At 33.1% G+C, this 56,977-nt stretch carries 48 protein-coding genes, 1 tRNA gene and 1 other RNA gene; 30 read left to right on the top strand and 20 right to left on the bottom strand.

Annotation, left to right across the window (positions count from 1 at the left end):
• The 4 genes from GKZ86_RS23870 to GKZ86_RS23885 all read left to right on the top strand — a co-directional run.
• On the top strand, positions 1–1,542 hold a 1,542-nt coding region (locus GKZ86_RS23870; protein ID WP_154785537.1), incomplete at its 5' end, for a type VI secretion system Vgr family protein.
• 6 nt (positions 1,543–1,548) lie between these two features.
• On the top strand, positions 1,549–1,896 hold the full coding sequence (locus GKZ86_RS23875; RefSeq protein WP_154785538.1) for a hypothetical protein: 348 nt from the start codon (positions 1,549–1,551) through the stop codon (positions 1,894–1,896).
• Positions 1,897–1,901: 5 nt separating this feature from the next.
• Positions 1,902–2,852 carry a hypothetical protein gene (locus tag GKZ86_RS23880; RefSeq protein ID WP_154785539.1) on the top strand — a complete coding sequence of 317 codons (951 nt, stop codon included), beginning with the start codon at positions 1,902–1,904 and terminating at the stop codon, positions 2,850–2,852.
• A complete protein-coding gene (locus tag GKZ86_RS23885; protein WP_154785540.1) occupies positions 2,839–3,552 on the top strand; it encodes a hypothetical protein in 714 nt (237 codons plus the stop codon). Before GKZ86_RS23880 ends, GKZ86_RS23885 begins: the two co-directional genes overlap by 14 nt.
• A gap of 192 nt (positions 3,553–3,744) precedes the next feature.
• Here GKZ86_RS23885 and GKZ86_RS23890 read toward each other — a convergent pair whose 3' ends face one another.
• The 4 genes from GKZ86_RS23890 to GKZ86_RS23905 form a co-directional block, all read right to left on the bottom strand.
• Positions 3,745–4,545, bottom strand: coding sequence for a TatD family hydrolase (locus GKZ86_RS23890; RefSeq protein WP_154785541.1), 801 nt, complete (start codon positions 4,543–4,545; stop codon positions 3,745–3,747).
• Between the two features lie 180 nt (positions 4,546–4,725).
• Positions 4,726–6,147 carry an RtcB family protein gene (locus tag GKZ86_RS23895; protein WP_154785542.1) on the bottom strand — a complete coding sequence of 474 codons (1,422 nt, stop codon included), beginning with the start codon at positions 6,145–6,147 and terminating at the stop codon, positions 4,726–4,728.
• Between the two features lie 335 nt (positions 6,148–6,482).
• Positions 6,483–8,723: a hypothetical protein gene (locus GKZ86_RS23900; RefSeq protein WP_154785543.1), complete on the bottom strand. Its 2,241-nt coding sequence runs from the start codon at positions 8,721–8,723 to the stop codon at positions 6,483–6,485.
• A 247-nt stretch (positions 8,724–8,970) separates the two neighbouring features.
• Positions 8,971–9,088 (bottom strand) — tRNA-OTHER (locus GKZ86_RS23905).
• Positions 9,089–9,284: 196 nt separating this feature from the next.
• Between GKZ86_RS23905 and GKZ86_RS23910 the strand changes: the two genes are divergently transcribed.
• Positions 9,285–9,899, top strand: coding sequence for a hypothetical protein (locus tag GKZ86_RS23910; protein ID WP_154785544.1), 615 nt, complete (start codon positions 9,285–9,287; stop codon positions 9,897–9,899).
• A gap of 281 nt (positions 9,900–10,180) precedes the next feature.
• Here GKZ86_RS23910 and GKZ86_RS23915 read toward each other — a convergent pair whose 3' ends face one another.
• On the bottom strand, positions 10,181–11,185 hold the full coding sequence (locus GKZ86_RS23915; protein ID WP_154785545.1) for a type IX secretion system membrane protein PorP/SprF: 1,005 nt from the start codon (positions 11,183–11,185) through the stop codon (positions 10,181–10,183).
• Positions 11,186–11,202: 17 nt separating this feature from the next.
• Positions 11,203–15,606 (bottom strand): PKD domain-containing protein, encoded by a 4,404-nt coding sequence (locus tag GKZ86_RS23920; RefSeq protein WP_154785546.1) that lies wholly within the window; start codon positions 15,604–15,606, stop codon positions 11,203–11,205.
• 292 nt (positions 15,607–15,898) lie between these two features.
• Here GKZ86_RS23920 and GKZ86_RS23925 point away from each other — a divergent pair, with 292 nt between their 5' ends.
• The 7 genes from GKZ86_RS23925 to GKZ86_RS23955 all read left to right on the top strand — a co-directional run bounded on the left by GKZ86_RS23925 (position 15,899) and on the right by GKZ86_RS23955 (position 25,060).
• Positions 15,899–16,912 carry a YafY family protein gene (locus GKZ86_RS23925; protein WP_154785547.1) on the top strand — a complete coding sequence of 338 codons (1,014 nt, stop codon included), beginning with the start codon at positions 15,899–15,901 and terminating at the stop codon, positions 16,910–16,912.
• A gap of 248 nt (positions 16,913–17,160) precedes the next feature.
• Complete coding sequence (locus GKZ86_RS23930) at positions 17,161–17,619, top strand: MarR family winged helix-turn-helix transcriptional regulator (protein WP_154785548.1); 459 nt, start codon at positions 17,161–17,163, stop codon at positions 17,617–17,619.
• Positions 17,620–17,674: 55 nt separating this feature from the next.
• Positions 17,675–20,065 (top strand): 3-hydroxyacyl-CoA dehydrogenase/enoyl-CoA hydratase family protein, encoded by a 2,391-nt coding sequence (locus tag GKZ86_RS23935; protein ID WP_154785549.1) that lies wholly within the window; start codon positions 17,675–17,677, stop codon positions 20,063–20,065.
• Positions 20,066–20,175: 110 nt separating this feature from the next.
• Positions 20,176–21,357, top strand: a complete 1,182-nt coding sequence (locus GKZ86_RS23940) for an acetyl-CoA C-acyltransferase (protein WP_154785550.1) — start codon at positions 20,176–20,178, stop codon at positions 21,355–21,357.
• Positions 21,358–21,491: 134 nt separating this feature from the next.
• A complete protein-coding gene (locus tag GKZ86_RS23945; RefSeq protein ID WP_154785551.1) occupies positions 21,492–21,857 on the top strand; it encodes a four helix bundle protein in 366 nt (121 codons plus the stop codon).
• A gap of 32 nt (positions 21,858–21,889) precedes the next feature.
• Positions 21,890–23,695: an acyl-CoA dehydrogenase family protein gene (locus tag GKZ86_RS23950; RefSeq protein WP_154785552.1), complete on the top strand. Its 1,806-nt coding sequence runs from the start codon at positions 21,890–21,892 to the stop codon at positions 23,693–23,695.
• Positions 23,696–23,965: 270 nt separating this feature from the next.
• On the top strand, positions 23,966–25,060 hold the full coding sequence (locus GKZ86_RS23955; RefSeq protein WP_154785553.1) for a glycoside hydrolase family 18 protein: 1,095 nt from the start codon (positions 23,966–23,968) through the stop codon (positions 25,058–25,060).
• Positions 25,061–25,124: 64 nt separating this feature from the next.
• Here GKZ86_RS23955 and GKZ86_RS23960 read toward each other — a convergent pair whose 3' ends face one another.
• The 3 genes from GKZ86_RS23960 to GKZ86_RS23970 are packed head-to-tail and all read right to left on the bottom strand — an operon-like array spanning position 25,125 to position 26,633.
• Positions 25,125–25,610 (bottom strand): hypothetical protein, encoded by a 486-nt coding sequence (locus tag GKZ86_RS23960; protein WP_154785554.1) that lies wholly within the window; start codon positions 25,608–25,610, stop codon positions 25,125–25,127.
• A 35-nt stretch (positions 25,611–25,645) separates the two neighbouring features.
• Entirely contained in the window at positions 25,646–26,167 is a 522-nt protein-coding gene (locus tag GKZ86_RS23965; RefSeq protein ID WP_154785555.1) for a DUF4251 domain-containing protein, read from the bottom strand.
• A 40-nt stretch (positions 26,168–26,207) separates the two neighbouring features.
• On the bottom strand, positions 26,208–26,633 hold the full coding sequence (locus tag GKZ86_RS23970; protein WP_154785556.1) for an META domain-containing protein: 426 nt from the start codon (positions 26,631–26,633) through the stop codon (positions 26,208–26,210).
• A gap of 213 nt (positions 26,634–26,846) precedes the next feature.
• On the opposite strand from GKZ86_RS23970, the gene GKZ86_RS23975 reads away from it, so the two are divergent.
• Positions 26,847–27,374, top strand: coding sequence for a superoxide dismutase family protein (locus GKZ86_RS23975; RefSeq protein WP_154785557.1), 528 nt, complete (start codon positions 26,847–26,849; stop codon positions 27,372–27,374).
• Between the two features lie 104 nt (positions 27,375–27,478).
• Positions 27,479–28,681: an LETM1-related biofilm-associated protein gene (locus GKZ86_RS23980; RefSeq protein WP_154785582.1), complete on the top strand. Its 1,203-nt coding sequence runs from the start codon at positions 27,479–27,481 to the stop codon at positions 28,679–28,681.
• Between the two features lie 33 nt (positions 28,682–28,714).
• On the opposite strand, the gene can is transcribed toward GKZ86_RS23980, so the two are convergent.
• The 4 genes from can to GKZ86_RS24000 all read right to left on the bottom strand — a co-directional run bounded on the left by can (position 28,715) and on the right by GKZ86_RS24000 (position 32,102).
• Entirely contained in the window at positions 28,715–29,353 is a 639-nt protein-coding gene (can, locus tag GKZ86_RS23985) for a carbonate dehydratase (protein WP_154785558.1), read from the bottom strand.
• Between the two features lie 125 nt (positions 29,354–29,478).
• On the bottom strand, positions 29,479–31,128 hold the full coding sequence (locus tag GKZ86_RS23990; protein ID WP_154785559.1) for a SulP family inorganic anion transporter: 1,650 nt from the start codon (positions 31,126–31,128) through the stop codon (positions 29,479–29,481).
• Between the two features lie 80 nt (positions 31,129–31,208).
• Positions 31,209–31,394: a hypothetical protein gene (locus GKZ86_RS23995; protein ID WP_228526606.1), complete on the bottom strand. Its 186-nt coding sequence runs from the start codon at positions 31,392–31,394 to the stop codon at positions 31,209–31,211.
• 228 nt (positions 31,395–31,622) lie between these two features.
• On the bottom strand, positions 31,623–32,102 hold the full coding sequence (locus tag GKZ86_RS24000; RefSeq protein ID WP_154785561.1) for a Dps family protein: 480 nt from the start codon (positions 32,100–32,102) through the stop codon (positions 31,623–31,625).
• Positions 32,103–32,210: 108 nt separating this feature from the next.
• On the opposite strand from GKZ86_RS24000, the gene GKZ86_RS24005 reads away from it, so the two are divergent.
• Positions 32,211–33,152, top strand: a complete 942-nt coding sequence (locus tag GKZ86_RS24005; protein ID WP_154785562.1) for a LysR substrate-binding domain-containing protein — start codon at positions 32,211–32,213, stop codon at positions 33,150–33,152.
• 34 nt (positions 33,153–33,186) lie between these two features.
• Here GKZ86_RS24005 and GKZ86_RS25530 read toward each other — a convergent pair whose 3' ends face one another.
• Entirely contained in the window at positions 33,187–33,384 is a 198-nt protein-coding gene (locus GKZ86_RS25530; RefSeq protein ID WP_017496117.1) for a hypothetical protein, read from the bottom strand.
• Between the two features lie 165 nt (positions 33,385–33,549).
• A complete protein-coding gene (gene mnmD / locus GKZ86_RS24015; protein ID WP_194632558.1) occupies positions 33,550–34,215 on the bottom strand; it encodes a tRNA (5-methylaminomethyl-2-thiouridine)(34)-methyltransferase MnmD in 666 nt (221 codons plus the stop codon).
• Between the two features lie 306 nt (positions 34,216–34,521).
• On the opposite strand from mnmD, the gene GKZ86_RS24020 reads away from it, so the two are divergent.
• Positions 34,522–35,592: a branched-chain amino acid aminotransferase gene (locus GKZ86_RS24020; RefSeq protein WP_154785563.1), complete on the top strand. Its 1,071-nt coding sequence runs from the start codon at positions 34,522–34,524 to the stop codon at positions 35,590–35,592.
• A gap of 239 nt (positions 35,593–35,831) precedes the next feature.
• On the opposite strand, the gene GKZ86_RS24025 is transcribed toward GKZ86_RS24020, so the two are convergent.
• Entirely contained in the window at positions 35,832–36,212 is a 381-nt protein-coding gene (locus GKZ86_RS24025; RefSeq protein ID WP_154785564.1) for a nucleoside triphosphate pyrophosphohydrolase family protein, read from the bottom strand.
• A gap of 89 nt (positions 36,213–36,301) precedes the next feature.
• On the opposite strand from GKZ86_RS24025, the gene GKZ86_RS25535 reads away from it, so the two are divergent.
• The 5 genes from GKZ86_RS25535 to GKZ86_RS24050 all read left to right on the top strand — a co-directional run bounded on the left by GKZ86_RS25535 (position 36,302) and on the right by GKZ86_RS24050 (position 39,360).
• Positions 36,302–36,490: a hypothetical protein gene (locus GKZ86_RS25535; protein ID WP_154785565.1), complete on the top strand. Its 189-nt coding sequence runs from the start codon at positions 36,302–36,304 to the stop codon at positions 36,488–36,490.
• A gap of 182 nt (positions 36,491–36,672) precedes the next feature.
• Positions 36,673–37,830, top strand: a complete 1,158-nt coding sequence (locus tag GKZ86_RS24035; protein ID WP_154785566.1) for an SRPBCC family protein — start codon at positions 36,673–36,675, stop codon at positions 37,828–37,830.
• 64 nt (positions 37,831–37,894) lie between these two features.
• Positions 37,895–38,437 (top strand): RNA polymerase sigma factor, encoded by a 543-nt coding sequence (locus GKZ86_RS24040; RefSeq protein WP_154785567.1) that lies wholly within the window; start codon positions 37,895–37,897, stop codon positions 38,435–38,437.
• 33 nt (positions 38,438–38,470) lie between these two features.
• Complete coding sequence (locus tag GKZ86_RS24045) at positions 38,471–38,884, top strand: hypothetical protein (protein WP_154785568.1); 414 nt, start codon at positions 38,471–38,473, stop codon at positions 38,882–38,884.
• 17 nt (positions 38,885–38,901) lie between these two features.
• On the top strand, positions 38,902–39,360 hold the full coding sequence (locus tag GKZ86_RS24050) for a sensor of ECF-type sigma factor (RefSeq protein WP_154785569.1): 459 nt from the start codon (positions 38,902–38,904) through the stop codon (positions 39,358–39,360).
• Positions 39,361–39,433: 73 nt separating this feature from the next.
• On the opposite strand, the gene GKZ86_RS24055 is transcribed toward GKZ86_RS24050, so the two are convergent.
• On the bottom strand, positions 39,434–40,495 hold the full coding sequence (locus GKZ86_RS24055; RefSeq protein WP_154785570.1) for an oxidoreductase: 1,062 nt from the start codon (positions 40,493–40,495) through the stop codon (positions 39,434–39,436).
• A 235-nt stretch (positions 40,496–40,730) separates the two neighbouring features.
• Here GKZ86_RS24055 and GKZ86_RS24060 point away from each other — a divergent pair, with 235 nt between their 5' ends.
• The 4 genes from GKZ86_RS24060 (at position 40,731) to GKZ86_RS24075 (ending at position 46,096) form a co-directional block, all read left to right on the top strand.
• Positions 40,731–41,177, top strand: a complete 447-nt coding sequence (locus tag GKZ86_RS24060) for a hypothetical protein (protein ID WP_154785571.1) — start codon at positions 40,731–40,733, stop codon at positions 41,175–41,177.
• Positions 41,178–41,293: 116 nt separating this feature from the next.
• Positions 41,294–42,616, top strand: a complete 1,323-nt coding sequence (locus GKZ86_RS24065) for a hypothetical protein (protein WP_154785572.1) — start codon at positions 41,294–41,296, stop codon at positions 42,614–42,616.
• 131 nt (positions 42,617–42,747) lie between these two features.
• Positions 42,748–44,721: a KUP/HAK/KT family potassium transporter gene (locus GKZ86_RS24070; RefSeq protein WP_154785573.1), complete on the top strand. Its 1,974-nt coding sequence runs from the start codon at positions 42,748–42,750 to the stop codon at positions 44,719–44,721.
• 145 nt (positions 44,722–44,866) lie between these two features.
• Positions 44,867–46,096: an RsmB/NOP family class I SAM-dependent RNA methyltransferase gene (locus tag GKZ86_RS24075; protein WP_154785574.1), complete on the top strand. Its 1,230-nt coding sequence runs from the start codon at positions 44,867–44,869 to the stop codon at positions 46,094–46,096.
• 318 nt (positions 46,097–46,414) lie between these two features.
• Here GKZ86_RS24075 and GKZ86_RS24085 read toward each other — a convergent pair whose 3' ends face one another.
• Together GKZ86_RS24085 and GKZ86_RS24090 are read right to left on the bottom strand one after the other, a co-directional pair.
• Positions 46,415–47,455, bottom strand: a complete 1,041-nt coding sequence (locus GKZ86_RS24085) for an AMP-binding protein (protein WP_154785576.1) — start codon at positions 47,453–47,455, stop codon at positions 46,415–46,417.
• Positions 47,456–47,462: 7 nt separating this feature from the next.
• Complete coding sequence (locus GKZ86_RS24090) at positions 47,463–48,395, bottom strand: CPBP family intramembrane glutamic endopeptidase (protein ID WP_154785577.1); 933 nt, start codon at positions 48,393–48,395, stop codon at positions 47,463–47,465.
• A 156-nt stretch (positions 48,396–48,551) separates the two neighbouring features.
• On the opposite strand from GKZ86_RS24090, the gene arsC reads away from it, so the two are divergent.
• The 3 genes from arsC to fumC all read left to right on the top strand — a co-directional run bounded on the left by arsC (position 48,552) and on the right by fumC (position 53,562).
• Positions 48,552–48,896, top strand: a complete 345-nt coding sequence (gene arsC, locus GKZ86_RS24095) for an arsenate reductase (glutaredoxin) (RefSeq protein WP_154785578.1) — start codon at positions 48,552–48,554, stop codon at positions 48,894–48,896.
• Positions 48,897–48,990: 94 nt separating this feature from the next.
• On the top strand, positions 48,991–51,453 hold the full coding sequence (locus GKZ86_RS24100; RefSeq protein WP_154785579.1) for an outer membrane beta-barrel family protein: 2,463 nt from the start codon (positions 48,991–48,993) through the stop codon (positions 51,451–51,453).
• Between the two features lie 723 nt (positions 51,454–52,176).
• On the top strand, positions 52,177–53,562 hold the full coding sequence (gene fumC / locus GKZ86_RS24105) for a class II fumarate hydratase (RefSeq protein ID WP_154785580.1): 1,386 nt from the start codon (positions 52,177–52,179) through the stop codon (positions 53,560–53,562).
• A gap of 134 nt (positions 53,563–53,696) precedes the next feature.
• On the opposite strand, the gene GKZ86_RS24110 is transcribed toward fumC, so the two are convergent.
• Complete coding sequence (locus GKZ86_RS24110) at positions 53,697–54,899, bottom strand: NAD(P)-dependent oxidoreductase (RefSeq protein ID WP_154785581.1); 1,203 nt, start codon at positions 54,897–54,899, stop codon at positions 53,697–53,699.
• Positions 54,900–55,139: 240 nt separating this feature from the next.
• On the opposite strand from GKZ86_RS24110, the gene GKZ86_RS24115 reads away from it, so the two are divergent.
• Together GKZ86_RS24115 and ssrA are read left to right on the top strand one after the other, a co-directional pair.
• Positions 55,140–56,345, top strand: a complete 1,206-nt coding sequence (locus tag GKZ86_RS24115) for a serine hydrolase (RefSeq protein ID WP_154785583.1) — start codon at positions 55,140–55,142, stop codon at positions 56,343–56,345.
• Between the two features lie 67 nt (positions 56,346–56,412).
• Positions 56,413–56,808: a transfer-messenger RNA gene (gene ssrA, locus GKZ86_RS24120) on the top strand.
• Positions 56,809–56,977: the final 169 nt, after the last annotated feature.

Here is a 56,977-nt window from a genome sequence, read left to right on the forward strand (position 1 = left end):
GTAAACGGAAGTCCGGTTGGTTTGCACGTAAAAGGTATAAGTCACACGATTTTACTCGATGACATGAAAAAATCCAGGACTTTTCTGGATCGCAACCTACAGGAAATAGCACTGAATATTTTTGCCGAAGAAACTGCAGGAGAATTTTACCAAAGAGATGCTATTGAACCAACTTACACCAAAATTTTCGATTACAAACCGCAATACAACGAAACCAGTTTTGATTTCTTAAAACGTCTTTCTGCCCGTTACGGACAGTGGTTTTATTTTGACGGAATGCGCATGCAATTTGGACAAACCAAAACGAGTAAGGTCAAATTAATCAACGGGGCTTCGCTGCATGAATTTGGTATTGAAACCAATTTAGTTTCCCATAAAACTTCTTTTGGAGGTTATGATTATAATTTGGCCAGCAATATTACAGCCTCAGAAGCCAAAACCAATACAGGAAGCGTTGATAGTTTCGCAAAGGTTGTTTTAGACAGACAAGCCTCGGTTTCTCAACCCAATCTAAATATTGGCGCCTATACCAATCAGGCACAAAATGCAACAGATATTACCGAACTGGCCAAACTGCAAACTGCTGGTCGAGATGCCAACAGTGTTTTTTATACCGGAATATCTTATTTGCCTATTGGTTTAGGACAGGTTTTTACGATTCAAAACCAAACGGTCGAACATGAACTTGTTGCCATTGAAATAATACACCACTCACAAATTCACGGAAATTACAAGTGTGAGTTCAAAGCTATTCCTGCCGATGTTGCCGCGCCGCATTATACCAATGTAAATGCATTTGCCATTGCACAAAGCCAGTCTGCCAAAGTATTTGACAACACTGATCCGGAAGGATTAGGACGTATAAAAGTCGATTTTTATTGGGGAGCCGGAAGCACAAAAAGTGAATGGATGCGTGTAGCACAACAATATTCAGGAGACGGAAGAGGAATTTACTGGAGACCTGAAATTGGTGATGAAGTGTTGGTTGATTTTGAAGGCAATAATATCGATTGCCCGTATGTTTTAGCATCGCATTATAACGGAAAAGCTAAACCTGAATTTTTTGATTCTAAAAACATGATTAAAGGATGGAAACTGAGATTTGGTCAGTTGTTCAAGTTTATTGAGAAAGTAGGAATCTGGCTTTCTGACCCGAGTGGGAATGAAATTCATTTGGATGAAGAATTAAAAAGTATGACTTTGACTTCTAGCGAAACAATTACTTTGAATTGCAAAAATCTTATAATAAATGCTTCAGAAAGTATAACGTCGAATGCCGGAACAAGTATTTCTGAAACAGCAACACTTGATAAAACTACAGTTGTTGGAGGGATTTTAAATACAAATGTTACAGGAAGCAAATTCTTATATGTAGGAGGGAATTTTGATGCAAATATTGAAGGTGATTATAATTCAGAACTTAAAAAAGATCACAATATATTGAGTAATGGAAAGGTGGTGTCCAACAGTGAAAATTCTCATGAAATACACTCTCAAAAAGATATTAAAAATAATAGTGGCGAAGCTACCAGACAAAACTAATTGAAGATGAGAAAAACAGTTAGCGGAATAGATTTGACATTAAATCCGGATGGCAGTGCTTGGATGTATCGAAATACTATAAATAAAGCTACTTTTAGAGTAACAGGTGATGGCGATATATTTTATGATGATCCTTTTGGAAATTATATGACAAGTTCGCCACGACAAATAAGAATAAATTTTGAACATTTTGTATTAAGAAACTATGGTGATGAAATTAGAAGATCAGATGGAGTAAGAATGATAATGCTGCCTAAAAAAGAAATTCAGGAAATTGCCAACAAAACATTTTATGCCGATGATCAGTTTCATGCTATAGATTTTGTCACTTTTATCATAACCGAAGAAAAATAATTATTATGTCATATAATTTAAGAGTAAAAGGCAACATTACAACCAATGTTGGAGGAACCACAAGAATTTATGCTAAAGAAGGTGTAGAAATTAATTCTAACGGAAGAATTGATTATTTTGCTCCTGAATATAGCTATGGAGAACCTGAAGATCCGCCAGCTAGATTTGACGATCGTATTATAAATGTAAATGGACATTTTTATAATAACGACGGAACTTTTGAAGGTAAAATAAATGAATCTGATTTTCAAGGAAGTGTTAATGATGTTTATGTTTGTGATGGGAAATCTACTCAAAAAGATAAAAATGGAAATGATTTTGTAACATATAATAACACTAGGATATTGAAAGAAAATGATGTGAATATTCCTCATGAAAAATTCACAACCTTAAGTTCAACTATTTACGGCGAAAGTTCTGCTTATAAAATAAGTATTGGCTTTACAATGGAATTAGCAATGGAAATGTTTGCAATAGCAAGTGTTCATAAAATTAATAAGATCGCTTATGGTAGTGATAGTGATCAAGCACAATTGTTTAGAGAAAAAGAAATTGAGAAAAGAAATGGTACCAAAATGCAGTTAGCTATTGGTGCGTTAATATACTCTTTAACGTCTGAAAATGATGCTAGTAATGGAGCAACGATGTGGGATGGGGCGGAACAAGCTCAATTTCTGCCAAATGATAACAGATTTTCAACAGGTAAATTTGAAATTCATATGAACACTATGGGATGGACTATTTCAGATGAACATTATAAAAAATGGAAAATAGGTGTTGAAAAATTAGGGGGAACTTTTAATGTACCTCAAGAGAAATATACACCTGGAGTAAATCCTAATAATCGATTTTCGACCTCTGAAACTATAGCGCTTGAATCAACAGCTGTTTATTTGGGCACTATTTTTTGGAAAGAATTAAAATCAAGAAAAAAGAAAGTGTATGAAAAAAAATAAACTAATCACTGTTTTTATCTCGCTATTGACAATTTCATGTAAAGTTTCTAATAAAGATTATGTCATAATTCATTCTAATAATAAAGAGATGGAAATCCGTCATTATTTCCACGAAAACAATGAAGAATATGCAAGAGTTTATGGTAATAGTAAAGAAAACGATTCAATTACATTTACAATAAATAATAATGATCTGTTAGTCAACCAATTTATATACAGTCGAGAACAAAAAAAACGTATTGCCGGAGGAAATATACTATATGTAAACTACACTACTACAATTACAGATATTAAATATTCTCAAAATGCCGATGGATGCATGAATATAAATCCTATTATAAATTTAGATTTTTTGAAAAAAGACAAACAAATTGAAAAAATTATTAAAGAAAACTGCAAAGTTAAGGAGAGCGACAAAGAAGAAGATTTCTTTAGTGATTGTAATTTCATTCTTCCTCAATTAGATAAAATAGAATATCTACCTGATAATTCTAAGATTATTTCCGTTGAAATTTTGAAAAATAAAATAAAACAATTTCAAGAGATTAATTTAAGGGCTAACTATTTTAATACAAAAATTGATTACAAAAGATACTATTATTATAAAGATAAAAGTATTCAAAAAATAAAAACATTAGTTAGAGATAGTATTTCAACAGATACTATTATAGATTGTTATTCTAAAATTAATTTAGATTAGTAAGTATAATGGCCCCAGTTCTTCCACTGGTGCGAGATTCTAGATCGTGAACATACAGAATGTAACGTTTAAACAATGTAGATAATAGTATAGAATTGCGATTGCGCTAGCAGGAGTATATAAACAAAAAACCTTCAAACCAAGTACAAACACCTGATTTAAAAGCCAACAAATAATCTTTATAATTATAACTTAAATACCAAAAAAAATTTTAGCATTCCTAGTCGTTTCCTCCGCCACTTTATCCAAAGAAATCCCTTTAAACTGTGCCACAGTTCCCGCCACAAAAGGCAGAAAAGCTGGTTCGCAGCGACGTTCATGGTATTTCTTCAAAAGACTGTTCGGAGTATTTTTAGGAAGCATAAACGGAGCATCGGTTTCGATCATCATTCGGTCAAGTGGAACGTATTGAATCACTTCTTTTAAATGACTGAAACGTTTGGTATCAGAAATCGCTCCCGTAAAACCAAGATAAAATCCGTTATCGAGATAGGTTTTAGCTTCCTGCAAAGTTCCTGTAAAACAATGTACAACCGCTTTTGGCAATTGCGGCAAATACTCTTTTGTAATGCTCATAAACTTTGTAAAAGCAGCTCTTTCATGCAAAAACAAAGGTTTCTGAACTTCGATTGCCAATTCTAATTGGGCTTTGTAACACGTTTCCTGAATGTTTCTGGGCGAAAAATCACGATCAAAATCGAGTCCGCACTCGCCTACCGAAACTACATGTTTCTGTTTTAATAAATTTCGTAATCTTGAAATGCTTTGTGTATCAAAACTTTTCGCATCATGCGGATGAATTCCTGCAGTCGAATATAATATTCCCGGATATTGTTTTGCGATTGCAGCCGAAGCTTCACTATTTTTTACGCTTGTTCCCGTTAGTATCATTTGCGATACATCGGCATCTAAAGCGTCTTGTACAACATCGTCTATGTCGTTGTGGAATTGTTTATTCGTTAAATTAATTCCGATATCTATATATGTATTCATGTTTTTTTTTAAGTTGCAAAGGCTCAAAGAGGCAGAGGTTCAGAGGTTTCCTCTTTGAGTCCTTTGTTTTTTATTTTAAGATTTTAAGAAGAAAGAAGCAAGAGACAAGACCAAAAATTATTTCTTCTTGCGTCTATTCTCTTTACTCTATTCTCTTGCCTCTTGCCTCTTGCTTCTTTTTTAATCTTCTCTACTTCCGTCATCAGCCATTCTAACCAATTTTGGTGTGAACTTCGCAACGACATCAACCAAATCCTGTTGAGCTTCCATAACCTGATTGATATCTTTATAAGCCATTGGCGCTTCGTCTAAACCTGCGCCAATAAGCGTAACGCCGTGATCTTGTAGAATCGATTGCATTTCTGTTTTAGTGATATTTTTTATGGCTTGTGTTCGGCTCATTTGTCTTCCTGCACCGTGCGAAGCCGAATTTATGGCGTTCTCCTCGCCTTTTCCTCTCACCAAAAATCCAGGCGCGGTCATACTTCCCGGAATGATTCCCATAACGCCTTTTCCGGCTGGGGTTGCTCCTTTTCTATGCACGATTACTTCTTCGCTATTCCAGATTTCTTTCCAGGCAAAATTATGGTGGTTTTCGACTTTGGCTAAAATTGTGGCGCCCAAAGCACGTTCCATTTTGTTATGGATAATCTCGTGACAAGCCGAAGCATAATCTCCCGCAAGGTTCATCGCCAGCCAATATTCCTGACCCATTTGTGAGCTCATATCCAAATACGCTAAGTTTCTTGCTACTTCCGGAAGTTTGCATTCGTCTTTGGCGATTTTAGTATAATGTCCGGCAATTGTTGCGCCCATTCCACGTGAACCTGAATGCGTTAACAAAGCAACATATTTTCCTTTTGGAATATTCAAAACGGCATCGTCTTTTGCAAATTCCATGATTCCGAATTCTACAAAGTGATTTCCACCGCCAGAAGATCCTAATTGCGACCACGCTTTATCTTTTAAATTTTTCACAAACGGAGTCATATTAAAAGCATCATTTTCTAAAACCGAATGATCTGATTTGTATTGTCCGTGAAATCCGTGACCTGCTCCAAAAATAGAATTGGCAATTAATTCTCTTTTGAATTTGGCTTCGTTTTCAAAGTAAAAATCCTCCGCAATATCATAAACTGATAATGCCATTCGACAACCAATATCAACTCCGACACCATACGGAATAATGGCATTTTTGGTGGCTAAAACTCCGCCAATCGGTAATCCGTAACCTTGATGCGCATCTGGCATTAAAGCTCCGGCAACGGTAACGGGAAGTTTCATGGCAACTTCCATTTGTTTTCTGGCTCCGTCTTCAATATGATCTAATCCGTAAGCTGAATACGCATTTGGGTTTTCATTTAAAGCGATGAAATCTTCTGGCTTTTCATTGGCTTTTTCGATTAAAGCAACAGCCAGTTTGCTGAAAATTTTATCGTCGATATAGTTTTCCGGAGATTCTAAAACGTTTTTAAAGTTTGTGATCATTTCATCACGCGTAAAACCGTTTCTTTTACTGTTTATTTTTAAGGCAATCCCAATTGTTTTTCCTTCTGGGAATCCTAATTCTAATATATCTGTACCGTTTATTTGTGTATTCATTGTTTTTGTTTTTAAAGGGGCAAAGGTTCTAAGGTTCATAGGTGCAAAGGTTTTTTACTGCTGCGCAGTTATTTTGCGTACTTATTTTTTTTCTCCCAAAGCCACAGGTTTTGAGGATTAAAATGATTTTCTCTTTTTTTGTCATCCTGAGGAACGAAGGATCACACACGGAATTCTACAAAGATTGTCAAGTTCTGTGTGGAGCTACTTGTGTGATCCTTCGTTCCTCAGGATGACAAACAGTACGCTTAATTAATACTTTGCGAAGACGCACTTCCGTGCGTCTCTACAATAAAACTTTGTTCCTTTGCGCCTCTGAACCTTTGTAACTCTCCTTAATCTATTAATAATTGCGTAACTGCCGAAGCATTTATCGCCCATTGTGCATCATAAACCTCATCAGCATTTTGATCTTCGGTAATGGCTAAACCCTGAGCTTCTGCTTTAAGTTTTAATAAACTACCAATATTCAATTTACTGCTCAATTTTGCCAATAATGCCTGAACTCCTTTAAAATCCAAACCTCCTACAACCTGACCTCCAAAAGTCATCTCTAACCAAACGATTTCTCTTTTGGCTACATCAAGAACTCCAAAAACCAAGCCTTTGGCAACATTTTGCGTAACACGAACCTGATGATCTACACACGACGGATCGTATGCAACTCCGGTTTTCTCCGAAATTTTCATCGGGTGTTTACTGTTCATCCAACCTACAACAAGATTTGGAGTGATACTTCCGTTGCTGTACGCATTGCAGGTAAAAGTTACAAATTTTGCATTGACTTTTGCCAATTTATCAATATCGATATTAATATACTCAGCGGTTCCAACTTTATTTGGAATACTTCTGATATCACCGCTATGTTTACAACCTGTTGTTTCCAATCGGCTGTAAGAACAAATATCCATACTGTTTTCAAAAGCAATATGACAGCTTAAATCCATATCTAAATGTTGTGCTGGCAAACCATTCCCCCATTGCATAAACAATCGTACTTCGTTTCCTTCAATTGGAAAACGTGTTCCCATTAAAGCAACTGGTAAATCCTGAACCGTTTCGCTTCTATCTCCAATCGAAACTGGCATATTAAACAATTGCGGATCTATATAGATTGTTTTATTCGTGTTTTTGATTGCTGCAAAACGCTTTTTCATGGCTAAAAGACACAATGCTTCGATTTGATTTTTCATCGCCTCTAATTGCGTTTCGTTATATAAATTCAACAAACTGTTTGGTGCAATTTTTTTGTTTGTTCCGCCCAAAGGTTTTACACTTCTTTGTATGTTTTTATCAAAATAATTTTGAGCATACATATTTAATGTAAACACCAATCTAGCCGGAACTTTATCGATGATTTCTTCAAAATGTGCAATAGTTTCGTCTGCACCAAACCAAAGCATATTAGAGAATAACGAACGTGCAAATAAACCCGGACGCTGTTTCAACAATGCAAATGTTTTATCGGCATCAAACTTTAATCTTGATGTGTTTACTTTACTTTGCCAAACATCATAAACCTGATTGTAAAATACATCCATTAAAAAAGCTAATTTTTCAAAGCCTTTTCTTTTGCTGTATTCTGCCAAACGCAACGCTCTGATAAAACGAATCCACATTCCTCTTTTTGGGTGCATGATTTCGCACATTGCTTCTACTTTCATATCCAAATTATTCAACCAGGACGCTACCATTAAACATTCTTTTCTTGAATATTTAAGTTTTAAATCTTTTTGTGCTGCAATTTTTGCTTTCGCACTTGCATCCATAAATTCATAAAAATGTGTCTGATTTTTGGCTGTTCTCTTGATAATCGTTTTTGGCTCAATAATCTGTAATATTCCTGTATTTTTAAACCACAAATATCTTAAGATATCGGTTGGCGTTTTTAAAAATTGAGAAGCTTCATCTTCTTTCCCGTTTTCAATCAAAAGATCAATTACAAGCATTAAAGTTTCCTTCATTGCAACATCTGTTTTTGGCAATGGCAAATATTTCATCGCCATTTTTAAACTATCTACTTGCGTAGTGTCTAAAGCCGTTTTTGATTGCAATAATGATATATAGAAATCATTTAAATCTTTTTCTGACCACAACTCAAGAACTTTCAATTTACTTCCTTGTCCGAAATTTTCAATTTTTCCAAATTCGAACGGAGTTCCACAAAACGGGCAACCATTGTATCTCTCTAATGGAAAAGTATTATCCGGAATAATATGTCCGCATTCTAAAGTCGTTCCGTTTTTTATCTTTAAAACATTCCAGAAGTACGTAACTACATGGTCTAAAATAGATTCTCCAGTTGGAATATTCCATTCTTTAACCAAAGGTCTCCAGTTTTTATCTGTTCCTAAAACTTCTTTTAAAACTTCTAAAACTTCAACTTTATAATTCGGGTTTACGTTATTTAAAGCATGTAATAATGATTCGGAAAACGTAAATCCGAGTTTTGAAACATTGGCCAATAAAACCGATGTTGTTCCTGATAAATTTTTGATATCATTCACTATCATTTCTGATGGAATGAAAATGGCGTTTTGACGCAAACTGATTTTTAATAATTCTTTTGTTTTCATTTTTTTAATTTTTAAAATTTAGATAATTGTGTTTCTGATTTCTACCTAAAAGAGTTTTGAAGTAAGAAACACTTGACCTGAAATTAGAGTGTAATGGATTAACTGATTCAAAGACTTAATTTGGTGGGGAAACCCCGGAAGTAAGTTAATCTTGACCCTCATTTTTATTAATAATAATTTTAAAACTTGCCGGACTCGAACCGGAGTTACCAATTTTCTGACGTAAGTTTTAATTGATCATTAATAGTGAAGCAGATGGGATTCGAACCCACGACCCGGACATTAAAAGTGTACGAAGTAAGTTTTGATTGACCTTTGATGGATAATTTCAAAACTACCTGCTCTAACCGCTGAGCTACTGCCTCATAATATTTGAATAAAAATGTAATGGTATAAGTGTAAATCTTTTAATGGTTTTTCTGAAGTAACTTAAACTTGACCTATTTTATTCTTTTTATATTTTCAATGAACTTGTTTTATTTCCTGAACAAAGATTTCAAAAGTAGTACGCAGTTATTTTGCGCAGTGAAAAAGAAATGTTATTTTTGAGTAAAAAAGAATATGAATCTTAAGGAAAAATTTACCGAATTGCTCGATAAAATTGGTTTTGCTGAAAGTGATATTCAGAAGAATTGGTTGAATTTAGAAAAAGCATATTCCAATAAATCAAGACATTATCATAATCTAACTCATATTGAAGCTATGATTGAGAGTTATGAAACTTACTTCGACAAGCTTCAATTTCCGAATGAAATATTATTTTCTATTTTTTATCACGATTATATTTATTCTAGTCGTAAAAAAGATAATGAACTCAAAAGTGCAGAATTTGCATTGTCTGTTTTGCCTGAAAATGCCAAGCTTGATAAAAAATTAGTTTTTGATGCGATTTGTGCTACTCAACATCATCAACAAAATATAGTTAAAGATATTAATTGGCTAATCGATTTTGATTTGAAAGTTCTTGCCTGGGATTGGGAAGCTTATAAAGTGTATTTTGAGCAAATTCGAAAAGAATATCGTATTTATCCTGATTTTTTATACAAACCGGGAAGGGCTCAAGCTTTGAACCATTTTTTGAAGAATGACTTTATTTTTCAAACTGATGAATTCAGGAATTTATATGAAGAGAAAGCCCGAAAGAATATTGAGGCAGAGATTTTATTGTTGATGTAAATATTACCGTTGTTAAACCCGACAGGTTTTATCCGAAGCCTCAGGATAAAACCTGTCGGGTTTGCTATGTGTAACGATTATTTATGAGATGTTTGATGCATTTCTGCGGGTCTCTATATAAAATATTTTTAGAACAATTTATCATTATTAACCTAAATGCGTGAGGGATAGAGGCGGTATCCTTTTGCCGGCGAAGCAAGGCAAAAGATATAGCCGATCCCGAAGCTTCGGGACGACCCGGAGGGACACGCCCAAAAGCTGAAACGAAAAGTATTTAATTACTAATTTTTTCCTTCGTAATTAGGACAACCAAAACATTTTTTTGCTAAACTGAATTGATACGTTAGCGAAAGCTCGTAAATACCTCCAGTTTTTCCGATTTTGGTGGTGTTTAAATCGTATGACAATCCTAAACGTAAATTTTCATATTGCAATCCTGTAAATAGGTTTACTGATGTTAGTAAATCGCCATTGATTCCGTTTTTTGCTGGGTTTGTGACTGCTGTTGCTCCAAAAAATATCTTTTCAAATAAAATGGAAGCTCCTAAATCAAATCGGTTATAACGGCCTTGTTGCATATAATTTGAGGTTACAAAAAACTTAGTTTCATACGGCAACAATACAGCATCGATATAATCTGCAATAAGAAATTCGTAACCTGCACTTAGCGAGAAAAAAGTATTTAACGGTACGTTTCCTTCTGAACTAAATGCAATGTTCGGTTTGTTAAGATGTTTCATCGAAAGACCAATCCAAATTTCATCGGTATTAAAAACCATTCCCGCCGATACATCAAAAAAGTTGACTTTTCTATTCAGTAAAATAGGGTCCATCGAACTTGAGTTTATAACTCCGGTTCCTATATTAATCTGGTCTTCTAATAATAAATTCTGAAATGCAAAGGATTTTATTCCGTAACCCACTTCAATTGCGGGTCTAAATTCCCAATAATCATTTAATCGAACTTTGTAAGCATAATTAGCATTGATTTCAGAAAAATTATAGTTGGATATATTTTCTCTCTGGTTTAAGAAACTAACGCCAAAACCACTGTTTATGTCATCGCTCCAGGTATTTACGAAGGCATAATCTGTATCTATCCTAAGATCAAGATCCGGCCATTGTTCGCGGTGAATTATTCCTGCATAAGTGGTTTCCATAAACCCAGAGAATCCTGGATTCAGGGTTTCCGGAATTAAAAAATATTGTGTGAAAATAGGATCCTGAGCTCTTGCCTGCGAAAAAAAGCAACATGTTATAATTATAAAAAATAGTTTTAATTTCATTGTAAATCTTGTTGCTTTTATTTAATTAATGTCAATGCTCCTTTTTCGATCAACGTATGATTGTAAAAGGTTTTTAGCGTAATTCTATAATAATAGTTACCATTTTCGGCCTCTAAATCTTTTATCCTTCCATTCCATCCTCTGATGTTTGTTCCGGTTTCAGAATATACAACGGCTCCCCAGGTATCAAAAATGTCCAGCGTAATGTTTGACAATCCTAAAAATACAGGTGCAAATGTGTCGTTAAACCCATCGTTATTTGGCGTAAATGCATTTGGTATAATAATGCTATATCCTTTTTCTACTTTTATTGTAGCGCTATAACTGTATTGACATCCAAAAGGATAATTTACCGTTTGTTTTATGGTGTAAGTTCCAACTCTTGTATAAATATGTTCCGGACTTTCTTCAGTTGAGAAATTACCATCTCCAAAATCCCATGATGTGCTGGTAAAATCACCTGTCGCCAGATTTGTAAATTTTACCGGATCATAAATAGAATATAAATCAAACATTTCTTTACCATAAGAAGTCGTTGAGAAATTGGCCAGACCTAAAACCGGAGTATCCACATTAAGTGCATAGTCGGCTTTACAACCAAAACTATCTGTAACGGTAAAGATGATTAAACCGTTATTTTCGGTATTCATAATTTCGTTATTCGCTCCACTAACATCACCATCTGACCAGCTTAAAGTATACGGCGGGATTCCACCTTTTACATGTCCAACAAATGTTTGTTTGACATATTTGGTATCACAATTAAATTCGGTTAAAACTTCAACTGTTGGTGTTAGTTGGTCAAATCGGGTAATTTTCCAGGTTTCTGTTTGTTTACATCCATTAGCATCTGTTACAACAACAGTATAATTTCCGGGAACAAGATTGACTAAATCTTCTGTTTTTTGTCCATTAGACCAGCTGTAGCTATAAGGTTGCGTACCACCTGTTACTACTAAATTAATCTGACCGGTATCGGCTCTAACGCAATCTAACGGATTAGATACTTCTCCTCTTATTTCCAGTAATAAAGGTTCTACTATTGTAAAAGTTTCTTTTATTTCACAATTTTTGGCATCCGTAATGGTTACTGAATATTTTCCTGGACCAATATTATTTCTCTCAATTCCTGCTGTTGCATCATCATCCCAAACGAGTTTAACAGGAGCTTTACCTCCAACTAGATTAAGACGAATATGCCCGTCTTTTTGACCAAAACAAGATATTTGTTTTACATCCGGATTTATGGTAAAAACTGGTGCATTATCTATCACGATAGTGAATACTTTAGGACAACCTAATGAATCTGTAATCGTGATAATATATGTTCCGGCAGATAAATTATTTTGTACAAGTCCTGTACCTAAATTGCTCCATTTTATAATATATGGATCTCCGGTTGCAAACGGAACTCCTCCTGTAATACTATTTATGGTAATCGATGCATTAGCATAATTATAACACGCTATTTCGGTTTTTGTATAATTTAATTTTATCTCATCGTTCTGAAGTAAAATCACTTGTAACTTATCTGTACAACCAGAATTATCAGTAACAGTTAAATCATAGGTTCCTGCATATAAATTTCTTGGGTTTTGAACTGTACTTGTATATCCGTTTGGTCCTCTCCAAAAGTATCGGTAATTAAAAACGCCAGGAGATGTTTCTGTAAATCTTCCCCCAACAGTTTTTACATTAATTTCTCCTGTGTTATATCCGTAACACAAAATATCGACCTGACTTACATAAGTTACATCTAATAATGGTGGTTCGATAATTGTATAGCTTCCTGTCAGCGTATTACAGCTGTTAACTTCTGTAATGGTTACATCATATTTTCCTGGTCCTAAATTAGTAAGATTACCAGAGTTAACCGGAAACGAAACTCCGTCTTTTAACCATACATAAGTATAAGGCTGAGTTCCTCCAGTTGGAGTAAAATTGATTCTTCCATCATTTAACCCAAAACAGGTTATGTCGCTTTTAGATTGTTGTAATATCTGAAATTTACCCGGCTCACTAACATAATAGCTTTTTGTAAAAGGACATTTTCCATTATCGGTAACGGTTAAATAATAGGTTCCTGCTATTAAATTAGAAATGTTTTGATTTGAACTTTTAAAGTTATTAGGGCCAGTCCACGAGAATACATATGGATTTCCTGTTGGAAAAGGAATTCCTCCTGCAGCCGTTATGGTTATTGCTCCGTCACTTAAGCCAAAACAAGTCACCGTTTTTATAGTTTCTGCAATTTTTATTAAAGGATCAACCGTAACTGTAATTGTAAAATCAGGTCCCGGACAAACTTTAGATATAGGCGATATTGTATATGTTACGGTCGCAGGACTGTTCGTATTATTCGTTAAATACTGACTAATTGTTGTAACCGGACTTGATTGCGCACCAACTCCACTTACAGCTCCCGGAGGAGAAACTATTGGTGTAGACCATATGTAAGTCGTTCCTGCAGGTACATTGTCAATTCCGTTTGTAAAAGGAGTAACCTGAAAAGAAGAACCACTACAAATTTGTACCGTTTTTGGCGTTATAACAGGAGAAAGAACTGTATTAACCGAAAAATTAGCAGTTTTTGTAGTTGTCCCGCAACTATTGGTAACACTAAAAATTGCCTGATAATTTCCGCTAGTTGTATAATTTATCGATCCCGGATTAAGCGATGTAGATGAAGACGGCGTTCCTCCTGGAAAAGTCCACAAATAAGTTATCTCATTAGCAGGAGAACAAGTTTGTTCTACTTTACCAACAGGTTTTATCGTTGCTGAATTACAAAAATCTGAAATAGGATCTAGCGTAATAACCGGCGGTTTCTTTACTTGTATTGTTTTTTCAATAGACCTTGCTGTTATTCCACACGAATTCCAAGCTGTCAGCCTTACATAATAAGTACCTGGTGTCACAAAATTAAAAACCGGGTTTTTAGATGAATAACCAGTTCCATTTGCAAAATTCCATTGGCCCATTGCTGATCCTGGATATGTTTCTTTACCACAGAATCCTTCATTATAATAATAAACATCCCATCTATAATTTTCTGCACCACAACTTAAGCTAGTGTCAGTAGTATTGGTCATTTGAACATTAGTTGAAGCACAAGCATTACCAAATGTAAAGTCAGGCTGTAATATTGGCTCTACACATATATATTGTGGAGGTGGTGTTATTCCAACTCCGCAAGGCGTAGTAGCGGTCAATGTAACTGCATATTTACCCGGTTTTGTATATATGTGATAAGGAGTAACATCTCTGGATGTTGTTCCATCTCCAAAATCCCAAGTATAAACATTAAGAGTACTACAGCCATTAGTATAACCTGCATAAGTTGAATTGCTGAAAGATACTCCGTAATTAACACAGGCAACAGCTGGTACATAATAACTTATCACCGGTACGTCTAAAATAATAATAGGTCCGGCATTAAGGTATGTGCTACCACAAGATGTCGTTATTGTTAAATTGACAGTACTTCCACCTGTATCACAATTGGCTCTTGTATATTTATGTGGAATAGGAAAATTTTGAGAAGCCTGTGGATTTAATTTATTATAATATACAGAACTTTCTAATTGCGTCTGAGTATAACTTTGATAAGTACCGTCTCCATAACTAACCTGATATTGGGTATCTGAAGGATTAAGTCCCCAGGCACCAATTGCAAAATCCATTGGAGCAACGGGTACACATAAATTGGTTGTATTACCCGGAGCTATAAGTGCACCAATTGGGTTATTAGAGTTTTTAACTACATAAGTAATTGAATTACTGCAACTGTTAGTTCCGTTTGCGGTTATGACCATATTAAAAGAACCTAACTTTTGGTATTCATGAGATTTAGGAAAAATTACATTTGCTTCTGAAGTGCCATCTCCCCAATCTACACTATATGCTGCTATACAACCAACTGAATTGGAACTATTTCCAACATTAATCGTAAATTTAGGATTCGAGTTATTGTCACCACATCTTTCAAAGGGTTTATTTGATCCTGGATTATTTTGATCTGTAAATTTTAAGTCCGGTTTCTGTAAAACCGAAACAGTATTTGTTTTTGTATTTACTTCACCATTGGCATCCGTTACAGTAAGTGTTACTGTAAAATATTGAATACCACAACCTAACGCTGTAAAGCTATGGCTTGGGTTACTGTTTGTTGCATTAGGAGTTCCGTCTCCAAAATTCCACACATATTTAAATGGACCAACACCAGTAACAACAGGAGTAAATGTAACAGGAGTTCCTGAACAAGCACCGTCATTGCTGAAATTAAAATCTACAGTTGGTGGAACAACAAAGTCGATATTGCTTTTATGAGTTGGATAATTTTTATCGGCAGTATTAAACCCGAAAACCGAAGAAGTAATTAATAAAACAATATATAGATGTAATAAGTAGAGTTTCCTCATAGAAAAGATTTTGTTTTTGAGGCGTAAAAGTATATGTTTTTTTTTAACAAAAAAATAGTACAAATACTCGTTTTAAAAAGAAGTGACCAATCAAATACGCAACTATTTTGCGCAGTTCGATAAAAAGTGTATTTTTAGCACTTAAGCTTTCGATTGAGAAATATTTTTATCACTCTTTATTTTAAAAAAGATTGCTCAATTTTTAAAAAATAAGATTTTATCTACAGATTAAATTTGAAGAAATAAATCGAAAATGGAAATCTTTATAATCAAGGATTAAAAATATCAGGATATGTCACAAAATAAAAATGCCTTAATTAGATACAAAACAATCGACAAATGTCTGCAGAATAAATATCGGACATGGACATTAGAAGATTTAATCGAATGCTGTTCTGAAGCTTTGTTTGAATATGAAGGCCGTGAAAATCCGATCAGCAAACGAACCATTCAAATGGATATTCAATTAATGCGAAGTGAAAAACTCGGTTATAATGCACCAATTGTCGTGTATGATAAAAAGTATTATAAATATGAAGATGATGAATTTACGATAACAGATATTCCGCTTACTGAAACTGACATGAATGTTTTGACGGAAACAGTTTCTATGTTGAAACAATTTAAGGATTTCTCTCTTTTTAATGATGTCTCAGATATTCTGCAACGTCTTGAAGATAAAATCTACGCCGAAAAATCACATACCAAACCTGTTATCTATTTGGATAAAAACGAAAATCTAAAAGGCCTCCATTATTTAGATGAAATATATCAGGCTATTATAAAAAAAGTCGCACTTGTAATTACTTATAAATCATTTAAGTCAGCAGAGGAAAGTAAATTTAATTTTCATCCTTTTATTTTGAAGGAATTTAATAACCGCTGGTTTTTAGTGGGTAAAACAAAAGGATCTCAGCCCATTACCAATTTAGCGCTTGACAGAATTATCTCGATCGATTATGATTTTAGCCTTTCTTATTTAGAAGAAGATTTTGATGCGGAATTATTTTATAAAAATGTAATTGGCGTGACCGTAAATTCAGGTTTACAACCCAGAAGAATCGAACTTTGGATCGATGCAGAAAATGCTCCTTATGTATTAACCAAACCTTTGCATCCTTCTCAAAGACTAATTCAGGAAAATGAAGACAAAAGCATCATAGTTCATTTATTCATCTCTCCGAATTATGAAATGGAACGTCTTATTCTTGGTTTTGGCAGTGGAATTGAAATTCTACGGCCGGAAAATTTAAGAAATCGCATGAAAAAAATACTCCAAAATGCTTTAGCTAAATATGGCGAGTAAATTTTATTCCTATTCAAACAAGGTTTTTTTTACATAAAAAGGATTTTTTGATGAATTTAGAATCAGAAATTATTTTTTAAGCCTTAAAATTTTATTTAAATCTCAAAAAAGAATAGTATATTTCAATTAAAAATTAACCTTAAACCACTCTATTTCAGAGACATTTTTTTATTAACCAAAAATTTATTAAAAAATTATATGCGTGCATAGTATTTTTTGATTATATTTGAAATCGATATAGTTAACCTATGAAAGACAAAACAATAGATTATATTTTGAGGGCTACATGGCAGGCTGTTTCAAGAATGTATAACGAAGAAGCTGCAAAATACGACGCCACAATGGCAACTGGGTTTGCACTTTTAAGTATAGACAAAGAAGAAGGTACTCCTTCTACAGCTTTGGGCCCAAGAATGGGAATGGAAGCTACCAGCTTAACCAGAACATTAAAATCGATGGAAGACAAAGGTTTGATTGTTCGCAAGAAAAACCCAAGTGACGGACGCGGTGTTTTGATTTACCTGACCGAATTTGGAAAAGAAAAAAGAGATTTATCTAAAAATACTGTTTTGAAATTTAATGAAACTGTTAGAAAACATGTTTCAGACGAAAAACTAAAACATTTCATCGAAGTTTCAGAAATTATCAATGAATTAATTCAGGACAAAAACATATTTACCCAAACAGAAAAATTAGAAAATGAATAATCTTATTTTCTAAGACAAATCAGATTCTATACAAAAAAACAAATAGTAACAAATTATGAAACGCACAATTAAAAAAGTTGCTGTAATTGGATCCGGAATTATGGGTTCAGGAATAGCTTGTCATTTTGCCAACATTGGTGTTGAAGTTTTACTGCTTGACATCGTACCACGCGAGTTGACAGAAGCTGAAACTAAAAAAGGATTAACGCTTGAAAGTAAAGTTGTTCGCAACCGAGTGGTTAACGAACATTTAGCGAATTCATTAAAATCGAAACCGTCTCCTATTTACAGTCAAAAATTCGCAAGCCGAATCACAACTGGAAATACGACTGATGATATGGCAAAAATTGCCAATGTAGACTGGATTATCGAAGTTGTTGTAGAACGTTTGGACATTAAGAAATTAGTTTTTGAACAAATCGAGAAATTCCGTAAACCGGGAACTCTGGTTACTTCTAACACTTCTGGTATTCCAATTCATTTTATGAGCGAAGGAAGAAGCGAAGATTTTCAACAGCACTTCTGCGGAACTCACTTTTTTAACCCTGCGCGTTACTTAAAATTATTTGAAATTATTCCTGGTCCAAAAACTTCAACTGAAGTATTGGATTTCTTAAACGAATATGGTTCTAAATTTTTAGGAAAAACTTCGGTTGTTGCTAAAGATACTCCGGCATTTATTGGAAACAGAATTGGTATTTACGGAATCCAGAGTTTATTTCATTTAGTAAAAGAAATGGGATTAACGATTGAAGAAGTTGATAAATTGACCGGTCCGGTTATTGGTCGTCCAAAATCAGCTACTTTCCGTACCGTTGACGTTGTTGGTTTAGATACTTTGGTACACGTTGCCAATGGTATTTATGAAAACTGCCCGACAGATGAACAACACGAATTGTTTAAACTTCCAGGTTTCATCACAAAAATGATGGAAAACAATTGGTTAGGAAGTAAAACAGGTCAAGGTTTTTATAAAAAAGTAGATAAAGATATTCTTTCTTTAGACTTAGATACATTAGAATACCGCGCTGCTAAAAAAGCAAATTTTGCAACACTTGAACTGACAAAAACTATTGATAAACCAATCAATCGTTTTAAAGTTTTAGTAAAAGGAAAAGACAAAGCAGGAGAATTCTACCGTAAGAGTTTCGCTGGAATGTTTGCTTATGTATCAAACAGAATTCCTGAAATCTCAGACGAATTATACAAAATTGATGATGCGATGAAAGCCGGTTTTGGATGGGAAAATGGTCCATTTGAAATTTGGGATGCGATTGGTGTTGCCAACGGAATCGAAATCATGAAAGCTGAAGGTTTAGAACCAGCTGCATGGGTTAATGAAATGTTAGCTTCCGGAAGCGAAAGTTTCTATTCTGTAAAAGAAGGAGCAACTTATTTCTATAACATTCCAACAAAATCACAAGTAAAAGTTCCTGGACAAGATTCATTCATTATTCTAAACAACATCCGCGAAAGCAAAAAAGTTTGGAGTAATAGTGGAGCAATCATTCAGGATTTAGGAGATGGAATTTTAAACTTAGAATTCCAATCTAAAATGAATACTATTGGTGGTGACGTTCTACAAGCTATCAATAAAGCAATCGACTTATCTGAAAAAGAATATCAAGGTTTAGTTATTGGTAACCAAGCAGCGAATTTCTCTGTTGGAGCTAATATCGGAATGATTTTCATGATGGCAGTTGAGCAGGAATATGACGAATTGAACATGGCAATCAAAATGTTCCAGGACACAATGATGCGCGTTCGTTACTCTTCTATTCCAGTTGTAGTAGCACCTCACGGAATGACTTTTGGCGGTGGATGCGAAATGAGCTTACATGCTGATAAAGTGGTGGCTGCTGCAGAAACTTACATGGGATTAGTTGAATTTGGTGTTGGTGTACTTCCTGGCGGAGGTGGATCTAAAGAAATGGCTTTAAGAGCTTCAGATTTATTCCGCAAAAACGATGTGGAGTTAAATGTTCTTCAAGAGTATTTCTTAACAATTGCTATGGCTAAAGTTTCGACTTCTGGTTATGAAGCTTTTGATACAGGACTTCTTCAACATGGAAAAGATGTTATCGTAGTAAACAAAGATCGTCAGATTGCTGAAGCTAAAAAACATGCTTTGTTATTAGCAGAAGCTGGTTATACACAACCAATCAGAAGAACTGATGTTAAAGTTTTAGGAAAACAAGCATTAGGAATGTTCTTAGTTGGAACAGATCAAATGGAAGCTGGAAAATACATTTCTGAGCACGATAAGAAAATCGCAAACAAACTTGCTTACGTAATGGCTGGTGGTGATTTATCTGAAGCAACTTTAGTATCTGAACAGTATTTATTAGATATCGAACGTGAAGCTTTCTTATCGCTTTGTACTGAGCGTAAGACTTTAGAGAGAATTCAATATATGTTAACTAAAGGAAAACCACTTCGTAACTAGAAAAGATAGAAGAAAGATGCAAGAAGCAAGATTTCAAAACTGAGTTTTGTCTTTTCTCTTGCCTCTTGCCTCTTGCCTCTTTTTCCTAAAATCTTAAAAAAACAAAACAAATGAAAACAGCATATATAGTAAAAGCATATAGAACAGCAGTTGGAAAAGCTCCAAAAGGTGTTTTTAGATTTAAAAGACCTGATGAATTAGCAGCAGAAACCATTCAGTTTATGATGGATGAACTGCCTGATTTTGATAAAAAACGTATCGATGACGTTATGGTAGGAAATGCCATGCCGGAAGCAGAACAAGGTTTGAACGTTGGACGTTTGATCTCTTTAATGGGATTAAAAGTAGAAGATGTTCCTGGAGTTACAGTAAACCGTTATTGTGCATCAGGATTAGAAACTATCGGAATGGCGACTGCAAAAATCCAATCAGGAATGGCAGATTGTATCATTGCCGGTGGAGCAGAAAGTATGAGTTTTATTCCAATGGGAGGTTACAAACCAACTCCGGATTATAAAGTTGCCGCTGCAGGTCACGAAGATTATTATTGGGGAATGGGTTTAACTGCTGAAGCGGTTGCAAACCAATATAAAATTTCAAGAGAAGATCAGGATGAGTTTGCTTACAACTCTCATATGAAAGCTCTAAAAGCGCAAGCGGAAGGAAAATTCGACAAACAAATCGTTCCAATTACTGTTGATCAGACTTACATCAATGAAAATGGAAAAAAAGAAACTAAGTCTTATGTTGTAAAACAAGACGAAGGTCCAAGAGCTGGAACTTCTGTTGCTGCTTTAGCGGGTTTAAAACCTGTTTTTGCTGCTGACGGAAGCGTTACTGCCGGTAACTCATCTCAAATGAGTGATGGTGCAGCTTTTGTTTTAATCATGAGTGAGGACATGGTTAAAGAATTAAATCTTGAGCCAATCGCCAGATTAGTAAATTTTGCTTCTTCTGGTGTTGAGCCAAGAATTATGGGTATCGGTCCGGTAAAAGCAATTCCGAAAGCCTTGAAACAAGCGGGATTAACATTAAATGATATTGAATTAATTGAATTAAACGAGGCTTTTGCTTCACAAGCTTTAGCAGTTACTCGCGAATTAAACATTAACCCGGAAATCGTAAACGTAAACGGTGGAGCAATCGCTTTAGGACACCCTCTGGGTTGTACGGGAGCTAAACTTTCTGTTCAGTTATTTGATGAAATGAAACGCCGAGGTAACAAATACGGAATTGTTTCTATGTGTGTAGGAACTGGGCAAGGAAGCGCGGGGATCTACGAAGTGTTGTAGTTTTTTAAGAGGAAAGAAGCAAGAAGCAAGAAGCAAGACTTAATTTTGGAATGAAGATATTTTTAAAACATATTTTTAAAAAGTAATAAAAAACTTACTTTTTATTTTTCTTTCTTATCTTGCCTCAAAAAAACATGAGACATAATTTTAAGAATTTGAAAATTTGGATTTTAGCGATGAATATTACAAATGATATTTATAAACTGACATTAACTTTTCCAAAATTCGAGATCTATAGTTTAACAAGTCAAATGAATCGATGTTCTGTTTCAATGCCTTCTAATATTGCTGAGGGCTCTAACAGAGGAAATAAACACTTTCAGCATTATTTGAATATTAGTTTAGGTTCGTCATTTGAATTACAAACACAATTACTGATAGCTTTTCAAAATGATTATCTATCTCAAACAAAAACAGAAGAAATAGAAAACAAAATAATTGAATTTCAAAAGATGACAACAGGTTTCATCACTAAGTTAGATCAAAATCTTTCTTCTTGACTCTTGCATCTTTTAATCTAAACAAAAACAAAATGGCAGATACAATCGAAAAAAACGTAACCCGTGGTGGTCAGTTTTTAGTTAAAGAAACAAAGTGCGAAGATATCTTTACACCAGAAGATTTTTCGGAAGAGCAATTAATGATGCGTGACTCTGTAAAAGAGTTTGTAGACAAAGAAATTTGGCCTAACAAAAATCGTTTTGAGAAAAAAGATTACGCATTTACAGAAGAAAGTATGCGTAAAGCAGGTGAATTGGGACTTTTAGGAGTTGCGGTTCCTGAAGAATATGGCGGATTAGGAATGGGATTCGTATCTACAATGTTAGTTTGCGATTATATTTCTGGTGCTACAGGATCATTCTCTACTGCTTTTGGTGCTCATACAGGAATTGGAACTATGCCAATTACACTTTATGGATCTGAAGAACAAAAGAAAAAATACGTTCCAAAATTGGCTTCTGGCGAATGGTTTGGAGCTTATTGTTTAACTGAGCCGGGCGCAGGATCTGACGCTAACTCAGGAAAAACGAAAGCTGTTTTATCTGAAGATGGAACGCATTACAAAATTACAGGACAAAAAATGTGGATTTCGAATGCAGGTTTCTGTAGCGTTTTCATCGTTTTTGCTCGTATTGGAGATGATAAAAACATTACAGGTTTCATCGTAGAAAATACTGCTGATAACGGAATTTCTATGAATGAGGAAGAGCATAAATTAGGAATCCGTGCTTCTTCTACTCGTCAGGTTTTCTTCAACGATACAAAAGTTCCTGTTGAAAACATGCTTTCTGAAAGAGGAAACGGTTTCAAAATTGCAATGAATGCATTGAACGTTGGTCGTATTAAATTGGCTGCTGCATGTCTTGATGCTCAAAGAAGAGTAACTTCCGGAGCTGTAAAATATGCTAACGAAAGAATTCAGTTTAACACAGCAATTTCATCTTTTGGAGCTATCCGTTCTAAATTAGCTGAAATGGCAACTAATGCTTATGCTGGTGAAAGTGCTTCTTACAGAGCTGCAAAAGATATCGAAGACAGAATTGCTGCTCGTGAAGCAGAAGGAACAACACATCAGGAAGCTGAATTAAAAGGTGTTGAAGAATATGCTATCGAATGTTCTATCCTGAAAGTAGCTGTTTCTGAAGATGTTCAGAATTGTGCTGATGAAGGAATTCAGGTTTTTGGTGGAATGGGATTCTCTGAAGATACTCCAATGGAAAGTGCCTGGAGAGATGCTCGTATCGCAAGAATCTACGAAGGAACAAACGAAATTAACAGAATGCTTTCTGTTGGTATGTTGATCAAAAAGGCTATGAAAGGTCATGTTGATTTATTAGGACCAGCGATGAAAGTTCAGGAAGAATTAATGGGAATTCCATCTTTTGATACTCCAGATTTCTCTGAATTATTTGCAGAAGAAAAAGGAATTATCGCTAACCTTAAAAAAGTATTTTTAATGGTTGCCGGAAGTGCAGTTCAAAAATATGGTCCGGATTTAGATTCTCACCAACAGTTATTAATGGCTGCTTCTGATATCTTAATCGAAATCTACATGGCTGAAAGTACTATTCTTAGAACTGAAAAATTAGCTAAAAAAGAAGGAGAAGCAAAAGTTCAGGAGCAAATTGCTATGGCAAAATTATACTTGTATAAAGCTGTAGATATCGTAAACTTAAGAGGAAAAGAAGGAATTGCTTCTTTCTCTGAAGGAGACGAACAACGTATGATGTTAATGGGATTAAAACGTTTTACAAAATACACAAACTTGCCAAACGTAGTGGCATTAAGAGAAACAATTACCAATAAATTAGTTGCAGAAAACGAATACTGCTTCTAATATAAAAATAGTTTTTAGCTTTTAATTTGTTTAAACCCGCACTTGTCCGAAACTGTGCGGGTTTATTTTTTTTATTTTTCTACCCTATTTTTTGTAGAGGCGCACAGCAGTGCGTCTACGTAATGATTAGACGCACTGCTGTGCGTCTCTATATTAAACCATCTCATTTCACAAATCTTTATTAAAATTGACTTTTTGATACAAAATTGATAGTGAATTTTTAATTCTAATGTTTTATATTTAGCATTTCAAAAAACTAATAGCTTAAAAATGAAACAAATTAACCTGATTGCCTTATTATTGTTGTGCAGCTTTACTACAAATATCTTTGCACAAAAAGGTAAAAAACTAGATGTTATCGCTTACTATACTGGTGATGATAAACTAATTAACGAATACGAAGTAAACAAACTAGACCAAATTATTTTTAGTTTTTGTCATTTAAAAGACGGAAAACTAAGCGTAGATTCTACTAAAGATTCTACTACTATTAAACATTTAGTTTCTTTAAAAGCTTCAAATCCACAACTAAAAATTGTGTTGTCTCTTGGTGGCTGGGGCGGTTGCGAACCTTGTTCTGCTGCATTTTCTACTGCCGAAGGAAGATTAACCTTTGCAAATTCTGTAAAAGAAGTAAGTGATTATTTTAAAGTAGATGGTTTAGATTTAGATTGGGAATATCCTGCAATCGAAGGTCTTCCTGGACATTTATTTCAACCTGCTGATAAAAATAACTTTACTGAATTAATCAAAATATTGCGTTCTACTTTAGGAAAAGATTACGAATTAAGTTTTGCTGCCGGAGGTTTTCAAAAATATCTGGATGAATCTATAGATTGGAAAACTGTAGCGCCCTTAGTAAATCGTATCAATATTATGAGTTACGATTTGGTTAACGGATATTCTAAAGTTACAGGACATCACACACCATTATACAGCACAAATCCTAAGGAAGAATCTACAGACAGAGCCGTAACATTTTTACTAAAACAAGGAGTTCCTGCCCAAAAATTAATTATTGGTGGTGCATTTTATTCCAGAACATGGAAAAATGTTGAAAATGTAAATAATGGTTTATACCAAGCCGGAGAACACATTCAAGGTGTTGATTTTAAAAACTTTGCAACAACTTATACAGAAGCAAACGGTTGGAAATATTTTTGGGATAAAAAAGCAAAAGCACCTTATTGGTATAATGAAAAGGAAAAAACATTTGCAACTTCTGATGATTTGACTTCTATTAAAGCAAAAACAGAATATGTAAAATCTAAAAAATTAGGTGGAATCATGTTTTGGGAACTTACTTTAGATACACCTCATAACGGAATGGTAAATGCTATTTATGAAGTAAAAACAGCTAAATAAAGCATTTAAACAAAATAAAAAAACGGCAACTAATACATAATTTAGTTGCCGTTTTTTATTATAATTAATTCTTTTTTGTCTTGTCTAATTCGCCAATAAACGGAATCGAATCATAAATCTGACTGCGAACAATAGTATGCAAATAGATTTCTAACTGTATAAATTTAGCTGCATTTATTGCGCCAACAGCTTTTTTTGCCTGACTGTAAGTCTTGTCATATAATTTTTCATAAGCCAAATTATTTTTTAAAGTGTTTTTAGCCAATTCATCTGCCTTTGCATCTGTCAAAGTATTATAATTTGCTGCATAATCATTTATCAGGTCTAGTTTGGCTTTTCCCAATGCCTTACGTTCTGTTTCGTAGCCTTCGTAAACTTTTGTAAAAGCAACTGATTGTTCATCAGATAAATTCATGTATTGTTTGATAAGATCACTTTTGTTTTTTCCGTAAATACTCTGAACAACTTCTACATCTTCTTTAAAAGTAGCTTGAGCACTAGATGAAAACGAAGCTATTATTACAACAAGAATAAGGGTAATTTTTTTCATATTTTTAGGTTATGCTTTAGTATCACTTTTATTATTTACTTCTTGCTCTCCTCAGCTTTTGGTGCTCTAATTTTTCCATCGTATGAAATGGAAGCCCGATTATTACTATTGACAGAAAGTGTTGCTCCTCCATCAAAAAAAATAGTAAAGAAAAGATCATAAACATCATTTTCTCCCTGTACTGTTGCTTTCATCGTGTACTTCTTCTTCGATTGTTCTATTTTAATGTTTTCCGGTTTTCCTTTAAATTTTATTCCGCCATCAGATCCGTAACCTACATTAAAACCACGACCGAAAAAAGGCAAATCACATGTCACATTTTCAAAAGTAAACTTTAAAAAATAGGTATTATAATCTAAATTGATCATTCTCCCGGATTGCGGGTAAAGTTTCTCTGCATCAAAAACAAAATCTTTAGCATCTAAAAGTGCCTGTATTTCTTTTTGTTGCTGAAGTTCTCTTTCTGCTTTTAATTCTTTTTTACTTTTTTCCTGAGCAAAACCCTCAAAAGATAAAAAAGAAACCAACACTACTAAAATTGATATTATCTTTTTCATAAAACATTCTTTTATAGCGTTTAAAATAAAATTCAATATTCTATTTTTTGGTAAATCGCATCATTGCAATATCTCCGGAAATAAGATTCAGCGTTTTACCATCATCTGTAATAGAATAGGTATTTGTTTTTTGAAGCGTATTTATAAAAACCTGCTCCCCTTGCCCATCCAGGCACATCATTTTGGTTAATACCATTGGTTGTGTAAAATCAATTTTATTACCATCAACAACTAGTTTTCCTGTAAAAGAGTTGCAGCTTGTATTTCCTGAAACACGGTTTTCTTTTAAGTCAAAATTAATGGTTGGCTTTTTATTCGGATATAAACCATCAAAAGCTATTCTGGGTCCGGTTATATAATTAAGTTCCCAATTTCCTTGTAATGTTACAGCTGTATCTGCTTTTTTACATTTGCAGGAAACCAATACAACTCCTAAAAAAACTAAAGCTAAAATATTCTTTACCATGATATTATATATTAAATTAAAGATAAAATAATGACAACTCTTTTTGAAAATTTCAAATTGAGACTATACGAAATTACACAATAATTTTGGGTTCTTTATTGAAAGTGGAATGAAATTAAAACCAATAGTTTTAGATTTTTTTAACTTTTGATGTTAAAAGAATCGGCCATTTTATGCTAAATTTACTTAATATTTAATTTAAAAGCCTTACAAATGAAAAAATTGATTCTTTCTTTCGCTATAATTACAGCCTTAGTTATTGGCTGTAAAACCAATACAAAATCAAATGACGCAAAAACTTTAACCGTTACCTTAGAGCCAAAAAGTAATAGTACCGTATCAGGAACTGCAACTTTTACGGAGAAAAATGGTAAAGTTACTTTTGTGGCAAAAGTTGCCGGTTTGCAGCCGGGAGTTCACGCTATTCATATTCACGAAAAATCTGATTGTACTGCTGCTGATGGAAGTTCTGCCGGAGGACACTGGAATCCAACTTTCAAAAAACACGGAAAATGGGGTGTTGGAGAATATCATAAAGGTGACATCGGAAACTTTACTGCAGACGATAAAGGTAACGGAACGATCACACTTACGACAGACGAATGGTGTATAGGCTGTGAAGATGAAACCAAAAATATTCTGGGCAAAGGTTTAATCGTACATCAGGGAACAGATGATTTTACGACACAACCTACCGGAAATGCAGGCGGAAGAGTTGCTTGTGCCGGAATCATCAAATAAAAATTCAATAACCACTATTTTTTTATAAATCTAGTGGTTATTTCATTTAAAAATGAATCGTAGCACGATAAAAAGATATAGCTTTGCAGCTTCAAACCAAAGTAATGATTAACCCATCGGCATCAGGCTGGATCGATAAATTTTTTAGCGAACAAAAGTTTTCAGAGGCAATCCCTTTTGAGACAGTAGATTCGTTTTATTATAAAGTTAGAGAAACCGGTTTTATTTACGGCCATATTATTTCTGTGGATTCTCAAATTCCAATTCCGATAAAAGGCTGGTTTAAAACTGAGATTTCTAAAATTGCATTATTAAATACTTTATACGGTGTTTTTTGTTTAGAAAAAAGAAATTCTGAACCGAAGAATTTCATAACCGAAGTTTTGAAGTTTTATAAAGCAATGAATCCGGAAGGGTTTAATTTATTGAAAATTTTACTTCCAAAAGATACACCTTCCCATTCTTTAGAAAACATAATCGATGAAAGAGTTCAGACTAATGATAGTATTATTAGTAAAAACTTTTCGCATTTGGTTACCAATGCCTTATTGTTTATTGATGTTTTGGCTTTCAGACAATATTTGGCTCATGGTGAAATTCCTGAAAAATATTTAAAACGAATTGAAGAAACTGTTCTTGGTATTGTGGCTTTAGCATTAAAAACTAAAACTTCAAAATCGCAACATGACGATTTGTTAATTAAACTGTTTGAAGCTTCTATTCGGTATTCAAAATTTTCAAAAGTTACGGTTGATACTTTAGAGACTTTGCAACTTGATTATTTCACCAATAAACTGGAGCAATATTATTTAATAGACATGGCCGGAATGGCATTGTGGAGCGATGGTGTTGTAGAAAATGAAGAAGCGTATTTTTTATATTCTTTAGGATCTATGATGAAGGTTTCTGATGATTTTGTAACCAGAAGTATTGACACTACAAATGTTTTTATTACCACACATAAAAAGAAAATTCCATACTTTAACTATTCAAATCCGGTAAAACATTTCTACGATCAAATGACGCATACCGTTGTTAAACTGATTATTAGAAATAAAAACAGACTGGTTAAGGAAATTGTTCAGAGTAAAGAGTTAATGGTTCTTTTAGCTTATTCTACAACCAGGGATCTGGATGCGAAAGAAAAGAAAAAGGTAAAGAAACAACTTTTGGATATTTGCAAAACGATTCCGTCACTAACTATATTTTTACTTCCGGGCGGAAGTTTATTACTGCCGATTTTAATAAAGTTTATTCCAACAATGTTACCATCTGCTTTTAATGAAAATCTAGACGAAAACGAATAAAAAAAATCGCCCTTTTGAGGCGATTTTTTATTTTTATAGATTACTCAATTGGTAAACATCATCAAGTTCATCATTCGAAGCAATTGTTACATTTAAATCGGTTACAAAACCAGAATTTAAACCGTAAACCCATCCGTGAAGCATTAAGTCCTGACCGTTTTTCCAAGCTGATTGTACGATTGAAGTTTTAGCCAAATTGTAAACTTGTTCTTTAGCATTCACTTCTACAAAAGCATTAAAACGTTCTGTTTCATCTTCAATAGAATTCAGGTATTTATCGTGAAGTCTGTATTCATCTTTAATATGACGAATCCAGTTATCAATAATTCCAACAGACATATTACCCATTGCAGCTTTTACACCACCACAACCGTAATGTCCGCAAACAATAACGTGTTTTACTTTTAAAACATTTACAGCATAATCAAGAACACTCAACATATTCATGTCAGAGTGAACAACCATATTGGCAATATTACGGTGTACAAAAACTTCTCCCGGTTTAGCGCCAATAATTTCATTTGCAGGAACACGACTATCAGAACATCCAATCCATAATAAAGGTGGTGTTTGTCCTTTAGCTAAATCTGCAAAATAATTTGGGTCTTTTGCTAAAGAATCTTCAACCCATTTCTTATTGTTTTCTAATATTTGTTTATAAAACTCTTTCATTTTTTATTTTATTTTGAATGGCATTTATACATGTTTAAAAATATCAAAAAGGATCTTTTTTGTAAAGTTACCTAAATTTTGACATTTCTATCACTTCAAGAATACCTTAATTTGTTATAATTTATTTAAAACTTTTCTTTTGTTATTTCTTTTTTCACCAACGCACGTTTTGCAACATCATAATAATGTTCGATTGAAACGTGATTGTCCTTGTCTGGCGTATTTTCTAATTCGTACGCTTTTTTAAAGCCTTTTAGTTTCACTTTAATATTTTCATCAATTGCACGAGTTTCTTTAAACTCACGAATTAAATCTAAAACATCATGCGCAATATACTCTGTATCATGTGCATTAATAATTACTTTAGAATTTTCAGGAATATCATTCAATGTTAATTTGATTGCAGCTTTATTCAAAAATGAAACTTCCTGCGCTAAATCAATATGAATAACATCTCCGTCTTCATACTCTTCTTTTTTAAAGCTGTAAGCTCTTTTTAAGTTTCCTCTCAATACAAAAATAATACTGATGATGATTCCTAAAGCTACTCCTTTTAGTAAATCTGTAGCGACTACAAATACTAAAGTTGCAATAAAAGGTACGAATTGGTATTTTCCTTTTTCCCAAAAATGCATGAATGTTGCCGGCTTTGCTAATTTGTATCCCACTAAAATTAAAACTGTTGCCAAAGTAGCCAACGGAATTTTATTTAATAAAGCAGGAATACTCAAAACACTAACCAATAAAAGTACACCATGAATAATAGTAGACATTTTAGATTTTGCACCTGCATTATTATTTGCTGATGATCTGACCACGACAGATGTCATTGGTAAACCTCCTAAAAGTGAACTTAAAACATTACCAATTCCCTGAGCTTTAAGCTCAACGTTTGTATTGGTATAACGTTTTTGAACATCCATTCTGTCTGCAGCTTCAATACACAATAAGGTTTCAATCGAAGCCACAATTGCAATTGTAATTGCTACAACCCAAACCTGTGGATTTGTAACTGCTGCGAAATTTGGCGTAATTAAAATTGATTTAAATTCATCAAAAGATTTTGGTACCGGTAAAGAAACCAAGTGGTCTTTTGCAATTGCCAGTGAACTTCCTGTAGAAACAAAAACTTCGTTAAGAACTACTCCCAATATAACAGCAATAAGTGCTCCCGGAACTAATTTTAATCTCTTTAAAAAGGGAACTTTCTCCCACGAAATCAAGATTACTAACGAAACCAAAGAAATTACTACTGCCCCTAAATGAATATGGTTGATTACATTAAACAGAAATGAAAAGGAATTAGTTCCGTCATTCTGAATAAAAGCCTGATCTCCTTCAAAATCTGCATCGTAACCAAAAGCGTGTGGTAATTGTTTTAAGATAATAATGATACCGATACCGGCTAACATTCCTTCAATTACGTTTGTTGGAAAATAATTTGAGATACTTCCGGCTTTTAAAAATCCTAATGCTAATTGAATTAGTCCTGCAATAAAAACAGACAGTAAAAACACATCAAAAGCACCAAAATCAGTTATAGCTGTTAAAATAATAGCTGTTAAACCAGCAGCTGGTCCGGAAACGCTAATATGTGACTGGCTTAAGTAACCTACTACTATACCACCAATAACACCTGCAATAATTCCAGAAAATAAAGGAGCTCCAGAGGCCATTGCAATACCTAAACACAATGGAAGAGCCACCAAGAAAACCACTAAACCTGAAGCAAAATCAGATTTAAGGTTGGCAAAAAGATTGATTTTTTTTGTCATAATACAATACTAAAAAATTGATACATTAAAGATCTGCCGCGTTTACTATAAACGCAGTTAGATTTAAACAATCGGAAGTATTATGCCAAGTTGGGAGGTGGAGCAAAAATGCTCGGAGAAATATTATCTAGTTTTACAATATTCTCAGATATGATTGTTTTTTTCTGAATATAAAACGCCATTAAAACTTCATGTTCTAAAATTGTCGGATGTACTATAGATTTAAGTTCTTTATGTACCTCTTCTTCAGAAAGACTGATAGACATAGTCGCACTGTTGCATTTCTTTATCGCCTGTACAATTGTTGGGGTCGATAAAAAAGCAATAAATATGAATAATAATATGCGAGCGATTAATTTCATTGAGGCAAAAATAGTGTTAAAGAAATAAAATCAAAGCGCGAAGCTAAAATTTTTATAGAAATTTAACATTCATAAAAAAACAGAATGGTAACGTTTTACCATTCTGTTTATAATCAGTTAATTAGCCATTATTTACAACTCTTCTTCAAGCCATGCATTCATCATCCAGATGGTTTTTTCCTGCTCTGCAATGAAATCACTCATCATAGAATTTGTACCTTCATCATTAATTTCGGCTGATTTATTCAAAATTTCTCTTTCTATTTTTAACAAATCAGACAAAGAATTTACAATCAAATGCACCGCTTTTTCATCATTTGAGATGTTTTTTCCAACCGTTAATTTGTTGTTTTTAATATAGTCATCAAAAGTATGCAACGGAGTCCCTCCAATTGTCAAAACTCTTTCGGCTATCATATCTATTTTTAATTGCGAATCTGTATATAATTCTTCAAATTTCACATGCAAATCAAAAAAGCGTTTTCCACGGATATTCCAATGAATTCCTCTCAAATTTTGATAATATACCTGAAAGCTGGATAATAACACATTTAATTCTTTTACTAATAATTCTGACTCTTTTACAGGTAATCCTAAAATATTTGTCTTCATGTTTTTGTATTTTACAGTAAGTTTACTACAAATTTAAAATAATTTGCTCGAAAATATTATAAGTAAAAGTTATATTTACTTATTTTTGTATCAAAAAATACTATCAAAATGACAATTACTCAATTACAATATGTATTAGCCGTAGCCGAACATAAAAATTTTACACTTGCCGCTGAGAAGTGTTTTGTAACTCAGCCAACGTTAAGTATGCAGATTCAAAAAATTGAAGAAGAACTTAGCATTTTAATTTTTGACAGAACAAAAAAACCAATTCAGCTTACAGATATAGGTCAGAAGATTGTAAATCAGGCCAAAAATATTGTAAACGAAGCTGATAGAATTAAAGATATCGTAGAACAGCAAAAAGGTTTTATTGGTGGTGAATTTCGTTTAGGAATTATTCCAACGATTATGCCAACACTTTTGCCAATGTTTTTGAATAATTTCATCAAAAAATATCCAAAAGTGAAGCTTTTAATTGAAGAGCTAAATACAGATGAAATAATTTTAAAATTAAAGAATGGTCATCTTGATGCTGCAATTGCCGCTACGCCACTTGAGGATGAAAAAATAAAAGAGATTGTTTTGTATTTTGAGCCTTTTGTAGCTTATATACCAGAACATCACGCCAATTTTCAAAAAGAAGAAATTGAAGTTGCAGATCTAAATATCAATGAAATTTTGCTTTTGCAGGATGGACATTGTTTTAGAGACGGAATTTTAAATTTGTGTAAAAATGGTACTGACATCGACCAGAATAATTTTCAGATTCAAAGCGGAAGTTTTGAAACGCTTATAAAATTAGCCGACGAAGGTTTGGGTACAACATTACTTCCGTACTTGCACACCTTAGACTTAAAAGATTCCGACAGACTGAAACTACGAAATTTTAAGGAACCAAAACCCGCTCGCGAAGTAAGTTTAATTTACCCTAAAAGCGAATTAAAAATGCAAATCATTGACGCCATCAGATCGACAATTGCCGGAGTTGTAAAAGGAGCAATCGTTTTTCAGAATGTTCAAATCATTAGTCCGCTGCAAAAAAAATAGACATAAAAAAAGGAGCCAATTTGGCTCCTTTTTTTTATACTTTAATTAGCAGTAAACTTTGTTTTAGTTCTGGTTTTTCAATAATGAAATTTAATAACCATTCTTGCAATTGCTCCATTTCGTATGGTAACAGGGTTTTGATAGCTTTCTCTAATTCTTTACAGAAAAGTATCGGATCGAAACTAACTCTCTCAAGTATTGATTTCGTGTAATCAAACATCATTTTTGACATAATAAAATAAGATTATGGGGGTTATCTATATTTTTAAACTCGCAACAAATGTAAACAAATATCATTCATACGCATCATTTTTAACTTATTTTTTTAAAAAATTTAGCAACGAATACGTTTTCTTAATACAAATAAATCAATATAGAACCATTATAAATAACTCAGTTAAACGCTTTTAAACGCTCTAAACATCTCACGTTTTCCCGGCGGGCCTGCTAATTTTTCGACTGTAAAACCAACTTCTATCATACTTCTTTTAACAACTCCGCGAGCAGCATAAGTAACTAAAACGCCATTTGGTTTTAAACTATTATACATTTTTCGGAAAATTTCGGTGCTCCAGAGTTCCGGTTGCACGCGATATCCGAAGGCATCAAAGTAAATCAAATCAAAAGTTTCATAATCGTCTATTTCATCAAAAAATTGTTTCCTTTTGGTTAACGAGAAATCGGTGCTAATTTCGGTTTTCTCATTCCATTTAGATTTATGCATTTTCTCAAAAATGTTATCAAATTCCAATGCTTCGAGTTCAGCAACATAATTCATTTGCAAAACTTCTCCAGCATCAACAGGATACGCCTCTACTCCAACGTAATCAATTTTTTGTTTTTTTTGAGTAGCTTCCAAAAAAGTAATAAATGCATTTAAGCCTGTTCCAAAACCAATTTCAAGAATACTTATGGGATTATTTTCAAATAATGAAAATCCGTTTTTTATAAAAACATGTTTTGCTTCCTGTATTGCACCATGTTTAGAATGATAACATTCATCCCATTCTTTTAAATGAATTGTTGTTGAGCCATCTAGCGTTTTAATTATTTCTCTTTCCACTTTTTCTGAAATTTATAATGGGATTTTATTGTCTTATCAGTCAATTTGCAAGTCAAATTTACTCAAAACAAATGCGTAAAGCCTTAAAAATGGACAGTTTTTTCATAAATTCTTTATAAAACTATCCTAAAATTTTAAGTTTATTATAAGATAAATAAATCTCAGTTTAGCACGGCAATTAATGCAGTTTTACCAAGTAAATAATATATTTTTACTTAATTTTGCATTTAATAAATTCTATTTCACACCAAATCATCACTTTAGATTTTTTATTGAGATGAAAATTACATAAAAACCAATATTATTATGAGTACGACTCAAACAAGCAAAATTGAAATCAGAAAAGCTACTTCGTCAAAAATAAGCGCAGTAGACTTTGAAAACTTAAGCTTTGGTGCTGTTTTTACAGACCATTTATTCGAATGTGATTTTAAAAATGGAGAGTGGCAAAATCCTGTCATTAAGCCTTATGCTCCTATTTTAATGGATCCTTCTTCAAAAGTCTTCCATTACGGACAAGCTATTTTTGAAGGAATGAAAGCTTACAAAGATGACAATAATGATGTTTGGTTGTTTAGACCAGATGAAAACTACAAACGTTTTAATAATTCTGCAGTACGTATGGCAATGCCAGAAGTTCCTGAAGCTATTTTTATGGATGGTTTGAATGAATTATTGAAAATCGATCAGGAATGGATTCAAAAAGGAAACGGAAGCAGTATGTACATTCGTCCGTTTATGATTGCAACTGGCGCTGGTGTTATCGCTAATCCTTCTGACGAATATAAATTTATGATTTTACTTTCTCCTGCAAAATCTTATTATTCAGGTGAAGTAAAAGTAATTATTGCTGAACATTATAGTAGAGCTGCAAATGGTGGAATTGGTGCTGCAAAAGCGGCCGGAAATTACGCTGCACAGTTTTACCCAACTAACCTGGCTAACAAAGATGGTTTTCAACAAGTTATCTGGACAGATGATGCAACGCACACTAAACTGGAAGAAGCAGGAACAATGAACGTATTCTTTAGAATTAATGATACTTTATTGACTGCGCCAACTAGTGAAAGAATTTTAGATGGTATTACCAGAAAAAGTTTAATTGCAATGGCTGAAAAAGAAGGATTGAATGTTGATGTTCGTCCGGTTATTGTTTCAGAATTGGTTGAAGCGGCTAAAAACGGATCTTTAAAAGAAATTTTTGGAACTGGAACTGCTGCCGTTATTAGTGTAATTAAAGGTTTCTCTTATCAGGATGTTTATTACGAAATGACTCCAATTGAAAACTCTTACGCTGCTCTTTTAAAAGAAAAACTAACAAATCTTCAAAACAAACTTTCTGAAGATACTTTTGGATGGACTGTTAAGGTTCAATAATTCTAAAATCAGAATAAAAACAAAACCCGACAGCATTTCGTTGTCGGGTTTTTTATTATATATCTGTAACTTATTTATAAACACATAGAAACATAGATTTAATGTGTTTAATAAAGAATATAAAAAGAAACATGTTTCTCACACATAGCTATGTGCATTAATGCAAGTGAAACGCCTTTTTTTAGCGTAGAATAACTATGTTTCTATGTGTTTAAAACATTTACACACAGAATTTTATTTTATAAAAGTTTCGAAAAATCAGGTTTAAAATAATTCGGACCTTTCATTACTTTTCCATCTTCTCTGTAAATCGGTTGTCCGTCATCGCCCAATTTACTCATATTACTGCGTTGAATTTCGTCAAAAACAGCTTCAATTTTATCTTGTAAACCGTGTTCTATAATGGTTCCGCACAAAATATACATCATATCTCCAAGCGCATCGGCAATTTCTATCAAATCATTTTTTTGAACTGCATCGAGATATTCTTCGTTTTCTTCCTTCATTAAATTATAACGAAGGTATTTTTTAGTTTCTCCCACATCAGCAATTGGAGTTTCGCTATGTCCTATTTTAAAAGCAGTATGAAATTCTTTTACTGCGTCTATTTGCTTTTTCATATCTCAGTGATAATTTTATTTAATTGGAATACCAAATTAGTAACTATTCGTATACAATTCTCTAAATTTGTCAAAAATAATTATCAACTATGTTTAGCCAAGGCCAATTAATATTCGCAGTCTGTTTTTTTATTGCATTTGTAATCGTTATGATTTTTGCTTATCGAAAAGATCTCGCACTTCACAAAATTTTTTACAAAGGAAATTATAAAGTATTAATAGGTTTTTTACTTTTTATCGCCATTTTATTTATGATCAAATTCTTTTTTAAAAGGTAATTCCGGAATTTATTTCTATATTTAAAATGTCGAACAGAAATTAGGCGTTTACACTAAATTCATTTAAAAATCGTTCTGTTTAAACATTTTATTGATCAACTAAAAAGTACCGTATTATTTTTATGCTATTCGTAAAGACTAGCAATAAATTTATAACTTTACGTCACCAAATAAACTGCACAATGAAGATTTTAAAATATCTATTCCTACTATCGTTACTAACTCTGGTTGCTCTTACTGTATTTGTTGCTACTCAAAAAGGAATTTTTTCTATACAAAGAAGCAAAGTGATTAATTCACCTAGAAGTACTGTTTATAACTATTTGAATGATCTTAGAAATTACGAAGATTTTGAATCCTGGTCAGTTGAAGATCCTACAATGAAAATGTATTTTCCGGCCAAAACAATTGGAAATGGAGCATCATATTCATGGGAAGGTGCCGAAGGAATAGGAAATGCTATTACGCTTAAAACTAAAGAAGGTGAAAGTATTGAGCAAAAAATGAAATTTGACGGTACAGAAGCCGATGTTAACTGGACTCTTAAAGATACTTTAGCCGGAAAAACAGTAGTTACCTGGAAAGCAAAAGGAACAATGAGCTTTTTATTTAAAGTTTACACGGCTTTAAACGGCGGATCTGAAAATGTAATTGGAACAATTTATGAAAAGAGCCTTGCCAATATCGATAAAAATTTAGATTTTGAAACCAGAACTTTCGCGGTACAAATAAATGGTGTTGTACAAAAAACCGAAACGCCTTATATCAAACAAACTTTTACAAGTGAAATTGAAAAAGTAAATAAAAATGCCCGAGTTGTAATTCCTAAACTTATTCATTTTAGTCAAACAAATGGCTTACATACAAGTGGAAAACCTTTTATCATTTATCACACTTACGATACTGCAAAAGGACTGGCTAAAATTTCTATCTGTTTACCTATAAACAAAGAAATTTCAATAAGTTCCGGAAGTGATATTTTATCAGGAAAATTAAATGGTTTTGAAGCTGTAAAAACTACTCTGACTGGAGATTACACGCATTCTAAAGAAGCAATTGCAAAAACAACAGCTTTTATAAACAAAGAAAAAATTACGCCGGATTTGAGCTGGTCACATCTTGAGATTCTAACTATTAGTAAATTAGATGTAAAAAAACCGTCGAAACTAGAAACCGAATTTTATTTTCCAACAAAACCTAAAGTAATTCCTGTGGTAGCAGATCCAGCAGTTTACACATCTCAGCCACAAACAACTACACAGCAAAAACCTGCCCAACAAAAACCGGCAACTGCTACTCCTCCTGCACCAAAAACAGAAGAAGAGCAATCTGAATTCTAAAAAAAAATTAAAACAGATTAAACCTTTTGTTGTAAATTCATTCTAACAAGATAAATGACAAAGGTTGACAGACGAAAAGGAATTTATAGCGCTATTATTAGATTCTAAAACGCAAAATACTGCGTTTCAAAAACTCTTGTCCGATTATCAAAAACCGTTATATTCTCATATTCGAAATATTGTTTTGAATCATGATGATGCTGATGATGTTTTACAAAACACTTTTGTAAAAGTATTTCAGTATTTAAAAAACTTTAAAGGAGAAAGCAAGCTTTTTTCCTGGATGTACCGCATTGCAACCAATGAAGCACTGACTTTTTTGAATCAAAAAGCAAAATTAAACGGATTAACATCTGAAGCTTTACAAAACAAAACCATTGATAATCTTAAAGCTGATGTGTATTTTGATGGAGATGAAATTCAGATTAAACTCCAAAAAGCCATTGTAACATTACCGGAAAAGCAACAATTGGTCTTTAAAATGAAATATTTTGAAGAACTAAAATATGAAGAAATTGCAGAAATTCTCGGAACTTCAGTTGGTGCCCTGAAAGCATCTTATCATCATGCGGTAAAAAAAATTGAATTATATGTTACATCAAATTAAACCTTTTGTTATAAAACATATCTTATAAACATTATGAAAGCATTTAAATTAGAAAACGAAACGAAAATTACAACCGGATTTAAAACTCCGGATCATTACTTTGATGATTTTTCGGCAAAAGTTCTACAACAAATTAATGAAACAGAAGTAAAAGTAATTCCGCTTTACAAACGTAAAAAGGTTCTTGCGATGCTTGCTGCTGCAGTTGTTGGTATTGCTTTGATGATTCCTATTGTAAACAATTACAATAACACATCAAAAGATCTTGATGAAGCTACTTTGGAAACTTATTTATCATATCAGTCTAATTTGAATCAATATGATTTAATTAAAGAACTGGATACAAAAGATATAGATAAACTCAATAAAAGTGTTGCGCTTGAGCAGGAAACTTTAGAAGACATTTTATCTTCAAGCCCAAATATCGAAAATTTAATTTCAGAATAAAACAAAAAACTTAAAAGATGAAAATCAAAAACATACTTCCGTTATTACTGTTTTTAGTTTCTTTTTCATTTTATGCACAAAATGAAAAAGATGATGAAAAACGTGAAAAAATCAAAGCTTATAAAGTTTCTTTTTTAACTACTGAACTTGAACTTACTTCTACAGAAGCTGAAAAATTCTGGCCGATTTATAATGCTTTTGACGATAAACAATTTGAATTGCGTCATGATAAAATGAAAACGTATTTGAGAAAGCTGGATGATGATAATATCAATTCACTTTCAGAAAAAGAAGCATGTACGCTTTTATCTCAAATAGAAACCACAGATAAGGAATTGTATCTGTTGAAAGAAAAGTACATGGCGAACCTTAAAAAAGTACTTTCTGCGAAAAAAATATTAAAGCTTAAAAAATCTGAAGATGATTTTAATCGAAAATTATTAAAACAATACAGAGACAAGGCAGGAAAAAACTAAGCTTGCAAAGAAACAACAGCGACAGGAACCCTATATAATAATACTTACTTTATTATTTAGGGTTCTTGTTATTTTATTTAAAATTAAGGCGAACCATTTTATTATATCCGGCTGCAATTGCAGTATTTCTATTCACGAAACGAATCGTAAAATATTTTGAATCAGTAGATAATTGCGTCCAGTTTTGTCCGCCATTTTGAGAATATTGAATTCCTTCAGAACCAACACAAATAATTTCTTTTCCATTTCCTCCCGGAACATATTGCACACAAGATGCATATCCAAAACCAAGATCCTGACCTATTAATTCCCAGGTTTTTCCACCATCAGTTGTAAAAGCTTTATTTCCTGATTTTTTATTTGGAAGATCATAATCACCACCCGCAATAAATCCTCGTTTAGAATCGTAAAAATCAGCGGTATAAATACCTGTCATTGTTTTTCCCTGAACAATAGGGGTTTCAACCACTTTCCAGGTTTTTGCTTTATCCGGAGAATAAAAAACACGTGCTTTTTTTCCACCAGAAACCAGCCACGTATCTTCTCCTTGTATCACTATATTGGTATTACTTGCTGCAAAAGCAGATTCACCAGCGGAATTTGTTGGCAATTTGTCAGACAAAAGTTTAGTCCAGGTTTCACCTCCATCACGTGTTACAATTATAGAAAAAGTATCTTCTGTTGGATCACCAATTGCTATACCTTCTTTCTCGTTCCAGAATTGCATACTGTCGTAAAAAACCTTCGAATTAACTTCTTTATAAACTAATCTAAATTTGTTATCTTTTTTTGAAACAGAATAAAGTAAGGCAGGATTTGCAACACTTAATAAAAAAATATTTTTTGAATTTTGAGCAATACTTCTAAACTCTAATTTAAGTGTGTCTTTATAGATATGTTCTTCAAATTTTTCTTTTTTATCCAGATCATAATAACCAAAACGCGAGTTATCACCTCCGTACCAGATTTTATTCTTATCAACTACAATAGCTCTAATGCTAATTTTATCCTGAAACAAAGTGTCTATTGTCATTGATGTAAAACCCCCGGCAAATGTTTGTTTCTTGTTGCAATTCACTGTTTTAAATGACATTAAAAAAACAAATACACCAAAAAATAAAATTACTTTTCTCATACTGATTAAAATTTATTTGGTGCTAAAATACAATTATTTCTAACATCTTAAATATGTTTTATTTTTTTTGAGGAATAATTGTTTTTAAGAGCATTTTTTGTCGAATTATGATTACAACTCACAACCATAAACCATAACTCACTAACAACAAATATATTAAAATTAAAAAGACTATATTTAAAACTTTTTAGTATAGAAAATTGAATTTCGTTTTATTAACTTTAATTAGAACAAAATGTATTTAAAACTATTTTTTATATCCGTTTTTTCTTTGGCTATAACATCAATTTATGCTCAAGAAACAATGACTGTTTGCCCTAAAAACGATTATATAAAGAAGCATTTAGACATAATCACCGCTTTAAGGCTATATTTGAATTCTCCAGATCTGACAAATTTTGAAAGGAGATTAAACTCCCATCAAAATCCGATTTCAAGTATTGATTTAAATGAAGATGGTATTGTGGATTATTTAAGAGTTTCTGAAAAAATTCAAGACAATATAAAAACTATAATCATCCAGTCTGAGCTCAGTATGGATGTTTATGAAGATGTTGCAACTATCAATATTGATTTAAAAAAAATAGAGACAAACTACATCTCTAATTCAGGTATTGGTTCAGCAGATATAATAGTACCATTTATCATTGCATTCTTAGATGTCTTGCTTTTCAGAAAATAATAAGTGTAAAATCGTAATCAATTAAAAATCAATACCATAAATAGCAACATCTTTAACTTTAAATTTATGGCACAGTAATTGGATATCTCAGAGTATTAATCTTAATATGATTTACGATGAAAACGAATTTACTTTTAATAGCACTTGTAGCAATAGGATTAAGTTCTTGTGGTGCACAAAGCCAAACTACTGTTTACGCAAAAAACTCAGATATAAGCGATAATTTAGATCTTAGAGCTGTTGCTTCTATGTTTGGAGAATCAGCAAACCTTCAGGATTTCGAAAGAAGACTGAATGATCCTAAATATCAAATTTCAAACCTTGATTTAAATGGTGATGATGAAGTTGATTATTTACGTGTAATAGAATCTGTAGAAGACAGAACTCACGTTGTAATTATTCAGGCTGTTTTAGATCGCGATGTTTACCAGGATATTGCAACAATTGATGTTGAGAGAGATAACTCAAACAAAGTTGTAGTTCAGGTTGTTGGTAACAGTTATTTATATGGAGATAATTATATTTACGAGCCTGTATATAGTGTTGCTCCCGTAATTTATACTTCATTTTGGGTAACAAATTACAGACCTTATTATTCAACTTGGGGATGGAATTACTATCCTAGCTACTATACAGCATGGAATCCTTATCCTGTTTACAGATACAGAAACAATATTAATATATGTATTAATGTAAACAATCATTACAACTATGTTAATACACGTAGAAGTTACAGAGCTCCTGCTATATACCAAACAAGACGTAGTTACGGTTACGAAAAAATGCGTCCGAACAACAGTTTTGCAGAAAGACACTATAATGTAAATAATAGATATGAGTTAGATCAAAGACGTGTTGCAAGTAGAGAAGCAAACAGAAACAATTCAAATTACAACACTAGCAGACCAAATTCCGGAAGAACAAATAGTACTGACAACAGAACAACAAACAGAAATTATACTGAAAACAGAACAAATTCTGACAGAACTTACAACACAAACAGAGTATCTAACAGAGACAATTCTAATAACACAAATAATCCTGTAAGAGTTGATAATAGTTCAAGACCGGAATCAAGAGGAAATTCTACTGAAAACAGAACATATACTTCAAGAGGAAATTCTGAAAACAGAGCAACAACTCCAACTCAAAGAACCGAAGTTCCAAGAAATAATAATGAGAACAGACCAACTCAAACGCAAAGAACTGAAGCACCAAGAAGTTATTCTGAAAACAGACCAACTCAAACGCAAAGAACTGAAGCTCCAAGAAGTTATTCTGAAAACAGAGCGACATCAAGATCTTCACAAGGTTCTCAAAGCTCACAACGTTCTGAGGCTCCAAGAGCAAGTCAGGAATCAAGAAGCAGTCAGCCACAACAAAGCAGCCAGCCGCAAAGAGAAAGCGGATCAAGAGGTGGCGGTGGAAGAAGAGGTTAATAAAATCATAATTCTATAATAAAAATTAAAGCACAATTTGGGGATTGTGCTTTTTTTTATCTTTTTAATTATAATTGATGCTATTTTGTTTTAAAACAGTAAATTTGCAACCGTCTTTTATAAAAATATACATGAGCGCAGCGCATAAAAACTTACACAGTAAGTTGTCTATTGGAGGTTTATTAATCACACTAGGAATTATTTATGGAGATATTGGTACTTCTCCATTATATGTAATGAAAGCTATACTTGGCGATCATCCTATAAATGCCGACATCGTATTAGGAGGTATTTCATGTGTCTTCTGGACATTGACTTTACAAACCACTATTAAATATGTTCTTATTACCTTAAGTGCTGATAATCATGGTGAAGGTGGGATTTTTGCCCTTTATGCTTTAGTCAAAAAAACAAAGATACAGTGGCTTATAGTACCCGCCATTATTGGAGGTAGTGCATTACTTGCCGATGGAATTATAACGCCACCCATTTCGATTTCATCTGCTGTTGAAGGAATCAGGGCTTTCTATCCTCAAATGCAAACGAGTACGATTATATCGATTGTAATAGGAATTCTATTTGTTTTATTTACCATTCAACAATTTGGAACCAAGCTAGTTGGTAAATTTTTTGCTCCAATGATGCTTATTTGGTTTGCAATGTTGGGAACTTTGGGAGTAATTCAGATTTCGCAATTTCCGGAAGTTATAAAAGCTATAAACCCTTATTATGCTTATCATTTATTAAGAATACATCCTGACGGTTTTTTTGTTTTAGGATTTGTATTTTTATGTACTACAGGTGCTGAAGCTTTGTACTCTGATATGGGTCACTGCGGAAGAAAAAACATCAGAATCAGCTGGATTTTTGTAAAAACAACTTTGGTTTTAAATTATTTTGGCCAGGCTGCTTTTTTAATTCACCATCAAGGTAAAACATTACAGGATTTAGGAGGAGAAAATGGAAATCCGTTTTATCTGATTATGCCGCATTGGTTTTTACCATTCGGAATTGTTGTAGCAACTTTAGCTGCGGTAATCGCTTCTCAGGCGCTTATTAGTGGTTCGTTTACATTAATAAACGAAGCAATGCGTTTGAATTTCTGGCCGAAAGTAAAAATTAAATATCCTACTGAAGTAAAAGGACAATTATATATTCCATCAATAAACTGGTTATTGTTTTTTGGTTGTGTGGGTATTGTTTTGCATTTTGAAAAATCAGGAAATATGGAACATGCATATGGTCTTGCGATTATTTTATGCATGATTATGACGACTATATTATTGAATTATTACTTAATCATGAAACGTGTAAAACTGTATTTCATGGTTCCGTTAATTACAACATATTTATTGATTGAATTCAGTTTCCTTTTTGCAAACATCACCAAATTTGCCGAAGGTGGTTATGTAACTTTAATCATTGCAACGATCCTTATTTCTATCATGACGATTTGGTATCTTGCTAAGAAAATTAATAAAAACTACACCAAAATCATTAAAATTGATGATTATAAAAAGGTGTTAATGGAGTTAAGCGAAGATTTATCGATACCAAAATATGCAACGCATTTAGTTTATATGACCAATGCGAATCGTGTAGACGAATTAGAGCAAAAAGTAATGTATTCGATCTTGCAAAAGCGCCCGAAAAGAGCTGATATCTATTGGTTTGTACACGTTAACATTTTAACAGAGCCTTATAAAACACAATATAAAGTTACTGAAATCGCAAAAGACGACATTTACAGAATCGATTTTAATTTAGGTTTTAGAGAACCTACAAAAATCAATTTAATGTTTAGAGAAGTAATTCGTGATATGGTAAAACGTGGCGAAGTTGATATTACCAGCCGTTACGAATCATTAAATAAAAACAATATTATTGGTGACTTTAAATTTGTTTTGTCTGAGAAATTTTTATCAAACGACAATGATTTAAGATGGCACGAAAATATTATCATGAACTCTTATTTCTTCATTAAGAAACTGAGTTTATCTGAAGAAAGAGCTTTTGGTTTAGACAGCAGTTCTGTAAAAATAGAGAAATTCCCAATGGTGCTTCATGCTCCGGAAAATATTGGATTAACGCGAATTATCAAATAAATCGCATTTCAACATCAATTCAAAAACACTCTTTTATACGTATTAGAGTGTTTTTTTTCTTTTAAATGAAAGTCAAAATAACAATCAAAATTAAAAATTTAACTTTCAATCAATTAATAGTACCTTTGCAAATCAAATATTTAAAATGAGATTACACAGAAATTTAGTTTATACTACCATCGATTCTTTGAATGCAATTTTCAATGAAGGAGAATATGCAGACAAAGTGGTAGCTAGAGCCTTAAAAAAAGACAAACGTTGGGGAAGTTCTGACAGGAAGTTTGTTGCTGAAACGATATACGAAATTGTTCGTTGGAAACGATTATATGCAGAAATTGCCGAAGTTAAAGAACCTTTTGACAGAGATAATTTATGGAGGATGTTTGCAGTTTGGGCTGTTTTAAGAGGATATCCAATTCCGGATTGGAGACAATTGGAAGGAACTCCGGAAAGAAAAATAAAAGGTCGTTTTGACGAGCTTTCAAAAATCAGAGCTCTAAAAGAATCTATTCCGGATTGGATGGATGAATTGGGCGTAAAAGAATTAGGAGAAAAAGTTTGGTCTACAGAAATTGCAGCCCAAAACCAACCTGCTAAAGTTATTTTAAGAACAAATACGCTTAAAGGAACTAAAGAAAACCTGAGAAACACGTTGATGGATTTGAATATTGAAACAGAATATTTAAAAGATCAACCGGAAGCTTTAGTTTTAAAAGAAAGAGCAAATGTGTTTTTGACAGATGCTTTTAAACAAGGACTTTTTGAGGTTCAGGATGCTAACTCGCAATTGGTTGCAGGTTTTCTTGATGTAAAACCTGGAATGCGTGTTGTAGATACTTGCGCCGGAGCTGGTGGAAAAACATTGCATATTGCCTCTTTAATGGAAAATAAAGGACAATTGATTGCAATGGATTTATACGAAAGCAAATTGAAACAATTAAAATTAAGAGCAAAAAGAAATGGCGCTTTTAATATCGAATATCGTATTATTGACACTACAAAAGTGATCAAAAAATTACACGAAAGAGCAGACAGAGTTTTAATTGATGCACCTTGTAGCGGTTTAGGAGTTTTGAAAAGAAATCCTGATGCTAAATGGAAATTACAACCTGAGTTTATTGATAATATCCGTAAAGTTCAGGCTGAAGTTTTAGAAAGTTATTCTAAAATTGTAAAACCAGGAGGAAAATTAGTTTACGCAACATGTTCTGTTTTACCATCTGAAAATCAGGAACAAGTAGAAAAGTTCTTAAAAACAGAAATCGGAAAGCAATTTACTTTTGTAAAAGATCGTAAAATTCTGGCTTCAGAATCTGGTTTCGACGGATTTTATATGGCATTGCTTGAGCGTAAAAATGCTGTAGTTACAGAATAATTACTACTATCAGATAAAAAATAAAAAAGCCTTTAGAAATAATCTAAAGGCTTTTTTATTTACTAAGATGGACACATATCTGGAGAAATCAAGCAATATGTAGGCACATTTTCACAAGTGAGTACTTGACTCAGCGGCTTGGCACATCGTACTTCATATCCATTTAAATAATAGATGTAATCGCCTCCTTTAATTTGTTTTAATTCATTTTTGGTTAATTTTTGAACCTTTGATAAATTTAGGATAAATTTCATAATTACGATTTTTAAGGTTAATACCCCTTAAATGTAGTTAATTTTTCCTACTTTAAATAAAAAACTATCCCAAACTAGGCTTACGCAACAACTTCCCGTTTTCATTCTCTTTAAATTTCGGTATAAAAACAATCTCTTTTGGTTTTTCGTATTTGTCTAAAACATCAAAAAAATTAGGTGCAAAATCTTGTTTTTCGCCTTCAATAACCAAAATCAATTTTTCGCCTAATACAGAATCAGGGATTCCTGTTACAAAAAATCTAGCATTAATTTTTCCAATCAACTTTGCTTCTATTTGTTCCGGAATTAATTTTACGCCACCACTATTAATGACATTATCAATTCTTCCCAAAAATATAAATTGATTTTCTCTTATTATATCTACCAAATCATTAGTAACAATAGGTTCTTCAGAAATAGAAGGAACCGTAATTACCAAACATCCACGATCATCCAAAGCTATTTTAACATTTGGTAAAACCGTAAAAACAGACTCTCCTACTCTTTTCGCAGCAATATGCGTAATGGTTTCGGTCATTCCGTAAGTTTCGTAAACTTCTGTTTTTAATGGTAAAACTTTTTCTTCAAGAGCGCTATCCATTTTTGCACCGCCCACAATTAGTTTTTTTACATTTTTTAATTCCTCAATCGAGTTTTGAACTTGTAAAGGCACCATCGCAACAAAATCGTATTGCATTCTATTTAAAGCCAAAGGCTGTGTGCTTGGTTCTACAATATCTAAATCTAGTCCTAAAATTAAACTGCGGACCAACATCATTTTGCCGGCAATAAATTTTACAGGTAAACATAATAAAGCTTTGTCACGAGGTTCTAATTTAAAGAAATCTCCCGTTGCCAATGCTGACTGAATCATAGCTTGTTTTTGCAGTTTTACTACTTTAGGAAGTCCGGTAGTTCCTGACGTTTTCATCTCGATATAATCTTTATTATCGAACCAATCCATCAAAAACTCACCAATCGCCTGTTCGTTTCCGTCACCTTCTTTTACGTAATCATAAGCTACGCCTCTAAGCTCTTCTGCAGTTAAATGATATCCATTTATTTTAAAATGATTATGAACATTTTTATGTGTTAACTCTAACATATCCAATTTAATTTAATGGTTTTACAGTATTAATTTTTCCCGTTAATTTCTCTTTCCAATTCGTCCAATTGTATTTTTTAGTAAAAATAAAAAGCAAAATAGGATAAATTACCACGACAGGTAAAATGACATCTAAACCCGCTGAAGGTTCAGACATATCTTTAAAAACAGAATGAGTTTGAAAAACCGACCAATCTGAGGTCACTAACAAAGCTCCGACCAAATTATTAGCGGCATGAAAACCTAATGACAATTCAATTCCTTCATCCATAAGCGCGATAACACCCAGAAAAAAACCTGTTCCGATATAATAAATCATAATGATGTAGCCCATTTTAGCCACCTCAGGATTAAAAATATGCATAGATCCAAAAATGAGCGAAGTCATCATAAGCGGAAACCATCTATTATGCGCTAAATTGGCAAATCCCTGCATTAAATATCCCCTAAAAACATATTCTTCTGTACTTGTTTGTATTGGTATTAAAATCGACCCTAAAACAGTTAAAATCAAAAATGGAACTAATTTAAAATTCCACACAAAATTTTCAGGAGATCTCAAATAAATCACAAAAAAGCTTACAACCGAAAAGGCAGACCATAAAAGAAATGAAAAGAAAACACGGTTCCAATCTATTTTTTTTCGGGATGTTGTGATGGATAAAAACGTTTGATTGTGCAGATATTTCACTACAAAATAAACGCCGGCAAGAGCAAAAGCAAAAGATATCATCACCAAAAACAAAGTCATATTAGGCTCAAACATTTTCATCACGGAAGCATTATCAGTAGGAAAGGCTTTTTTACTTATAAAACTTTTATAGAGAACTGCAACAGAAAAAGGAATTTGACCAATAAACGATGCTATAATTATGATGACTGATCCAATAAGGTATTTCCAAAATTTATTTTCGGGTTTAATTCCTTGTTCTAAAAACATATGCTAAAAATTTAAAAAATGAGAAATAATATCTTTAAAGTTAGAATTTATTTTCTTTTAAAAAGATATATGATTAATAAGTAAATCTTATTTTTGGTCTTGCTAAAATACCTATTTTTTACTTTAACTGCCTTATAAGACATTAAAAATAACAAAATGATACAAATTTACCATAATCCACGTTGCGGAAAATCAAGAAATTGCCTCGCTTTTCTTGATCAATCTAATCAGGAATACGAAATTATTTCATACTTAACAGAGACACCATCTTTTGAGGAATTAAAAGCTTTACTTCTAAAATTAGATTTACAACCAATTGAATTAGTCCGAACTAAAGAGAAAATTTGGATTGAAAATTTCAAAGGAAAAACACTCAGTGATGACGAAATCGTAAAAGCTATGGTTGAAAACCCAATTCTAATAGAACGCCCAATTGTTACAAAAGACGGAAAAGCAATTATAGGCAGAGATTTAGATCGTGTCGCTTCTTTTTTAGACTGATTATAAAGAAACAGATTAACATTTTTTTGTGATTTCTCTCATTAAACCAAAGGCTACATTTGTGGTCTAAAAGGAAAAGAAACCAGAAAAAACAATGAAAAAAATCAAATTTGCTGTATTACTTGTATTGCTTTTTACAAGTTTTTACAACTATGCACAACAAGCACCTGCTGGTAACAAAGTAAAAGTCACTGGAAAAGTTTTCGAAAAAGTAAGCAAGCAACCTCTTGAATATGCTACCATTTCGATTACAGCACCAAATGACACCAAAGTTATCGCCGGTGGAATAACAAACCCTAAAGGAGAATTTGAAGTTGCCGTAGCTCCCGGAACTTACGATATAAAAATTGAGTTTATTTCGTTTAAACCAACAGAAATAAAACAAAAAAGCATTCAGGATAATACCGATTTAGGTGCTATAAACCTATCTGAAGATGCAGCACAATTAAACGAAGTTGTTGTTCGTGCTGAAAAATCGACAGTCGAAATAAAACTGGACAAAAAAGTATACAATGTTGGTCAGGATATGATGGTAAAAGGCGGAACTGTAAGTGATGTTCTGGACAATGTACCATCGGTTTCTGTTGACAGTGAAGGAAATGTTAGTTTAAGAGGAAGTGATAATATCCGAATTTTAATTGACGGAAGACCTTCAAACGCTATTAATGTTGCCGAAGCTTTACGCCAGCTTCCTGCTGATGCCATTGATAAAGTAGAAGTTATTACAAATCCATCTGCACGTTATGATGCAGAAGGTGGTTCAGGTTTGATTAATATTATTCTGAAAAAAGGTAAAAACCAAGGTCTTAACGGAACTTTTATTGCTTCAACAGGTCTTCCTGAAACATACGGATTAAGCGCCAATTTGAATTATAAAACTGAAAAGTTAAACTACTTTACAACTGCAGGTTATAATTACCGAACTAACGAAGGTGGTGGGCAAACCAATACTGAATATTTAAATGCTGACGGAACTCCAAAAAGTTATTTGGATGAAGATCGTGATACCAAAAGAACTTCAGAAGGATTTAATGGAAGAGGCGGTGTAGAATGGACGATAACGCCAACTACTTTTTGGACGAACGCTATTAATTACCAAAAAAATTCAGGTGACACCAGAGATTTAATCAATTATAATAATTTTGATGCTGCCCACGCTTTTACAGGAACTTCTTTCCGATTAAACAATGGAGATACCGGAAGTGAAAATGTAGAATATACTTCAAATTTAATCAAAAACTTCAACGATAAAGGTCATAAACTTACGGCTGATTTATCTATTTCAAGAAATACAGATGACAGTAATAGTATTATTACAGCATCTCCAAATTTCAATACAACATTAAACAATCAGGTTCAAAAACAAGTTTTATTACAAGCCGATTATGTTTTGCCATTAGGCAAATCAAGTCAGTTTGAAGCCGGATATAAAGGTAGTTTTGGAGACTTAAATAATAAATACTTCGTAACTGATGATCAGGGTTTACAAGATCCAAACTTATCAAATACTTTAGAATACAAAGAAAACATCAACGCGATCTATACACAGTATGGTTTTAAAGTAAATAAGTTTTCTTATTTATTTGGCCTGCGTTGGGAAGACACTAATATTCAGGTAAATTTATTAGACACAAACAACTTCAATACTAAAAAGTATAACAATTTGTTTCCAAGTGCTTTTATTAGTTATGAAATTTCAGATCAAAGCAATTTCACAGCCAGTTACAGTAAACGTTTAACAAGACCAAGAGGACGTTTCATGAATCCGGCAGTTAACTATTCTAGTAATGTAAATATCTTTCAGGGAAATCCTGATTTAGATCCATCATTAACTGATAAATATGATATTGGATATATTAAACGTTGGGACAAAGTAACTTTTACTACTTCGGCTTATTTTGAAGATACTAAAGATGTTTTTAGCTTTGTTAGAACTCCAAACGGTCAGGAAGTAAACGGAATTCCGGTTATTTTAAGCAGACCTATTAACTTAGGAAAAGAACAAAAATATGGTTTCGAATTTACTTTAAACTATACGCCGTTTAAATGGTGGAGATTAAACAGTAACTTCAATCTTTATAATGTAAAAACAACAGGAAAAAACACTTACACCGATACAAATGATAATCTAGTAGTTCAAAACCTGGATAATCAAGCCAATACATGGTTCGCCAGAGCTAGTTCTAAAGTAACTTTACCATACAAAATAGACTGGCAATTAAGCGGAACTTATAATGGTGAACAAAAAACGGCGCAAGGTAAAAACTTAGATCAGTTCTCAATGAATACTTCTTTAAGTAAAGATGTAATGAAAGATAAAGGTACAATTGCTTTTAATATTAGTGATATCTTCAACTCAAGAATCATGAGATCATACACTTATCTTCAAAACGCTACAACACTTGAAAGCCAGACATCTTATGGTGAAATGCAATTTCGTAAACGTCAGTTCAATTTATCATTTACATATCGCTTTAATAAAGCTAAAAGCGAAAGAGAGAAAACGCCTAAAAATGACGGAAACGGTAATGATGGCGGAGGAGATTTTCCTGGATAATATAGGTTAAAAATCAAATTTAAAATTCCAATTATAAGACTTTAAAAATGAAGTTTTATAATTGGAATTTTTTATTGGAATTTGTTTTATGGCATAAAAAAAAGGACTCGCAAAACGGGTCCTTTTTTTATGAAATCAATTTAAAATTAAATTGATTGTTCTTGTCTTTTCTTTGCTCTTTTCTCTTTGAACATTTCCCAGCTAGCGCCCGTAACCCAAAAAGATACGAAACCAACTAAGAAAAACATCAACCAAAACCCTATAGTTAGTATGGTCAAGAAAAGTAAAAAACCTAAGTACTGTGAAAATTCAAACATGTTTTCCGGAATTTTTGAATGTAATGACAAATGTATGTTATATATTTTTCCTTAGCAATAAAAATCAAATCAATTTTCGTAAAATCACAATAATCCGTATATTTAAACTCATTTTAAATAAGGGATTTTTTTAATTATTATTTAAGTATCTAAATAAGAAGAATATGAGTATTTTCAGGAGCTATTTCCCGCTATCCGTTACAATCTTTTATGTCCGCCGAGGCAGGACATAAAAGGATTTTCACTACTATCGGGGCTAAAAAACATTCATTTTCAAAAGAAATTTTAAACCTCAAAATAAAAAATCCGTTTTAATCAGCGTTTTTACGAAGTAAATCAGCGTCATCTGCGTTCCCTTTACCACAAACATAACTCAAATTACATATAACTCTATACAAACAACAAAATGAAATACAGAATAGAAAAAGACACTATGGGCGAAGTTCAGGTGCCGGCAGATAAATATTGGGGAGCACAAACAGAACGTTCAAGAAATAATTTCAAAATCGGACCATCAGCCTCAATGCCACAAGAAATCATTGAAGGCTTTGCCTATCTAAAAAAAGCCGCCGCTTATGCCAATGCTGATTTAGGTGTTTTACCTGCTGAAAAAAGAGATGCAATTGCAGCCGTTTGTGATGAAATTTTAGCCGGACAATTAAAAGATGAATTTCCGTTAGTAATCTGGCAAACAGGTTCAGGTACACAAAGCAATATGAACGTGAACGAGGTTATTGCCAATCGCGCACAAGTTTTAAAAGGTTTTCAAATTGGCGAAGGCGAACCGTTTATCAAAGCCAATGACGATGTTAATAAATCACAATCATCAAACGACACCTTCCCTACTGCGATGCACATTGCAGCTTATAAAGTTGTTATTGAAACTACAATTCCGGGAGTCGAAAAATTACACGCGACTTTAGCCGCAAAAGCAGCCGAATTTAAGGAAGTTGTAAAAATTGGACGAACACATCTTATGGATGCAACTCCATTAACTTTGGGTCAGGAAATTTCAGGTTACGCGGCACAATTAGCATACGGATTAAAAGCGCTTAAAAATACTTTAGCCCATTTATCTGAAATTGCTTTGGGAGGAACTGCGGTAGGAACCGGATTGAATACGCCAAAGGGTTATGATGTAAAAGTAGCCGAATATATTGCAAAGTTCACCGATCACCCGTTTGTAACTGCTGAAAATAAGTTTGAAGCTTTAGCCGCGCACGATGCCATTGTTGAGACACACGGCGCGTTGAAACAATTAGCCGTTTCATTAAATAAAATTGCCAACGATATTAGAATGTTAGCTTCCGGGCCTCGCTCTGGAATTGGCGAAATTCATATTCCTGAAAACGAACCGGGATCTTCTATCATGCCCGGAAAAGTAAACCCAACACAATGTGAAGCTTTAACGATGGTTTGCGCACAAGTTATAGGAAACGATGTAGCAATTTCTATTGGAGGCATGCAGGGACATTATGAGTTAAACGTTTTCAAACCAGTTATGGCTGCTAATTTTCTTCAATCGGCACGTTTGTTAGGCGACGCTTGTGTTTCATTTGATGAACATTGCGCTCAGGGAATCGAACCAAATTACAAACGTATCAAAGAATTAGTAGATAATTCGTTAATGTTGGTTACCGCTTTAAATACTAAAATTGGATATTATAAAGCTGCTGAAATTGCTCAAACAGCGCACAAAAACGGAACTACTCTTAAAGATGAAGCCGTTCGTTTAGGATACGTTACTCCTGAAGATTTTGATGCTTGGGTAAAACCTGAGGAAATGGTTTAGTTTTAATGGTTTAATTGTTAATTGTTAATTGTTGATGATGAATTATTGAATCACTTATAAAAAAAGAGCTTTCTAAAATTTAGAAAGCTCTTTTCAATTAACCATTTATAATTAACAATTCACAATTAAATAAATTACTTGCCATCAACGTAATCCTGTAAATAACTAAATCTTGGCGTTAACTTTCCATTTTCGGTTATTTTAGCTCGTTGTAGAATTCCGTCTTTATCTCCGTTAAAAAATGCCGGAATAACGTGTTCCATAAATTGTTCTCCAAAACCTTCGCTGGCATCTTTTGGAATTTCGCATGGCAAATTATCAACTGCCATTACCACAACTGCTGCAGGATGAAAAACATCTACTTCTTTATCTTCCAAAGGAAAATAACCATATAAAGGTTCCGCAATTGTTGACGATCTCAAAGTACTGGCAATTGGCCCGTCTACATCACATGAAATATCTGCCACAACTTTTAGCTTACAATCACTGGCATTTAGCATTTCTCTCGTCAAAATCATTGGAGCTCCACTTGCGTGAAAATGACCTGCAAAATAGATATCTGATACTTTAGTGAATTTTTCAAAATCCGAAACATATTCCTCAGGATGGCTTACAAAATCATTAAAGTCAAGAGATTGTCCATCAATTCTTTTATTATATTCTAAAACATCTAACTGAACGTAAACAGCCTGCGTGTAATTTTTAGCTAAATAATTATCAACTGTAATTTCTTTTATTTTAATCGCTTCCAGGATTTCTTTAGCCCCGCTGCCTACTTTTCCGGTTCCGGTAACAACAAATTTTAAAGCTGGCATTGTTATGCGTTTCAAATGCATAATCAAAGCTTCTTTTCCGGCTAAAGTTTCTGCTTTTGGTAATTTGAACAACTCAAATTTAATTCCGAAAGCACGAATTCCGTTATAAACACCAACCATTCCGGCATATTTTCCAAAACCAATCAAACGGCGATTCTGATCATCAACAATAGTTTCATGATCGTATAAATCGATATTTTTTTCTAAAATCGCTTTTAACAGCTTTCTATTATAAGGTTGCTTTTTTATAGTATGTGAAAAAAAGAAATACGCTTTATTTGGAATTAAATTTTCAACAGGAACTTCTTTTACACCAAATAAAACATCACAATCTGAAACATCATCTGTAATAGTTATTCCCATACTTTTATATTGGATGTCAGAAAAAATTCTAATATCTGAGCTTTCTACCTCAATAATTGCATCATGAAAGCGCTGCTTTAGTTTTGCAAGTTCGTTTGGTGCAAACACCACACGCCTGTCTGGTGGGGTTTTTCTTTCTTTTATAATTCCAAATTTCATTTATAGCCGATTAAGATAAATATTAATATAACTTTTTGAATTCAATTTGTTTCAAATATAACAAAATTAGTTAAATTTTTGTTGCTTTTTTCTAATTTCAAACATTTTTATAACGTTAGTAGCTGATGTACAATCAACTAACAAAAAAAGATGTTAAGATAATGTTAAAAAATACTTTCCCAGAGATTGAAAAGCCCGAAACATAAATATTGAATTCTATATATTTGTTTTTAAAGAATGATGAAAATGAGCTTCCTTAAAAAAACAAATATACCACAAATACTTTTTCTAATTTTAGTTTTAGCTTCATGTGGAAAAGATAATAAATCAACAAAAATAGAAACAGTAGCGGTAGAAGAAGATACTTTACCTAAAATGAAGCCGTTAGGACCTGAAAAAAGAATTACGCAAGCTTACATAAACTCTGTTAAAGGAAGAATAAATAATTTTTATACTAAAAACTGGCCGAACAACAGTATGAACGGTAGTTTTTTGGTGGCAAGAAATGGCCAGATTATATTTGAACGATATAATGGTTTTGCCAATAAAAATGAAGGCACGAAAATAACTGCAGAAACGCCTGTGCAAATTGCCTCTGTCAGTAAAGTTTTGACTGCTACAGCTGTTTTAAAACTTGTTAATGCAGGCAAAATAGATTTAGACCAGAAAGTAAATACGATTTTAAAAACGTTTCCGTACGAAGCTTGTACGATCAGAATGCTTTTATCGCATAGAACCGGAATGCGAAATTATGCTTATTTCACAGATCACGATAAAACAGTTTGGGACAGGCATAATCAGCTAACAAACAAAGATATTTTAGACATCTTAGCCACAAAAGATATTGGCCTGGAATCAACGCCGGGAACCCGTTTTAGCTATTGCAATACCAATTATGCAATGCTAGCCTTAATTATTGAAAAAATTACAGGGCTGAAGTATAAAGAAGCAATGTCTCAAATGATTTTTAAACCATTAGGGATGACACATACGTATGTTTTTGATGATGATAAAGACAGAAAAAGTATTGTACCTTCTTATAAAGGTAATGGTGCTGAAATTGGTTTTGATTATTTGGATAATGTTTACGGGGATAAAAATATTTTCTCAACAGTACGAGATCTTTTAAAATTTGACAGAGCCAGAAATTCACCTGATTTTTTAAAACCTGAATTACTAAAACAAGTTTACACTGGTTACAGTAATGAACGTAAAGGTGAAAAAAATTATGGTTTAGGAATTCGAATGATCAATTGGGATTCAGGACAAAATTATTACTTTCATAATGGTTGGTGGCACGGAAATACCTCATCGTATGTACCTTTAATGAAAGAACATGTTACCATTATTGCGTTATCAAACAAGATGACAAGAAAAACATACGCAGTTCGAAAATTGGCTCCAATTTTTGGCGATTATCCGTTTGTTTTTAAAGATGATGAATAGTATAATTTTTCTCGAAAATTTATTACGAAACTAACTTCAAATAGTATAAATTTGCAAACTCATTTTTGGGGTCGACTGGTTTTGACAGCAAGTCGAATTGAAAAGTAAGCACGTCGAGCATTGAGACCTTGCTCGTAAATATAAGATCTTACAATTTTACACGGCGAAAATAACTACGCTTTAGCTGCATAATCTGAATTATAGTAAGATTAGCCACGTCCCTATCAGATAGGGAAGCTGGATTCTCCTTGAAAGCCTTGGTTTATGGCGGTCAGTACAGGAGAACCGTAAAAGTAAACCTAGATTTCCATGAGCTTCGGGTGGATTTCGAAATTAAGAAGATAAGTGTTGAGTGGTTGTTCCTGACCTAGCTTAACATCGAAAATCCAATCAGGAAATAAACGCGTAGAAAGCTCTTTAGTTGCTTGTTTGGACCCGGGTTCGATTCCCGGCGACTCCACAAAAAAGCCTGTAAAACCATCATTTACAGGCTTTTTATTTTACAGTTGACAATTTAGTTGATATTTTCATTGTTAATAAGAAACTTTCACTATCTGGAAAAAACGGTCAAATTGACCATAGATTTTCAGTTTAAAATGATCACTCGATTCGGAGCAAACTGATCACCTAAT

The sequence above is a fragment of the Flavobacterium sp. LC2016-13 genome (assembly GCF_009707955.1).
In the GTDB taxonomy this organism is placed as follows: domain Bacteria; phylum Bacteroidota; class Bacteroidia; order Flavobacteriales; family Flavobacteriaceae; genus Flavobacterium.

Bases quoted from the DNA above. Each gene is read 5' to 3' on its own strand.
- GKZ86_RS23875 (WP_154785538.1), top strand. From the start codon at position 1,549: ATGAGAAAAACAGTTAGCGGAATAGATTTGACATTAAATCCGGATGGC.
- GKZ86_RS23880 (WP_154785539.1), top strand. From the start codon at position 1,902: ATGTCATATAATTTAAGAGTAAAAGGCAACATTACAACCAATGTTGGA.
- GKZ86_RS23885 (WP_154785540.1), top strand. From the start codon at position 2,839: ATGAAAAAAAATAAACTAATCACTGTTTTTATCTCGCTATTGACAATT.
- GKZ86_RS23890 (WP_154785541.1), bottom strand. From the start codon at position 4,545: ATGAATACATATATAGATATCGGAATTAATTTAACGAATAAACAATTC.
- GKZ86_RS23895 (WP_154785542.1), bottom strand. From the start codon at position 6,147: ATGAATACACAAATAAACGGTACAGATATATTAGAATTAGGATTCCCA.
- GKZ86_RS23900 (WP_154785543.1), bottom strand. From the start codon at position 8,723: ATGAAAACAAAAGAATTATTAAAAATCAGTTTGCGTCAAAACGCCATT.
- GKZ86_RS23910 (WP_154785544.1), top strand. From the start codon at position 9,285: ATGAATCTTAAGGAAAAATTTACCGAATTGCTCGATAAAATTGGTTTT.
- GKZ86_RS23915 (WP_154785545.1), bottom strand. From the start codon at position 11,185: ATGAAATTAAAACTATTTTTTATAATTATAACATGTTGCTTTTTTTCG.
- GKZ86_RS23920 (WP_154785546.1), bottom strand. From the start codon at position 15,606: ATGAGGAAACTCTACTTATTACATCTATATATTGTTTTATTAATTACT.
- GKZ86_RS23925 (WP_154785547.1), top strand. From the start codon at position 15,899: ATGTCACAAAATAAAAATGCCTTAATTAGATACAAAACAATCGACAAA.
- GKZ86_RS23930 (WP_154785548.1), top strand. From the start codon at position 17,161: ATGAAAGACAAAACAATAGATTATATTTTGAGGGCTACATGGCAGGCT.
- GKZ86_RS23935 (WP_154785549.1), top strand. From the start codon at position 17,675: ATGAAACGCACAATTAAAAAAGTTGCTGTAATTGGATCCGGAATTATG.
- GKZ86_RS23940 (WP_154785550.1), top strand. From the start codon at position 20,176: ATGAAAACAGCATATATAGTAAAAGCATATAGAACAGCAGTTGGAAAA.
- GKZ86_RS23945 (WP_154785551.1), top strand. From the start codon at position 21,492: ATGAGACATAATTTTAAGAATTTGAAAATTTGGATTTTAGCGATGAAT.
- GKZ86_RS23950 (WP_154785552.1), top strand. From the start codon at position 21,890: ATGGCAGATACAATCGAAAAAAACGTAACCCGTGGTGGTCAGTTTTTA.
- GKZ86_RS23955 (WP_154785553.1), top strand. From the start codon at position 23,966: ATGAAACAAATTAACCTGATTGCCTTATTATTGTTGTGCAGCTTTACT.
- GKZ86_RS23960 (WP_154785554.1), bottom strand. From the start codon at position 25,610: ATGAAAAAAATTACCCTTATTCTTGTTGTAATAATAGCTTCGTTTTCA.
- GKZ86_RS23965 (WP_154785555.1), bottom strand. From the start codon at position 26,167: ATGAAAAAGATAATATCAATTTTAGTAGTGTTGGTTTCTTTTTTATCT.
- GKZ86_RS23970 (WP_154785556.1), bottom strand. From the start codon at position 26,633: ATGGTAAAGAATATTTTAGCTTTAGTTTTTTTAGGAGTTGTATTGGTT.
- GKZ86_RS23975 (WP_154785557.1), top strand. From the start codon at position 26,847: ATGAAAAAATTGATTCTTTCTTTCGCTATAATTACAGCCTTAGTTATT.
- GKZ86_RS23980 (WP_154785582.1), top strand. From the start codon at position 27,479: ATGATTAACCCATCGGCATCAGGCTGGATCGATAAATTTTTTAGCGAA.
- can (WP_154785558.1), bottom strand. From the start codon at position 29,353: ATGAAAGAGTTTTATAAACAAATATTAGAAAACAATAAGAAATGGGTT.
- GKZ86_RS23990 (WP_154785559.1), bottom strand. From the start codon at position 31,128: ATGACAAAAAAAATCAATCTTTTTGCCAACCTTAAATCTGATTTTGCT.
- GKZ86_RS23995 (WP_228526606.1), bottom strand. From the start codon at position 31,394: ATGTCTATCAGTCTTTCTGAAGAAGAGGTACATAAAGAACTTAAATCT.
- GKZ86_RS24000 (WP_154785561.1), bottom strand. From the start codon at position 32,102: ATGAAGACAAATATTTTAGGATTACCTGTAAAAGAGTCAGAATTATTA.
- GKZ86_RS24005 (WP_154785562.1), top strand. From the start codon at position 32,211: ATGACAATTACTCAATTACAATATGTATTAGCCGTAGCCGAACATAAA.
- GKZ86_RS25530 (WP_017496117.1), bottom strand. From the start codon at position 33,384: ATGTCAAAAATGATGTTTGATTACACGAAATCAATACTTGAGAGAGTT.
- GKZ86_RS24020 (WP_154785563.1), top strand. From the start codon at position 34,522: ATGAGTACGACTCAAACAAGCAAAATTGAAATCAGAAAAGCTACTTCG.
- GKZ86_RS24025 (WP_154785564.1), bottom strand. From the start codon at position 36,212: ATGAAAAAGCAAATAGACGCAGTAAAAGAATTTCATACTGCTTTTAAA.
- GKZ86_RS25535 (WP_154785565.1), top strand. From the start codon at position 36,302: ATGTTTAGCCAAGGCCAATTAATATTCGCAGTCTGTTTTTTTATTGCA.
- GKZ86_RS24035 (WP_154785566.1), top strand. From the start codon at position 36,673: ATGAAGATTTTAAAATATCTATTCCTACTATCGTTACTAACTCTGGTT.
- GKZ86_RS24045 (WP_154785568.1), top strand. From the start codon at position 38,471: ATGAAAGCATTTAAATTAGAAAACGAAACGAAAATTACAACCGGATTT.
- GKZ86_RS24050 (WP_154785569.1), top strand. From the start codon at position 38,902: ATGAAAATCAAAAACATACTTCCGTTATTACTGTTTTTAGTTTCTTTT.
- GKZ86_RS24055 (WP_154785570.1), bottom strand. From the start codon at position 40,495: ATGAGAAAAGTAATTTTATTTTTTGGTGTATTTGTTTTTTTAATGTCA.
- GKZ86_RS24060 (WP_154785571.1), top strand. From the start codon at position 40,731: ATGTATTTAAAACTATTTTTTATATCCGTTTTTTCTTTGGCTATAACA.
- GKZ86_RS24065 (WP_154785572.1), top strand. From the start codon at position 41,294: ATGAAAACGAATTTACTTTTAATAGCACTTGTAGCAATAGGATTAAGT.
- GKZ86_RS24070 (WP_154785573.1), top strand. From the start codon at position 42,748: ATGAGCGCAGCGCATAAAAACTTACACAGTAAGTTGTCTATTGGAGGT.
- GKZ86_RS24075 (WP_154785574.1), top strand. From the start codon at position 44,867: ATGAGATTACACAGAAATTTAGTTTATACTACCATCGATTCTTTGAAT.
- GKZ86_RS24085 (WP_154785576.1), bottom strand. From the start codon at position 47,455: ATGTTAGAGTTAACACATAAAAATGTTCATAATCATTTTAAAATAAAT.
- GKZ86_RS24090 (WP_154785577.1), bottom strand. From the start codon at position 48,395: ATGTTTTTAGAACAAGGAATTAAACCCGAAAATAAATTTTGGAAATAC.
- arsC (WP_154785578.1), top strand. From the start codon at position 48,552: ATGATACAAATTTACCATAATCCACGTTGCGGAAAATCAAGAAATTGC.
- GKZ86_RS24100 (WP_154785579.1), top strand. From the start codon at position 48,991: ATGAAAAAAATCAAATTTGCTGTATTACTTGTATTGCTTTTTACAAGT.
- fumC (WP_154785580.1), top strand. From the start codon at position 52,177: ATGAAATACAGAATAGAAAAAGACACTATGGGCGAAGTTCAGGTGCCG.
- GKZ86_RS24110 (WP_154785581.1), bottom strand. From the start codon at position 54,899: ATGAAATTTGGAATTATAAAAGAAAGAAAAACCCCACCAGACAGGCGT.
- GKZ86_RS24115 (WP_154785583.1), top strand. From the start codon at position 55,140: ATGAAAATGAGCTTCCTTAAAAAAACAAATATACCACAAATACTTTTT.